The organism is Rhizobium sp. 42MFCr.1, from assembly GCF_000377185.1.
Classification (GTDB): Bacteria; Pseudomonadota; Alphaproteobacteria; order Rhizobiales; family Rhizobiaceae; genus Rhizobium; species Rhizobium altiplani.
On record NZ_KB897846.1, the window covers coordinates 1 to 57671 of the forward strand.

Annotated in this window: 40 protein-coding genes and 2 pseudogenes (1 of these 42 running past the window's edge); 25 read left to right on the forward strand and 17 right to left on the reverse strand. The window is 59.5% G+C overall.

From position 1 onward, the window contains the following. Both C934_RS34800 and C934_RS0122830 read left to right on the forward strand, forming a co-directional pair. Positions 1-162, forward strand: a pseudogene (locus tag C934_RS34800) (UDP-glucose 4-epimerase GalE); the annotation flags it as partial. An 8-nt stretch (positions 163-170) separates the two neighbouring features. After that, complete coding sequence (locus C934_RS0122830) at positions 171-1688, forward strand: alkaline phosphatase family protein (RefSeq protein WP_018858910.1); 1518 nt, start codon at positions 171-173, stop codon at positions 1686-1688. Positions 1689-1694: 6 nt separating this feature from the next. On the opposite strand, the gene C934_RS0122835 is transcribed toward C934_RS0122830, so the two are convergent. Then, positions 1695-2204 carry a DUF1993 domain-containing protein gene (locus C934_RS0122835; protein WP_018858911.1) on the reverse strand — a complete coding sequence of 170 codons (510 nt, stop codon included), beginning with the start codon at positions 2202-2204 and terminating at the stop codon, positions 1695-1697. Between the two features lie 327 nt (positions 2205-2531). Here C934_RS0122835 and C934_RS0122840 point away from each other — a divergent pair, with 327 nt between their 5' ends. From C934_RS0122840 to C934_RS0122885, 10 genes and pseudogenes are all read left to right on the forward strand, one after another. Beyond that, positions 2532-3461 (forward strand): sugar ABC transporter substrate-binding protein, encoded by a 930-nt coding sequence (locus C934_RS0122840; protein ID WP_018858912.1) that lies wholly within the window; start codon positions 2532-2534, stop codon positions 3459-3461. A gap of 72 nt (positions 3462-3533) precedes the next feature. Next, positions 3534-5075 carry a sugar ABC transporter ATP-binding protein gene (locus C934_RS0122845; protein ID WP_026372010.1) on the forward strand — a complete coding sequence of 514 codons (1542 nt, stop codon included), beginning with the start codon at positions 3534-3536 and terminating at the stop codon, positions 5073-5075. 31 nt (positions 5076-5106) lie between these two features. Beyond that, complete coding sequence (locus C934_RS0122850; RefSeq protein ID WP_018858914.1) at positions 5107-6132, forward strand: ABC transporter permease; 1026 nt, start codon at positions 5107-5109, stop codon at positions 6130-6132. Positions 6133-6290: 158 nt separating this feature from the next. After that, a complete protein-coding gene (locus tag C934_RS0122855; protein ID WP_018858915.1) occupies positions 6291-7349 on the forward strand; it encodes a dipeptidase in 1059 nt (352 codons plus the stop codon). Positions 7350-7398: 49 nt separating this feature from the next. Further along, positions 7399-9043, forward strand: a pseudogene (locus C934_RS32395) (ABC transporter substrate-binding protein). Positions 9044-9061: 18 nt separating this feature from the next. Continuing rightward, positions 9062-10129, forward strand: coding sequence for an ABC transporter permease (locus C934_RS0122865; protein ID WP_026372011.1), 1068 nt, complete (start codon positions 9062-9064; stop codon positions 10127-10129). After that, positions 10126-11061, forward strand: a complete 936-nt coding sequence (locus C934_RS0122870) for an ABC transporter permease (protein ID WP_018858917.1) — start codon at positions 10126-10128, stop codon at positions 11059-11061. The genes C934_RS0122865 and C934_RS0122870 overlap by 4 nt, the downstream gene beginning before the upstream one ends. Then, positions 11058-11891, forward strand: a complete 834-nt coding sequence (locus C934_RS0122875; RefSeq protein WP_018858918.1) for an ABC transporter ATP-binding protein — start codon at positions 11058-11060, stop codon at positions 11889-11891. The genes C934_RS0122870 and C934_RS0122875 overlap by 4 nt, the downstream gene beginning before the upstream one ends. Then, complete coding sequence (locus C934_RS0122880; protein ID WP_018858919.1) at positions 11888-12637, forward strand: ABC transporter ATP-binding protein; 750 nt, start codon at positions 11888-11890, stop codon at positions 12635-12637. The genes C934_RS0122875 and C934_RS0122880 overlap by 4 nt, the downstream gene beginning before the upstream one ends. A gap of 160 nt (positions 12638-12797) precedes the next feature. Beyond that, positions 12798-12992: a hypothetical protein gene (locus C934_RS0122885; protein WP_018858920.1), complete on the forward strand. Its 195-nt coding sequence runs from the start codon at positions 12798-12800 to the stop codon at positions 12990-12992. Positions 12993-13392: 400 nt separating this feature from the next. Here C934_RS0122885 and C934_RS35245 read toward each other — a convergent pair whose 3' ends face one another. Beyond that, positions 13393-13605, reverse strand: a complete 213-nt coding sequence (locus C934_RS35245; RefSeq protein WP_162763371.1) for a hypothetical protein — start codon at positions 13603-13605, stop codon at positions 13393-13395. Here C934_RS35245 and C934_RS33970 point away from each other — a divergent pair. The 6 genes from C934_RS33970 to C934_RS0122925 all read left to right on the forward strand — a co-directional run bounded on the left by C934_RS33970 (position 13604) and on the right by C934_RS0122925 (position 26340). Then, a complete protein-coding gene (locus C934_RS33970) occupies positions 13604-13768 on the forward strand; it encodes a DUF1328 domain-containing protein (RefSeq protein ID WP_018858923.1) in 165 nt (54 codons plus the stop codon). The two genes, C934_RS35245 and C934_RS33970, sit on opposite strands and share 2 nt — an antisense overlap. A 353-nt stretch (positions 13769-14121) precedes the next feature. Further along, positions 14122-22641: a GH36-type glycosyl hydrolase domain-containing protein gene (locus C934_RS0122905; protein WP_018858924.1), complete on the forward strand. Its 8520-nt coding sequence runs from the start codon at positions 14122-14124 to the stop codon at positions 22639-22641. 100 nt (positions 22642-22741) lie between these two features. Next, positions 22742-23962 (forward strand): OpgC family protein, encoded by a 1221-nt coding sequence (locus tag C934_RS0122910; protein WP_018858925.1) that lies wholly within the window; start codon positions 22742-22744, stop codon positions 23960-23962. Next, complete coding sequence (locus tag C934_RS35820) at positions 23952-24203, forward strand: hypothetical protein (RefSeq protein ID WP_051085612.1); 252 nt, start codon at positions 23952-23954, stop codon at positions 24201-24203. Before C934_RS0122910 ends, C934_RS35820 begins: the two co-directional genes overlap by 11 nt. A gap of 113 nt (positions 24204-24316) precedes the next feature. Beyond that, positions 24317-25351 carry an aspartate-semialdehyde dehydrogenase gene (locus C934_RS0122920; protein WP_018858927.1) on the forward strand — a complete coding sequence of 345 codons (1035 nt, stop codon included), beginning with the start codon at positions 24317-24319 and terminating at the stop codon, positions 25349-25351. A gap of 170 nt (positions 25352-25521) precedes the next feature. After that, positions 25522-26340, forward strand: coding sequence for a lytic murein transglycosylase (locus C934_RS0122925; protein ID WP_018858928.1), 819 nt, complete (start codon positions 25522-25524; stop codon positions 26338-26340). A 61-nt stretch (positions 26341-26401) separates the two neighbouring features. Here the strand turns inward: C934_RS0122925 and C934_RS0122930 are convergent, their stop codons facing one another. Continuing rightward, positions 26402-27043 carry a carbonic anhydrase gene (locus C934_RS0122930; protein WP_018858929.1) on the reverse strand — a complete coding sequence of 214 codons (642 nt, stop codon included), beginning with the start codon at positions 27041-27043 and terminating at the stop codon, positions 26402-26404. 62 nt (positions 27044-27105) lie between these two features. Then, positions 27106-27981, reverse strand: a complete 876-nt coding sequence (pdxY, locus tag C934_RS0122935) for a pyridoxal kinase PdxY (protein ID WP_018858930.1) — start codon at positions 27979-27981, stop codon at positions 27106-27108. A gap of 254 nt (positions 27982-28235) precedes the next feature. On the opposite strand from pdxY, the gene C934_RS0122940 reads away from it, so the two are divergent. Together C934_RS0122940 and C934_RS0122945 are read left to right on the forward strand one after the other, a co-directional pair. Further along, positions 28236-33011, forward strand: a complete 4776-nt coding sequence (locus tag C934_RS0122940; RefSeq protein WP_018858931.1) for an NAD-glutamate dehydrogenase — start codon at positions 28236-28238, stop codon at positions 33009-33011. 30 nt (positions 33012-33041) lie between these two features. Further along, a complete protein-coding gene (locus C934_RS0122945; RefSeq protein ID WP_018858932.1) occupies positions 33042-34427 on the forward strand; it encodes an MFS transporter in 1386 nt (461 codons plus the stop codon). Between the two features lie 16 nt (positions 34428-34443). On the opposite strand, the gene purH is transcribed toward C934_RS0122945, so the two are convergent. The 4 genes from purH to htpX all read right to left on the reverse strand — a co-directional run bounded on the left by purH (position 34444) and on the right by htpX (position 40278). Next, positions 34444-36060: a bifunctional phosphoribosylaminoimidazolecarboxamide formyltransferase/IMP cyclohydrolase gene (gene purH, locus C934_RS0122950; protein ID WP_018858933.1), complete on the reverse strand. Its 1617-nt coding sequence runs from the start codon at positions 36058-36060 to the stop codon at positions 34444-34446. Between the two features lie 95 nt (positions 36061-36155). Further along, on the reverse strand, positions 36156-37820 hold the full coding sequence (locus tag C934_RS0122955) for a heparinase II/III family protein (RefSeq protein ID WP_026372013.1): 1665 nt from the start codon (positions 37818-37820) through the stop codon (positions 36156-36158). A 110-nt stretch (positions 37821-37930) separates the two neighbouring features. Beyond that, positions 37931-39319, reverse strand: a complete 1389-nt coding sequence (locus C934_RS0122960; RefSeq protein WP_026372014.1) for an RsmB/NOP family class I SAM-dependent RNA methyltransferase — start codon at positions 39317-39319, stop codon at positions 37931-37933. Continuing rightward, on the reverse strand, positions 39316-40278 hold the full coding sequence (gene htpX / locus C934_RS0122965; protein ID WP_018858936.1) for a zinc metalloprotease HtpX: 963 nt from the start codon (positions 40276-40278) through the stop codon (positions 39316-39318). The genes C934_RS0122960 and htpX overlap by 4 nt, the downstream gene beginning before the upstream one ends. A 123-nt stretch (positions 40279-40401) precedes the next feature. On the opposite strand from htpX, the gene C934_RS0122970 reads away from it, so the two are divergent. Next, a complete protein-coding gene (locus C934_RS0122970) occupies positions 40402-40626 on the forward strand; it encodes a DUF1674 domain-containing protein (RefSeq protein ID WP_018858937.1) in 225 nt (74 codons plus the stop codon). Between the two features lie 525 nt (positions 40627-41151). Here C934_RS0122970 and acs read toward each other — a convergent pair. Beyond that, positions 41152-43107 carry an acetate--CoA ligase gene (acs, locus tag C934_RS0122975; RefSeq protein ID WP_018858938.1) on the reverse strand — a complete coding sequence of 652 codons (1956 nt, stop codon included), beginning with the start codon at positions 43105-43107 and terminating at the stop codon, positions 41152-41154. A 228-nt stretch (positions 43108-43335) separates the two neighbouring features. Here acs and C934_RS0122980 point away from each other — a divergent pair, with 228 nt between their 5' ends. Continuing rightward, entirely contained in the window at positions 43336-44034 is a 699-nt protein-coding gene (locus C934_RS0122980) for a DUF1013 domain-containing protein (RefSeq protein WP_018858939.1), read from the forward strand. 58 nt (positions 44035-44092) lie between these two features. Here C934_RS0122980 and C934_RS0122985 read toward each other — a convergent pair whose 3' ends face one another. Then, entirely contained in the window at positions 44093-46003 is a 1911-nt protein-coding gene (locus C934_RS0122985; protein WP_018858940.1) for a propionyl-CoA synthetase, read from the reverse strand. Positions 46004-46085: 82 nt separating this feature from the next. After that, positions 46086-46745, reverse strand: a complete 660-nt coding sequence (locus C934_RS0122990) for a YggS family pyridoxal phosphate-dependent enzyme (RefSeq protein ID WP_018858941.1) — start codon at positions 46743-46745, stop codon at positions 46086-46088. Between the two features lie 199 nt (positions 46746-46944). On the opposite strand from C934_RS0122990, the gene leuS reads away from it, so the two are divergent. The 3 genes from leuS to holA are packed head-to-tail and all read left to right on the forward strand — an operon-like array spanning position 46945 to position 51132. After that, positions 46945-49575 (forward strand): leucine--tRNA ligase, encoded by a 2631-nt coding sequence (gene leuS / locus C934_RS0122995; protein ID WP_018858942.1) that lies wholly within the window; start codon positions 46945-46947, stop codon positions 49573-49575. Continuing rightward, positions 49565-50086, forward strand: a complete 522-nt coding sequence (lptE, locus tag C934_RS0123000; protein ID WP_018116420.1) for an LPS assembly lipoprotein LptE — start codon at positions 49565-49567, stop codon at positions 50084-50086. Before leuS ends, lptE begins: the two co-directional genes overlap by 11 nt. Before the next feature lie 11 nt (positions 50087-50097). Beyond that, entirely contained in the window at positions 50098-51132 is a 1035-nt protein-coding gene (gene holA, locus C934_RS0123005; RefSeq protein ID WP_018858943.1) for a DNA polymerase III subunit delta, read from the forward strand. Between the two features lie 9 nt (positions 51133-51141). On the opposite strand, the gene C934_RS0123010 is transcribed toward holA, so the two are convergent. From C934_RS0123010 to rho, 6 genes are all read right to left on the reverse strand, one after another. After that, positions 51142-52026: a ParB/RepB/Spo0J family partition protein gene (locus tag C934_RS0123010; protein WP_018858944.1), complete on the reverse strand. Its 885-nt coding sequence runs from the start codon at positions 52024-52026 to the stop codon at positions 51142-51144. A 26-nt stretch (positions 52027-52052) separates the two neighbouring features. Continuing rightward, positions 52053-52847: a ParA family protein gene (locus C934_RS0123015; RefSeq protein ID WP_018858945.1), complete on the reverse strand. Its 795-nt coding sequence runs from the start codon at positions 52845-52847 to the stop codon at positions 52053-52055. A gap of 17 nt (positions 52848-52864) precedes the next feature. Next, positions 52865-53482, reverse strand: coding sequence for a 16S rRNA (guanine(527)-N(7))-methyltransferase RsmG (gene rsmG, locus C934_RS0123020; protein WP_018858946.1), 618 nt, complete (start codon positions 53480-53482; stop codon positions 52865-52867). 33 nt (positions 53483-53515) lie between these two features. Continuing rightward, positions 53516-55390: a tRNA uridine-5-carboxymethylaminomethyl(34) synthesis enzyme MnmG gene (mnmG, locus tag C934_RS0123025; RefSeq protein ID WP_018858947.1), complete on the reverse strand. Its 1875-nt coding sequence runs from the start codon at positions 55388-55390 to the stop codon at positions 53516-53518. Positions 55391-55496: 106 nt separating this feature from the next. Then, a complete protein-coding gene (gene mnmE, locus C934_RS0123030) occupies positions 55497-56810 on the reverse strand; it encodes a tRNA uridine-5-carboxymethylaminomethyl(34) synthesis GTPase MnmE (protein ID WP_018858948.1) in 1314 nt (437 codons plus the stop codon). A 95-nt stretch (positions 56811-56905) separates the two neighbouring features. Next, positions 56906-57671, reverse strand: partial view of a transcription termination factor Rho gene (gene rho / locus C934_RS0123035; protein ID WP_018858949.1) — the 3' portion only. It continues 500 nt past the right edge of the window; only the last 766 of its 1266 coding nucleotides appear in the window; its start codon lies beyond the right edge, outside the window; the stop codon is at positions 56906-56908.

Consider the following 57671-nt stretch of genomic DNA (forward strand, 5'->3'; position numbering starts at 1 on the left):
CCGTTTCCTGTGGAATATGTCGGCCGCCGCGAGGGCGACTCGCACACGCTGGTTGCCAACAACGACAAGGCGCGGGAGATTCTCGGCTGGACGCCGCAGTATGATTTGTCTCAAATCATCCGCTCGGCGTGGAACTGGCACGCAAAATCAAACCAGCACTGAATGCATCCATGACCGGTCGACCGAACATTCTCCTGATCACCGCGGACCAGTGGCGTGGCGATTGTCTGTCAGCGACCGGGCATGCCTGCCTCAAGACGCCGAACGTAGATGCGCTGGCGGCAGAAGGCGTGTTGTTTGCGCGCCACTACGCCGGCGCGGCTCCATGTTCGCCGGCACGAGCCACGCTCTACACTGGCCTCTATCAGATGAACCACCGGGTTTGCCGGAACGGCTCACCCCTCGATGCCCGATTTGACAATCTGGCGTTGGCGGCGCGGCGGGCGGGCTATGATCCGACGCTGTTCGGTTACACGGACACCGCACCCGACCCCCGCGGCCTGGATCAAAACGACCCGCATCTGACGACCTATGAGGGATTGTTGCCCGGTTTCACGGCCCGGCAACTCCTTCCCGAACATGAAAAGCAATGGCTCTCCTGGTTGCGCTCGCGGGGGCACGCTGAAGCGCATACCCGCGACATCCACATTCCTGTTGGCGCGCGGCGCGGCGAGATCTCGAACGCGGCAACAGCCTATTCGAAGGACGAGACGCAGACGGCGTTTCTCGCAGGAGAGTTTATCCGCTGGCTGGGCGAGCAAGATGCGCCGTGGTTCGCGCATGTTTCGTTCCTGCGTCCCCATCCGCCATTTTCGGCCCCGCCTCGATACAACGACCTGTTCAGCCCGGAGGACGGTCCGCATTTCGCCCGGGCGAAAAACCATGAAATAGAACAGAGCGCACATCCTTACCTGTCCTATGCCATGCCGAGGGCAAAGAAGGGTAACTTCATCTACGGCGCAGCCGGTCGCGTCAACGACTGGGAAGACAGCGACTTCGGCGCGATCCGCGCCATCTATTATGGCATGATTGCCGAGGTCGACGCGCAGCTCGGGCAAGTTTGGAGCGCATTGAAGGAAGCCGGGGCCTGGGATAACACGCTGATCATCTTCACCTCCGACCACGCCGAGATGGCGGGCGATCACTGGACGCTCGGCAAGGGCGGCTTCTTCGACGGCAGCTATCATATCCCGCTTGTCATCCGCGACCCGCAGGCCGCCACGCGGGGCAGCGTTGTCGAGCGGTTCACGTCCGCGGCAGACATCTTCCCGACATTGTGCGACCGCCTGAATATCGAGCCGGAGAATGGTGTGGACGGACAATCGCTCCTGCCGCTCATGCGGCGCGAGCCCGGAAATTGGCGCGAAGCAGCCTTCTGGGAATTTGACTTCCGCGATATCGCCACTCAGGAGCCGGAAACTCATTTCGGATTGCGGTCGAACGAATGCAATCTTGCCGTCATCAGGGATGAGCGCTTCAAATACGTGCATTTCACAGCACTGTCACCGCTGCTGTTCGATCTGCAGGCTGATCCGATGGAATTGAACAACCTCGCGTCAGACGAAGCCTATCTGCCGGTGCGGCTTGCCTATGCCGAGAAACTTCTCTCGCTGCGTGCCCGCCATCTGGATCAGACGCTAGCCTTCACCGAACTTACCGAGAAAGGGCCGGTGAAGCACCGGCCCTGAGCTTCGTCACGCGAAGCGACCGAGATAGTCCATCTTGCCGACCGGAACGCCCTGGTTGCGCAGGATCGCGTGAGCCGTCGCAATATGGAAGAAGAAGTTCGGCAGTGCGAAGGTCATGACATACTCGTCGCCGCGGAACGTGATCTTGTTGCCCCCTGGAGACAGAGTGATTTCGCGCGTTTCCGTTCCCTCGAGTGCAGCCGGCGTAACGGCCGCAAGGTAGGCTTCTGTCTTGGCAACACGTGCGCGCAACTCGGCGATCGTCGCTTCGTTATCCTCGAATTTCGGCGCCTCGCTGGCGGTCAGTCGCGCAATCGCCAACTTGGCGCTGTCGGTCGCGCGCTGATATTGGCCTGCAAACGGCAGCATGTCCGAAGATAGCCGCGCCGCAACGAGATCCGCGCCATCGATGCCTTTTTCTTTGGCGAAGGCCTCGGCTTTGTCGAGATAGGTCTTCAACGTCTCAAGGCCACGTTGGAAGACCGGAACGGTTGATCGATACATCGAGATCGGCATCAGTTTCTCCATGGAAGGGCAGCGAAACTGCTGCCGCTGGCGCGGCCAATATAGTCATCGACATCGCGCTTTTCAGTGCCTGGCAGCCATCTTGGCGAGATTTTCGCCAAGCGCCGGCGGCCTCATCCTTCAATTGGACTTGACGCCTCCCATAGAAAATGGAATGAATATTCCGTGATACAAATTTCACGGTTCGTTTGTTCCGTTTCTTGACGGATGGCCAACGGGAGATGGCACGCAGCGAACAAGATACTGGCTTTTGGGCATGGCCCGAAGCTCCGGCGTGAGGAGGGTGCAGCCGGACACCGCTTTGTGGAGGAAAACAAAATGAAGAAATTTATCATGGGTACTGCCCTGGCGCTCGTCCTGTCGACGGCCGCTCACGCTGAAACCGTTGGCGTCTCGATGGCGCTGTTTGACGACAACTTCCTGACCGTCCTGCGCAACGGGATGCAGGACTATTCCAAGACCCTGAAGGGCGTGACGCTGCAGGTTGAAGACGCCCAGAACGACGTCGCGAAGCAGCAGAGCCAGATCCAGAACTTCATCGCATCCAAGGTTGACGCGATCATCGTCAATCCGGTCGACACCGACGCTACCGCCGCCATGTCGAAAATCGCGGCTGATGCCGGCATTCCGCTCGTTTACGTCAACCGCGAACCGGTCAACGTCGACAGCCTTCCGGATAAACAGGCCTTCGTCGCTTCGAACGAGCAGGAATCCGGTACGCTTGAAGCCAAGGAAGTTTGCCGCCTGTTGGGAGGCAAGGGTAAGGCCGTTGTCATGATGGGCGAACTCTCCAACCAGGCTGCACGCATGCGCACCAAGGACGTCCATGACGTCATTGCGACGGACGAATGCAAGGGCATCCAGATCATCGAAGAGCAGACGGCCAACTGGTCCCGTACTCAGGGGTCCGACCTTCTGACCAACTGGCTCTCCAGCGGTCTCGAGTTCGATGCCGTCATTTCGAACAACGACGAAATGGCGATCGGCGCCATTCAGGCGCTCAAGGCGGCCGGCAAGGACCTCAGCAAGATCGTGATCGGCGGCGTTGACGCTACGCAGGACGCACTCGCCGCGATGCAGGCCGGTGATCTCGATGTGACGGTCTTCCAGGATGCCGCAGGGCAGGGCAAGGGCGCGCTTGATGCGGCCCTGAAGCTCGCGAAGGGCGAAAAGATAGAGAAGAAGGTTTACATTCCTTTCCAGCTCGTCACGCCTGAGAACGTCAAGGACTTCGTCGCGAAGAACTAACGTTCGGAGAAATCGGGATGCGGGACAGGGTTCCGCATTCCTTCCCTCAGTCCGTGTCCGGGAGGAGATGAGATGGTTGTCAGCCCGTCTACAATGGCTGCAGTGCGCCAGAGCGGCGCTGTTCCGAATGCGGAATACCTGTTGAGCGCCGAAGGTGTCCGGAAGGAGTTCCCGGGCGTTGTCGCACTTGATGATGTTCAGTTCCGGCTGAGGCGCGGCACCGTGCATGCCTTGATGGGCGAAAACGGCGCCGGCAAGTCGACGCTGATGAAAATCCTCGCCGGCATCTATATTCCCGACAAGGGCGAAGTACGCCTCAAGGGCGTTGAGATCCAGCTAAAATCGCCGCTCGACGCCTTGGAAAATGGCATTGCGATGATTCATCAGGAGCTGAACCTGATGCCCTATATGACCGTCGCCGAGAACATTTGGATCCGTCGCGAGCCGACGAACAAGTTTGGCTTTGTCGACCACGCAGCCATGTTCCGCCAGACCGACGAGCTGTTTCGCCGGCTGAACATCGACATCGACCCGGAGATCCAGGTCCGCGAACTTTCCGTCGCCAGCCGGCAGATGGTCGAGATCGCCAAGGCTGTCTCCTACAATTCCGACGTCCTGATCATGGACGAGCCAACCTCGGCGCTGACCGAGCGCGAGGTCGAACACCTCTTTCGGATCATTCGCGACCTCAGAGCTCAAGGCATCGGTATCGTCTACATCACGCACAAGATGAACGAGCTGTTCGAGATTGCCGACGAGTTCTCGGTGTTCCGCGATGGCCGCTATATCGGCACTCATGCCTCAACAGATGTCACCCGCGATGACATCATCCGCATGATGGTCGGCCGCGAGATCACCCAGATGTTCCCCAAAGAGGACGTGCCGATCGGCGACGTCGTCCTCTCGGTCAAGAACCTGTCGCTCAACGACGTCTTCCGTGACGTTTCCTTTGACGTGCGATCGGGCGAAATCCTCGGCGTAGCCGGCCTTGTCGGCTCAGGCCGATCAAACGTCGCCGAGACCTTATTCGGCGTGACGCCCGCAACATCGGGCACGATCGAACTCTTCGGCAAGAAGACGACGATCGCCTCGCCGACCGTCGCAATCCGGAATCACATGGCGTTCCTGACCGAGGACCGCAAAGACACGGGCTGTTTGCTGATCCTCAGCGTTCTCGAGAACATGCAGATCGCCGTTCTCCAGGACAGGTTCGTCAAGGGGGGCTTTGTGCAGGAAAGCTCGATCGAGGCGACCTGCGAGGACATGGCCAAGAAACTCCGAGTGAAGACGCCCAACCTCGATGAGCGCGTGGAAAACCTGTCCGGGGGCAATCAGCAGAAGGTTCTGATCGGTCGCTGGCTGCTGACCAATCCGAAAATCCTCATTCTCGACGAGCCGACCCGTGGCATCGACGTCGGCGCCAAGGCTGAAATCCATCGCCTGGTGACAGAGATGGCGAAAAACGGAGTGGCGGTGCTCATGATCTCGTCGGAAATGCCCGAAGTACTGGGCATGAGCGACCGCATCATGGTGATGCACGAGGGTCGGGTGACCGGTTTTCTCAATCGCGACGAAGCAACGCAGATCAAGGTCATGGAGCTTGCCGCGCAGTAACGCGGCGTCCGGCAACCGAAGGGAGGATATCATGAATACCAACGCAGCTGAGGTAGCGGCCCCGCTTGCAACGCGCGCGCGCAGACGGCGTGTCCCGCCCGAGCTCAGCATTTTCCTTGTCCTGGTCGGCATTGCACTTGTCTATGAAATTCTCGGCTGGATCTTCATCGGCCAGAGCTTTCTGTTCAATTCGCAGCGCCTGACGATCATGATCCTTCAGGTCTCCGTCATCGGCATCATCTCGGTGGGTGTGACGCAGGTCATCATTACCGGCGGCATCGACCTCTCATCCGGCTCCGTCGTCGGCATGACGGCGATGATTGCGGCAAGCTTCGCGCAGGCATCGACCTGGCCACGGGCGCTCTATCCTTCGCTGACCGACCTGCCATTCTTCATCCCGATCGGCGTCGGCCTCCTCATCGGCCTTGCGGCCGGCTTTATCAACGGGCAGCTGATTGCAAAGACCAAGATCCCGCCATTCATCGCCACGCTCGGCATGATGGTTTCGGCACGCGGCATTTCGAAGTGGTACACCAAGGGCCAGCCGGTCTCGGGACTCACCGAGCAGTTCAATTTCATCGGCACCGGCATTTGGCCCGTCATCGTCTTTCTGGTCGTGGCGCTAATCTTCCACATTGCGCTTCGCTATACGCGCTACGGCAAGTTCACCTATGCGATCGGTGCCAACGTCCAGGCTGCGCGCGTTTCCGGTATCAATATCGAAGCTCACCTGATCAAGGTTTACGCCATTGCCGGTCTCCTTGCGGGCCTTGCGGGCGTCGTTACGGCAGCCCGCGCCCAGACTGCGCAAGCTGGCATGGGCGTCATGTACGAACTGGACGCCATTGCCGCGGCTGTCATCGGCGGTACGTCTCTGACCGGCGGCGTCGGCCGCATCACCGGCACGGTTATCGGTACGATCATTCTTGGCGTGATGACCTCTGGCTTCACCTTCTTAAGAGTCGACGCCTACTACCAGGAGATCGTCAAAGGCCTGATCATTGTGGCCGCCGTCGTGATCGACGTCTACCGCCAAAAGAAACGCGCCAAGCACTGATAGAAAACCCTTCGGAACGGGAGCCTCGGCTCCCGTTTCTCGTTTCTGCTAACTATTGCTGCGGAACAGCAAAATTTCTGAAAAAAGAGGTGGCGTATTCTGCCAGCTTTTCTATTCTGCGCTCTTCGTATCGCCCGCCCGGGCACACAGGAACGCAGATGCAATTCGTATTCGACGGCCATAACGACGTCCTCCTTCGGCTTTGGACACATGAAAGGGATGGCGGCGATCCAGTCGCTGAATTTTCAAACGGAACAGATTTGGGCCACATAGATGGCCCGCGCGCCAAAGCTGGCGGACTGGCCGGTGGCCTCTGCGCAATCTACGTGCCCTCCGGCGATCTCGTTTTTGCCGATCCCGACAAGAACGGCCACTACGTCACGCCGCTCGCTGCGCCCCTCGAGCCGCTGTCCTCGCTGAACATCGCCGCGGAAATGGCCGCCATCGCGCTTCGCCTGGACCGCGCCGGCGCCTGGCGCCTTTGCCGCACGGTAAAGGATATCCGCAAGGCCATGGCTGACGGGCTCTTCGCGGCCGTGATGCACATGGAAGGCTGCGAGGCCATCGGACCTGACCTGGCGGCGCTCGAAGTATTTTATGCCGCCGGCCTGCGCTCGTTGGGACCGGTATGGAGCCGCCACAATATCTTCGGACACGGCGTGCCCTTCGCCTTCCCTATGTCCCCGGACACCGCGCCCGGTCTTACCGAGGCAGGCTTTGCCCTCGTGCGCGAATGCAACCGCCTAGGCATCCTGATCGATCTGGCGCACATCACCGAGAAGGGCTTCTGGGACGTCGCCAAGACGACCGATCAGCCGCTTGTTGCCAGCCATTCCAACGCTCACGCGTTGACGCCAGTCGCCCGCAACCTCACCGACAAGCAGCTCGACGCCATCAGGGAAAGCCGCGGTCTCGTCGGCGTGAACTATGCGACCGCGATGCTGCGCAGCGACGGTCGCTCCGATGGCGATACGCCGCTGATCGATATGGTTCGCCACATCGACTACCTCGTGGAGCGCGTCGGCATCGACTGTGTGGCGCTCGGTTCGGACTTTGACGGCGCAACGATCCCCGAAGAAATAGGGGACGCCGCAGGGAACCAGAAGCTGATTGCCGCCCTCCAGCGCGTTGGCTATGGTGCGCGAGATCTCGAAAAATTGGCCAGCGGGAACTGGCTGAGGATTCTGGCTTCGGCGTGGGGAGAAGAAAACGCCTGAGCCCGCCTAAAGCTTTGCATTGAAATGGAAAACAGGGGAACCAAAAACCATGATAGTCAGCAAATTCAACCGCACATTCCGTCAACTTTCGGCAGGCGCTGCTCTGTCGATCATGATGGCAGCTGCACCTGCCGCTTTCGCGGAAACGCCGAAGGACACGCTGGTTGAAGGCTTTGCCTTCGACGACATCATCACCATGGATCCGGGCGAGGCGTTCGAACTGTCGACGGCCGAAGTCACGAGCAACACCTAACAGCTTGCTCGTCCGTCTTGACATGAACGACACTTCCAAGGTCAAGGGCGACCTCGCCGACAGCTGGACGGTATCGGATGATGGCCTGACCTACACCTTCAAGCTCAAGCCCGGTCTGAAGTTTGCCTCCGGTAACCCGATCACTGCTGACGACGTCGCATGGTCCTTCGAACGCGCCGTGAAGCTCGACAAGAGCCCCGCCTTCATCATCACCCAGTTCGGCATCAATGGCGACAACGTCACCGAAAAGGCGAAGGCGACGGATGAAAACACCTTCGTCTTTACCGTCGACAAGCCCTATGCGCCGAGCTTCGTGCTGAACTGCCTGACGGCAACCGTTGCCTCTGTTGTCGACAAGAAGCTCGTTATGGATCACGTCAAGTCCGTGACGCCGAGCGCCGATTACAAGTATGACAACGACTTCGGCAACGAATGGCTGAAGACCGGTTACGCGGGCTCGGGCGTTTTCAAGCTGCGCGAGTGGCGCGCCAATGAAGTTGTCGTGATGGAGCGCAATGACAACTACTACGGCGACAAGGCGAAGCTCAATCGCGTGATCTATCGCTTCATGAAGGAAAGCTCGGCGCAGCGCCTGGCGCTGGAAGCCGGCGATATCGACACCGCCCGCAACCTGGAGCCCGGCGATCTCGATGCAGTCGCCAAGAACGCCGATCTGACGACCGTCAGCGCCCCGAAGGGTACGGTCTATTACGTCAGCCTGAACTCCAAGAACGAAAACCTGAAGAAGCCGGAAGTCCAGGAAGCCTTCAAGTACCTCGTCGACTATGACGCGATTGGTTCGACGCTGATCAAGGGCATCGGCGAAATCCACCAGACCTTCCTGCCGAAAGGCCAGCTCGGTGCGCTGGATGAGAAACCGTATAAGCTCGATGTGGCCAAGGCCAAGGAACTGCTGGCGAAGGCTGGCCTGAAGGACGGCTTCTCGGTGACGATGGACGTTCGCAATACGCAGCCGGTAACGGGTATTGCCGAATCCATGCAGCAGTCGCTCGCCCAGGCTGGCGTCAAGATGGAAATCATCCCCGGCGACGGCAAGCAGACCCTGACGAAGTTCCGCGCGCGTACACACGACATGTACATTGGCCAGTGGGGCTCGGACTATTTCGATCCGAACTCGAATGCCGATACCTTCACCACGAACCCGGACAACTCGGACGCCGGTACCGTCAAGACGCTCGCATGGCGCAACACCTGGGAAGCGCCCGAACTCGACAAGGAAACGAAGGCTGCACTGCTGGAACGTGACGGCGCGAAGCGCGCGGCCATGTACGAGGACATCCAGAAGAAGTTCCTCGCCAACAGCCCCTTCGTGATCATCTTCCAGCAGATCGAAGTGGCAGGCGCCCGCAAGAGCCTCAAGGACTTCAAACTCGGCCCGAGCTTCGACACCAACTATGTCGGCCCGGTCGGCAAGGAATGATCCGGCAGGATTGATCCGTTGAGCATCGTTGAAACAAAGATGGAGGCACGGCCCAAACGGGGCCGTGCTGTTCCCATTGCCAAGGCGGTCGGGCGATTTCTTGTCGCCGCCGTCACGACTTATCTTGGCCTTCTGGCCGTAACCTTTTTCATCGGCCGCGTCGTACCGATCGATCCCGTCCTTGCCATTCTCGGTGATCGTGCGCCTACGCATGTCGTCGAGCGCGTCCGTCGCGAGCTCGGTTTCGACCTGCCGCTCTACCAGCAGTTCTTTATTTATCTGAAGAGCATCCTGTCGGGTGACTTCGGGACCTCCGTCCTGACCACCAATCCCGTCATGGTCGACATTAAGCGCGTGTTTCCAGCAACGATCGAGCTCGCGACACTCGGGACCATCATCGGCTCGGTCATCGGCGTGCCGCTCGGCGTGCTGGCTGCCGTTCGGCGCGGCAGCGTCGCCGACCAGGTTGTCCGCGTCATAGGTCTGATCGGTTATTCCGTTCCGATCTTCTGGCTTGCGCTGATCTCGCTCGTGATCTTCTACGCGCAATTGCGATGGGTGGCCTTCCCGGGCCGCATCGATATCGTATTCGAGTACAGTTTTACGCCGGTAACTGGCTTCTATCTGATCGACAGCGCCATGCAGGGGCAGTGGGACGTCTTCTACGATGTCTTCCGCCACATCATTCTGCCGGCCTCGCTGCTCGGCTACTTTTCGCTTGCCTATATCAGCCGCATGACGCGCAGCTTCATGCTCAATGAGCTCAGCCAGGAATATGTGGTTGCCGCACGCGCCAAGGGGTTGTCGGAGACCCGAGTGATCTGGGGCCATGCACTGCGCAACGCCGCCGTGCCGCTCGTCACCGTCATCGCGCTTTCCTACGCCGGTCTGCTCGAGGGTTCGGTACTGACAGAGACGGTTTTCTCTTGGCCGGGCATCGGGCTCTACATCACGAATTCCCTTCAGAACGCCGACATGAACGCTGTTCTCGGTGGCACCATCGTCATCGGCACGGTTTTCATCGGCATCAACCTTTTGTCCGATCTTCTTTATCGGACGCTCGACCCTAGGACCCGAAGCCGATGACGGTTCCCGCAAATCAATCAGCGCCGATGAGCCGCCGCGAGTGGCTGCTTTCCGATCGGCCGCAGTCGCGCAGACAGGCGCGATTGGGCCGAGCCTACGTGACCTGGCGCCAGTTCACCGCAAATCGCCTGGCCGTCGTCGGTTTGCTGATCATCATCGCCCTCCTGTTCGTGGCTGCGTTTGCGAACGTGCTGGCAACCCATTCGCCTATCGTTGGCGACCTGAAGAATGCGCGTCTTCTGCCGCCCGGCTCTGAGGGCTACTGGCTTGGCACAGACGACCAGGGCCGTGATATCTATTCGCGCCTTGTCTATGGCGCCCGCTTGACGTTGCTGGTCGTCGTTCTCGTTGCTGCCATCTCGGCGCCGATCGGTCTGATCGTCGGTACGGTGTCGGGCTACGCTGGCGGCTGGGTCGACGCCACGCTGATGCGCATCACCGATATCTTCCTGGCTTTCCCCAAGCTGGTTCTGGCCCTCGCCTTCGTTGCGGCGCTCGGACCTGGTATCCAGAACGCGATCATCGCGATTGCGATTACATCTTGGCCGCCCTACGCTCGCATTGCACGCGCGGAAACGCTGACCGTTCGTCGCTCTGACTACATCTCCGCGGTCAAGCTGATGGGCGCATCGCCTCTGCGGATTGTGGTCCGGCATGTGATGCCGCTTTGTCTCTCCTCGCTCATCGTGCGCGTGACGCTCGATATGGCTGGCATCATCCTGACAGCCGCCGGTCTCGGTTTCCTCGGTCTCGGCGCGCAGCCCCCGCTTCCGGAATGGGGCGCAATGATCGCGTCTGGCCGGCGTTTCATCCTGGACCAGTGGTGGGTGGCAGCCATGCCGGGCTTTGCGATTCTCATCGTCAGCCTCGGCTTCAATCTTCTCGGCGACGGCCTGCGCGATGCGCTCGACCCCAAGGAGAGCGGCCAATGACCGATCTCCTCACCGTTCAAAACCTCAAGGTCAGCTATCCCACACGCACGGGCGTGATCGAAGCCGTTCGCGGCGTCTCGTTCACCCTTGGCAAGGAACGCCTCGGCATCGTCGGCGAATCTGGTTCCGGCAAGTCCCAGACGGGGCGCGCCATTATGGGCCTGACGCCGAAGCACGGCATCGTGTCGGCCGACAAGCTGGATTTCAACGGCATCGATCTTCTCGCCACATCCGCCAAGCAACGTCGGCAACTGCGCGGCAAGCGCATCGCGATGGTCCTGCAGGATCCGAAATATTCACTCGATCCCGTCATGTCGATTGGCCGGCAGATCTGCGAAACGCTGAGGACGCACGAGAAAGTCGGCAAGGCGGAGGCGCGCGACCGCGCTCTCGCGATGTTGGAGGCAGTGCAGATCCGCGATCCGAAGCGAGTGTTCGACCTCTATCCGCACGAGGTCTCGGGCGGCATGGGTCAGCGCGCCATGATCGCCATGATGCTGATCGCCGATCCGGAACTGTTGATTGCCGACGAACCGACCTCCGCACTGGATGTCACGGTTCAGCTCGACGTCCTCAGGATTATGGACCGGCTTGTGTCGGAGCGCGGCATGGGGCTGATCTTCGTGTCTCACGATCTGCGTCTTGTGTCGTCCTTCTGCGACCGAGTCATTGTTATGTATGCCGGCAAGGTCGTCGAGGAACTCAAGGCATCCGATCTCAAGAATGCGCGCCACCCGTACACGCAGGGCCTGTTGAACTGCATGCCCCAAATCGGAGAAAGCAGGCATCCCCTGCCGGTTCTGGATCGCAAGCCGGAGTGGGCCGCATGAGCATTGCACTTTCTGTCGACAAGCTGAGCGTGATCTATGATCACTTCCACGCCCTGAAGGACGTCAGCGTCGATATCGAGACCGGCGAGTCATTCGGCCTGGTCGGCGAATCCGGATCCGGAAAATCGACGCTGCTCCGTGCCGTTGCCGGCTTGGCGCCGGTAGCAAGCGGTTCCATCAAGATCCATGGCGATCCGCTCGTCGGCACGAAGCGATCGAAGCCCTTTTACAGGCAGGTGCAGATGGTCTTCCAGGATCCATACGGATCCCTGCACCCGCGCCAGACCATCGATCGCCTCCTGCTCGAGCCGCTGGCAATCCACGGCATCAGCGACAGCGACACGCGGATCGCGCGCGCCCTCGACGAGGTCGGACTTGGAAACGGCTTCCGCTTCCGCTACCCGCACCAGCTTTCCGGCGGTCAGCGCCAACGCGTTGCGATCGCCCGTGCGTTGATTGTCGAGCCCTCCATCCTCTTGCTTGACGAGCCGACCTCGGCGCTTGACGCTTCCGTGCAAGCCGAGGTTCTGAACCTCCTCGAACAAGTGCGGCGTGATCGCAATCTGACCTTCGTTATGGTCAGCCATGATCTCGGCGTCGTCACCCATATGTGCGATCGCCTTGCTGTGATGCGAAATGGGACCGTCGTCGAGCGCCTGACCTCGGCCCAGCTGGCGCAGGCGGCCGTGACCGAGGACTACACGCGAAATTTGATGGTTGCCAGCAAGGGCTTCGTCAAAGCCTGAAAGGCAATCCTTTCAACGAATTGATTTTGCTGAGGCTCGCCGGGCCTCAGCGTTAACAATTAGCTAAAACACGACCATTCAACTAGACTATTGACACTCGCCTTACTTCTGTCATGATCCGGTTAACGCCCGTTAATTTTCGTGATCATGGAGATCAGGCATGTTTTTTCTCGGCGGCATGACCATGGGATACCTGCACCCCCCGGCCAAGACCGATAGAGAAGCTGCAACCACGACATCCATTCCCGCGGAGAAGGATCGGCGGCTTTTGGAAACACAGGCGGCAACGGTCAAGCCGCACCAGGGTGCAATAGAGGACCGTTCCTTGCTTTGGGCGTGGCGAACCCTCGTCTGATCACCGGAGGCAGATTTTTTATCGCGCACTGGCAGGACAGAATTTTATCTCTACTTATCAGATAGAGAAAATACGAAAATACGATCTACAAAAAAGAAAAGCGGAGAAAACGGAGGCAGCACATGGCAGATCTGGGTATCTCGCACGCTCATGTAAATCAGTATCGTCCCGCGCAGACCGCGCGACCGGCCACGAGGCGCGGCAAGATTCAGCTTGTTGTTCACGCTACGCTTGTTACGGCGGCATTTGTCTTCGTTGCTGCTCTCGTCTTTGGCATCTTAGGATAAGGCAAGAGCGCTGCGGCTGCTGCGCTGAAGATGCCGCTTCGGGAACCATCCGTTCCCCCGTTCATTCCCTTAGCACACTCGATGTGAGAAGGAGAATGACGATGAAAGGCATTTTACTCTGGTTGATCGGCATCCCAATCCCTGTGATTATTCTGCTCTATCTCTTCCATGCCTTTTAGAGCGGCGTTCTTTTCCCAGATTTTTGTGAAGGCGCGTCCATCTCGGCGCGCCTTTTTCGTTGACGGATCCAGCGGGCCTGAAGTTCCGACGGAACCAATAAGGCGACCTGCCGTTATTTGAGCAGCAAAAACAAAGGAGATCGCCATGCTTTACTATGCACTCGTATTTCTCGTAGTGGCGCTCATTGCCGGCGTATTGGGCTTCGGCGGTATTGCAGGTGCATCCGCATCCATCGCCCAGGTTCTTTTCTTCCTGTTCCTGATCCTTTTCGTTGTCTCGCTGATCATGCGCCTCGTGCGTCGCACCTGAGGACGAATAATATAGGAGTTGAAAGCCGGCGCTCTTGAGCGCCGGTTTTTTCGTCGGCACGCGAGATTAGCCGAGCGAGCTCCGCATCCTTTGAAACATCTTGACTTGAATTATCGCAATGGTGTCCAACTTTCCCGGAATGGCTTCAGAAGGGTGGAGGGCGCAGCGGAGCCGTTTACGCAAATAGCCCACACAGGTCGCGTTTAAACCGATTCGCATCGTCGGTTGATCGTCGTTTTGATTGTGTTGTCCGGGATCAAGAAACCCCGGCGCTGTTCATGCGGCAGTCATATTTGGCAGTGCAAAAGGCTACGCAAATCATCATAACTTTGCTTGGATCCAGAACCGAACCCATGTCAATTTCCGCCACGTCTCCGAGCCCGTCCCGCGAGTCCGAACCGAAGCAGATCGACCACAACGACTCGATCCGCTCGACCTACCTTTCCATCGAGAACATCAAGGCGATGGCCGCCACCGTGGCCGCCCGCGGCGTCGACTCGCTGCCCGCCTTTGCGCCCTTCGATTTCTTCGCGCGGCATAAGGAAAACGAGAAGGAGATCCTGCGGGTCTACCGCACCACGGCAACGGACGTGGAATCCGGGGAAACGATCACCCCCGCGGCGGAATGGCTGCTCGATAACCACTACATCGTTGAGGAAGCGATCCAAGAGATCCGTCGCGACTTCCCGCGGCGCTTCTATCGGGAACTGCCGACGATCAACGTGAACGGCGTCCAGATCCCACGCACCCTGGCGTTGGCTTGGCTTTATGTTGCCCACACTCAAAGCACGATTTCGCAGGAAAGCCTGACGGCCCTTGTCGATGGCTTCCAGCAGGGTGAAACGCTGAGGATCGGTGAGCTCTGGGCGCTGCCATCGCTCGTGCGCTACGTGCTCGTTGAAAACCTGCGCCGTATTTCGATCCGCGTCGAACGCAGCCGCCGGATGCGCCGGCGCGCCAATGAGGCTGCAGATGAGCTTGTGCGGCTGACGGAGCCGGCACAGGCGGCCGACTATCTCAGGTCGCTCGAGTCGCTCGCCGAAGACAACACCTTCGCGACGCAGTTCCTCTACCGCATGCGCGATGGCTCGCAGGCGTCGAGCGTGGCGATCGCATGGCTGGACGAACGCCTTGAAGCGCTCGGTCGCGACACCGAAGAGACGACAATGGCGGAGCACAGCCGCCTGTCCTCCGGCAACGTCACCATGGGCAACATCATTCGCAGCCTTCGCGAGATCGACGACACCGAGTGGTCGGTCTGGGTTGAACAGGTCAGCCACGTCGACAAGCTGCTCTGGGATCATTCCGACTACGGCGATCTCGATTCCGGCTCACGCAACAAGTATCGCAAGCAGATCGAAAAACTCGCCAAGCGCTCGCAGCTCTCGGAAATGGAGATCGCCCAGCTGGCGCTCGACATGACCGAGGAGGCGAAGGCCTCCGACGAGCCGCAACCGCACGAACCAAACGTCGGCGGCTTCCTGACCGGCGCCCAAAGACCCAAGCTCGAAGCGCGATCGAACTATCGCCCAACTCTGACCCAGCATTTCGTCCGCACGGTCCGCCGATTCAACTGGCTATCGATCGCCGTTCCGGTGATCCTGCTCACCATCATCGCCATGGCGATTGTTGGGAAGTTCATGGCGCATGCGGGCATGGGACCACTTGAGATCGCAATCCTGCTGATCATGTTCTCCCTTCCGGCTTCGGAAGGAGCAACCGGTCTCTTCAACACTGTGCTGTCGTTTTTCGTCACACCGGCCCGCTTGGTCGGCTACGAGTTCAAGGAGGGCATCCCCGAGGAAGCCCGTACGCTTCTGGTCGTTCCCTGCCTCATCTCGAACCGCGACAGCGTCGATGAGCTGGTCCGCAATCTGGAAGTTCATTATCTCGCGAATCCGCGCGGCGAAATCTACTTCGCACTGCTCAGCGACTGGCCGGACAGCCAAGTCGAGGAAACCTCGGCCGATCTCGAGGTTCTGGACTATGCCCGCCGCGAGGTCGCGAACCTCTCGGCACGCTATGCCTTCGACGGCAAGACACGCTTCTACCTCTTGCACCGCCGTCGTCTTTACAATCCATCCGAGGGCGCATGGATGGGATGGGAGCGCAAGCGCGGCAAGCTGCACGAATTGAACCTGCTGCTTCGCGGCGACCGCGATACGACCTACCTTCCCGGTGCAAATATCGTACCGGCAAACATTCAGTACGTGATGACGCTCGATGCCGACACCCGCCTCATGCGCGATACGGTCACGAAGCTCGCTGGCAAGCTTTACCATCCGATCAACCGTCCGGTCATCAATCCGGCCACGGGTCGCGTCGAAAGCGGCTACGGCGTGCTGCAGCCGCGTGTCACCCCATCGCTGACAACAGGCAAGGATGCATCGGTCTTCCAACGTGTCTTCTCGATCAACCGCGGCCTCGACCCATACGTCTTCACCGTCTCCGACGTCTATCAGGATCTGGCAGGTGAGGGCACGTTCACCGGCAAGGGCCTCTATCATGTCGACGCCTTCGAAGGATCCTTGAAGGGTCGCATCGAGGAAAACTCGGTGCTCAGCCACGATTTGCTCGAGGGCTCGATGGCCCGGTGCGCGCTCGTCACCGATCTAGAACTCGTCGAAGATTTCCCGACCCGCTACGAGGTCGAAACGTCGCGCCAGCATCGCTGGGCGCGTGGCGACTGGCAGCTGCTGCCGTACATGTTCAACCCGACGCACGGTGTGACCGGGCTCGGCCGCTGGAAGATGTTCGATAACCTGCGGCGCTCTTTGACGCCGATCGCATGGTTCTTCGCTTCGGTGCTCGGCTGGTATTTCATGAGCCCGCTCGGCGCGCTCGTCTGGCAGATCCTCTTGATTTTCTGCCTTTTCGTCGCTCCGACCCTCTCGCTGATCCACGGCATCATTCCACGCAGCAGCGATATCGTCGCCAGTGCTCACCTTTACACGGTCTGGTCCGATATTCGCGCGGCCAACGCTCAGGTAGCCTTGCGGATCGTGTTCATCGCCGATTCCGCTTGCATGATGGCTGATGCCATCGGTCGCTCGCTCTATCGCCTGCTTTTCAGCCACAAACTGATGCTGCAGTGGCGAACGGCAGCCAGCGTCCAGGCCGGCAAGCAGGGAACGATCCCGTCTTACTACAAGGCAATGTGGCACGCGCCGGTGCTGGCCCTCCTCGCACTCGGTTTAGCGGCCCTCTCCGGCGACAACGCCTACCTCGTCGGCGTTCCTTTCGCGTTCCTGTGGATCATCTCGCCGCTGGTCGCCTACTATGTCAGCCAGTCCGCCGAGACCGAGGACCGGCTTGAGGTTGCCGATTCCGTTTCCAGCGAGCTCCGCAAGATCGCGCGCCGCACCTGGCGCTATTTCGCGACGTTCACCACCGCCGAGCAGAACTATCTACCGCCGGACAACGTTCAGGAAACGCCGCACGTGATCGTGGCGACGCGCACGTCGCCGACCAACATCGGGGTCTACCTGCTGTCGGTCGTCTCGGGCCGCCATTTCGGTTGGTTCTCTTTCGAGGAAACCATAGAGCGGCTCGAACAGACGATCGCAACAATCGACAAGATGGAGAAATTCCGCGGGCATCTCTTCAACTGGTATCACACGGATACGCTGGAGACGCTTGGACCGCGTTATGTTTCCGCAGTCGACAGCGGCAACCTCGCCGGCCACCTGATCGCGATCTCGTCTGCCTGCCGCAACTGGGCGGAAGCGCCTTCGGCCCATATGCAGGGCAATCTCGATGGCGTCGGCGATACTGCCGGCATCCTCGCGGAAGTGCTGTCGGAGCTGCCGGACGATCGCAAGACGGTCCGTCCGCTGCGCCGTCGCCTGGAGGAACGCATCATCGGCTTCCAGAATGCGTTGGCTGCGGTAAAGCGCGAGCATGAGTTCGCATCCATCCGCATCATCAACCTGGCCGTACTGGCGCGCGACATTCAGAAGCTCGCGGCCAACCTCGATCACGAGGTGAAGTCTGCGCTGAGCGCCGAAGTCACGCGCTGGGCTGAGTCTCTGGTCAAGGTCTGCGAAGCCCACATTTCAGATAGCACCTTCGATCTGTCCAACATCGATGCGTTGCGTCCGCGCCTGATTGCCTTGCGTGACAAGGCCCGCGACCTCGCCTTCTCGATGGACTTCGGCTTCCTGTTCCGACCCGAGCGGCGCCTGCTCTCGATCGGATATCGCGTCGAAAGCGGCGAGCTCGATCAGGCCTGCTACGACCTCCTGGCGTCCGAATGCCGGCTCACCAGCCTGTTCGGCATCGCCAAGGGCGATCTGCCGACGGAACATTGGTACCGCCTCGGCCGCCAGGTCGTCCCGGTTGGCTCGCGCGGTGCGCTTGTCTCCTGGTCCGGCTCGATGTTCGAATACCTCATGCCACCGCTCGTCATGCAGGAGCGTGGCGGCGGTATCCTCAACCAGACCAACAATCTGGTCGTGGTCGAGCAGATGAACCATGCGCGCAAGCTGGGGATTCCGTGGGGTATTTCGGAAGCGGCCTTCAATGCCCGCGACCATAACCTGAATTACCAGTACACCAACTTCGGCGTACCGTCGCTCGGCCTGAAGCGTGGCCTCGGCCACAACGCAGTCATCGCGCCCTATGCGTCGATCCTTGCCAGCCAGTACGATCCTGACGCGGCGCTTGAGAACCTGCAGCGTCTGCGCAAGCTCGGTGCGCTCGGCAAGTTCGGCTTCCACGACGCCGTGGACTTTACGCCGACGCGCCTGCCGGAAGGCAAGACTTGCGCGGTCGTCTATAACTACTATGCTCACCACCACGGCATGTCGATCGCCGCGGTCGCGAACGTTGCCTTCAACGGCCATCTGCGCGAACTATTCCACTCGGATCCAGTGATCGAGGCTGCCGAGCTCCTTCTTCAAGAGAAGGCACCGAGGGATATTCCGGTCATGAGCGGCAAGCACGAGTCCGATACCCCAGCCAGCATCCAGGACGATCTCTTGCGCCCTGAACTGCGCAAGATCTACGACCCCGCCTCGCGCGATCGCGAGCTGGTCTTCCTCTCGAACGGCCACTACTCTCTGATGCTGACCGCAACGGGCGCCGGCTATTCGCGGTGGAACGGCCAGTCGGTCGCCCGCTGGAAAGCCGACCCGACAGAGGATCGCTGGGGCACCTTTATCTTCCTTCGCGATACGGCAACCAACGAATGGTGGTCGACAACGGCGGAGCCAAAGAGTGTCGAAGGCGAACAAGCTAAGGTTCTCTTCGCCGACGAAAAGGCGGAGTTCACCAAGACTGTCGGAGATATCACCAGCGAAGTCGAATGCATCGTTGCGACCGAGCATGATGCCGAGGCTCGACGCCTGACGCTCGTCAACACCGGAACGGAAGATCGCTTCATCGAGGTGACGTCGTATCTCGAACCGGTTCTGGCGACGGACGATGTCGATAACGCCCATCCGGCATTTGCGAGGATGTTCGTCAAGACGGAGATCGGCAAGCGTGGTGACGTCATCCGGGTCGAGCGCAACAAGCGTGATCCGAACGAGCCGAATATGGCCGTTGCCCACCTTATCGTCGACAACTCCGGCTCGACGCGGGACACGGAGTTCGAAACCGATCGCCGCAAGTTCCTCGGTCGGGGACGCAGCCTCGCAAACGCTGCTGCCTTCGATCCGGGCGCGACCCTTTCCGGCACGGACGGCTTCACCCTTGATCCGGTTCTCTCGCTTCGCCGCATCGTCCGCGTACCGCCCGGCAAGAAGGTCACGGTCACTTTCTGGACCATTGCCGCCCCGAGCCGCAATGAGGTGGACCAGGCAGTTGATCGCTACCGCCACGCCGACGCCTTCAACAACGAGCTCGTCCAGGCCTGGACCCGCACGCAGGTGCAGATGCGCCACGTCGGTGTCACGTCGCAGCAGGCAGCAGCCTTCCAGCACCTCGGCCGCCACCTGGTTTATCCGGATATGTATTTGCGAGCCGATGCTGCCGCGGTCGCGGCCGGGATGCAGTCGCAGTCGTCGCTTTGGCCGCTTGCGATCTCAGGCGATTTCCCGATCTTCACGTTGCGCGTCAACGATGACATGGATCTCGAAATCGTCAGGGAGGCCTTGCTTGCGCAGGAATACCTGCGCTCGCGCGGCGTCACCGCCGACTTGGTCATCATGAACGAGCGCGCGTCGTCCTACGCACAGGACATGCAGCACGCCGTCGACCAGATGGCCGAGAATGTCCGCCGCTTGGGTCAGGCCGATGGCTTGCGCCAGCACATCTTCACGGTCCGCAAGGATCTGATGGAAGAATCGACGTATCACGCGCTGATCTCGGCCTCCCGCGTGACGCTCCATGCCAAGAACGGCAAGATTATCGATCAGATCAATCGTGCCGCCGCACTCTTTTCTCCAAGCAAGGAAGAGCAGCAGGAACTGGAGCGCGCCGATCGCACGAGGACGTCAATCAAGCGGAGCGCCCCGAAACGCGCCGCACGGCCATCGAAGGTGGTCATCGAGGAAGAAGGCGATCTCAACTACTGGAACGGCATCGGCGGTTTTGCCGGCGACGGTCGCGAATACGTCGTGCGCCTTCCCGGGGGCCACGCAACGCCGCATCCGTGGATCAATGTAATCTCGAACGAAAAGTTCGGCTTCCATGTCTCCGCGGAAGGTGCGGGGTTCACCTGGAGCGCAAACTCCCGCGATTATCAGCTGACGTCGTGGTCGAATGATGCAGTCATCAACCGCGCCGGTGAAGCGATCTACGTCGTCGATCAAGATAGCGGCGCGGTCATGACCCCGTTCGCAAACCTCTCAGATCGCCAAGACATACGATTCGAAGCGCGACATGGTCTGGGCTATTCGGCCTTCTCCAGCGTCCAGAACGAGATCGCACTCGAGGTTACGCAGACCGTCGATCGCGAGAAACCGGTCAAGTTGCAGCGAATCCGGCTACGCAATACAGGCTCCAAGCCAAGAAAGCTGCGGATCTACGGCTACGTCGAATGGATTCTCGGCAACAATTCGCAAAAGTCCGCACCGTTCATCCTCTCGGAACACGACGCGGAAACCGGAGCGCTGTTTGCAAGCAATAACTACAGCATCGACTATTCCGGTCGTGTCGCTTTCTTTGTGGCCAGCGAGAAACCATCGAGCTTTACCGCCAGCCGCCGGGAATTCATCGGCAAGACAGGTACGATCCAGGCACCGCGTGCACTGAGCTTGGGAACTAGCCTTTCAGGCGCTACAGAACTCGACGGCGACCCGGCAGCGGTTCTGGCGTTCGATATCGAGATCGCACCGGACGAGGAGCGCGACGTCTGCTTCTTCCTCGGCGATACCAAGACGAAGGCGGAAGCGCGGGCGGTGATCAACGATATCCGCAAGGTCGCCTTTGACGACGTTGTCCAGGCAAATCGTTCGTTCTGGCAGGCGTTCACCGGAAAGGTGCAGGTTTCCACGCCCGATCAGGGCATGAACAATCTGATCAACACGTGGCTCCCCTACCAGAGCCTCGGCTGCCGCATCATGGCGCGCACGGCCTTCTATCAGGCAAGCGGTGCCTTCGGCTTCCGCGATCAGCTGCAGGACACGTTGGCATTCGTCATCCATGAGCCGTCGATTGCTCGCAAGCAGATCCTGAACGCCGCCTCGCGTCAATTCCGCGAGGGCGATGTGCAGCACTGGTGGCTGCCAGGCACTGGTGCCGGCGTTCGGACGATGATTTCAGACGACGTGGTTTGGCTCGCTTACGCGATCCATCACTATTGCAGCGTTACGGGAGACAAGAGCGTCCTCGACGAACAGCTCGCTTTCCTCGAAGGGCCGGCACTCCTCGAAGGGCAGCACGACTCCTTCTATCTGCCGGAAGTCTCCGAAGACAAGGTGAGCGTTTACGAACACGCGGCCCTCGCGCTCGATCTCGCCATCGCCCGAACAGGCAAGAACGGCCTGCCGCTCTTCCTCGGAGGCGACTGGAACGACGGCATGAACCGCGTCGGTATTGGCGGACAGGGCACCAGTGTGTGGCTTGGCTGGTTCCTGGCGGGCGCGCTCCGTTCATTCTCGGCGTATGCTGAGGAACGCGGCGACAAGGCGCGCGTCGAGCGGTGGACACAGCACCTGACCACCCTCAAGGCCGCACTCGAGACCGTTGCCTGGGATGGCGCTCACTACCGGCGTGGCACGTTCGACGACGGCAGCTTGCTTGGCTCCAAGGAAAGCCTCGAATGCCAGATCGATTCCATCGCCCAATCCTGGAGCGTGCTATCAGGGGAGGGAGATCCGGCGCACTCGGCGAAGGCGATGAATTCCGTGCTGGAGAAATTGGTCGATCCGGAAGCGCGGATCATCCGGCTCTTCACGCCGCCCTTTGCAAACTCGGCTAAGGATCCTGGTTACATCAAGGCCTACCCGCCGGGTGTTCGTGAAAACGGCGGGCAATACACCCATGCCGCGACCTGGGTTGTGCTGGCACTGGCTGAACTTGGCCGCGGCGATGATGCCCTCCGTTGCTTCGATCTGCTCAATCCGATCAGCCATGCGCGCGATCCGGCTTCGGCGGAACACTATCGCGTCGAACCCTACATCATCGCAGCTGACGTCTACGGTGAGGGCGCGCTCAGCGGGCGCGGCGGTTGGACCTGGTATACTGGCTCGGCCGGTTGGCTCTACCGCTCGGTGATCGAGGGCATCCTCGGCATCAGGGTGAGGGATGGCCGCTTGTACGTGCGTCCAGCACTGGCAAGCACATGGGACGGCTTCTCCGCCGATATTGAACGCGCAGGTGCTAAATACCTCATTTCGGTCTCAAAATCGTCCCATCCGAGGGGTTACGATGTGACCATCAACGGACGCGAAGTCACCGATCCCGACGAGGGATATCCGGTCGGATAACAGCATTTTTCCTGGCTAATGATCCGGCGATTCGTTGCGGCCAAAAGGGAACCCTTTTGGCCGCAACTGTGTTTGCATATCGGAAGAGCAGGAGAATTCCATGGCAATAGCGCGCGGGGCACCGATCGGCGCCAAGCAGAGTTCTGTGACGGTAGCGCCGGCGAAACGCGATACGCGGTTGGACGTTCTGCGCGGGCTCGCGCTCATCACGATTTTCATCAATCATGTTCCCGGTCAGATTTTCGAGAACTTTACAACCAAGAATTTCGGCTTCTCGGATGCCGCCGAGGCGTTCGTCCTGATTTCAGGCATTGCCGTCGGCTTGGCCTACGGCACGCGGTTTGAGCCAGGCGCGTGGCTCCAGACAGCAGTGAAGGCCACGAAGCGGGCGTTCACTCTTTACCTGGCTCACATGATAACGACGTTCATGACGCTTGCCTTGTTCCTGACGGGCGCCTGGGTCTTCCACCGCCCCGGCCTGCTGTGCGAGATCAACATTCTTGCCGTCCTCACCAATCTGAAGGCTGGTATTCCCTCGCTCGTGCTGCTGGGACATCAGATCGGCTACAACAACATCCTCCCGATGTATGGGGCCTTGATGCTGATGGTGCCAGTCATCCTTCTGCTCAACGCGGCAAGCCCTCTTCTCGCTTTGGCCGTCTCCGGCACCGTTTGGCTCTTTGCAGGCACCTACGAGATTGCGCCCCATAACATGCTGATCGAGGGCTATTGGTTCCTCAATCCACTGTCCTGGCAGTTCCTCTTCACGATCGGCATCGTCGGTATGATGCATGTCTGCCGCGGCGGCAAACTGCCGCACCACCCGGTCCTTTTTGCTGCTGCCGCCGCTTACGTCGCATTGTCCTTCGCCTGGGTGGTCGGTCAACTCTGGAGCTTCGGGACTGCGTTGGCAGCGCTCGGTCTGCCGCCGGTGCTGACCGGTTTCGACAAAACTTTCCTGTCCCTGCCAAGACTGTTGCACGTTCTGGCGCTGACGTATCTCGTCATCAATATTCCGGCAATCTCGCGCCTGCTTCGCCGGTCCGCAGACAATCCGCTGACCATTCTCGGCCGCCACTCGCTGAACATCTTTGTCGCCGGCACCATTCTGGCGATGGTTGGCCAGGTGGTGCTCTACATCAACAACCGCGACCGGATCGTCGGCCCGGTCTTCGTGGTTATCGGCATCGCCATCCAGTTTGCCTACGCCTACCATCTTGAGCGTAAGCGCAAGCTCGAGACAGGCGGCCGAAACAGGTTGCCCAACCGAACGCTGGTGCCGGTTCCTGTCCGCATCGATCGCTCGCGGGATCGGCGCTAGACGGCGGTGGCATCAGGCTGCTGGAAGATCGCAAGTCCGCCGCCACGCCGCCGCATCTGATCGCAAAAACCTTGACTCCTGTGGAAAACCTTCTAAGAGCAACGGCGGAAAAGGAATATCCATGGTTCGCGACGCACACGCAATTGCTGCATGCAATGACCGGGCACAAGGTGCCGGGATGGATATTGCCGTTCCGGTTTCTTCCAAAACCAAGGCCAAAACGACGACGAAAACCGTCTGACGTCTCTGGCCTGCCGCTCTCTCCCCGGCCCGGCTGGGGACAAGGAAGCCGCGATATTTGCGCGCTTTCCCCCTCACCGGACAAGAGGAGAGAAGAGAAAGAGAGCTTGAGAAATGGGTTTTAAAGTTGCAGTTGCGGGAGCGACCGGGAATGTTGGCCGGGAAATGCTCAATATCCTCTCCGAGCGCGGTTTTCCTGCCGATGAAGTCGTGGCGCTTGCGTCCGCGCGCTCGCAGGGCACCGAAGTGTCCTACGGCGACAAGACGCTGAAGGTCGCCAACCTCGAGAATTACGATTTCTCCGACACGGACATCTGCCTGATGTCGGCCGGCGGCGAAGTTTCCAAGAAGTGGTCGCCCAAGATCGGCGCCCAGGGCTGCGTTGTCATCGACAACTCCTCGGCGTGGCGTTACGACGCAGACGTGCCGCTGATCGTTCCGGAAGTGAACCCGGACGCCGTAACCCAGTTCAGCAAGCGCAACATTATCGCAAATCCCAACTGCTCGACTGCGCAACTTGTCGTCGCTCTCAAGCCGCTGCACGACTTCGCCAAGATCAAGCGCGTCGTCGTTTCGACCTACCAGTCCGTTTCCGGCGCTGGCAAGGACGGTATGGACGAGCTGTTCAACCAGACGCGCGCCGTCTTCGTCGCGGATCCGATCGAGAACAAGAAGTTCACGAAGCGTATTGCCTTCAACGTCATCCCGCACATCGACGTCTTCATGGAAGACGGCTACACGAAGGAAGAGTGGAAGGTTCTCGCCGAGACCAAGAAGATGCTCGACCCGAAGATCAAGGTGACCTGCACGGCAGTTCGCGTTCCAGTCTTCATCGGCCACTCTGAATCGGTCAACATCGAATTCGAAAGCGAGATCACGGCCGATCAGGCACGCGACATTCTGCGCGAAGCTCCCGGCTGCCTCGTCATCGACAAGCACGAGAACGGTGGTTACATCACGCCTTACGAATCCGCTGGCGAAGACGCGACCTTTATCTCGCGCATCCGCGAGGACGCGACGGTCGAGAACGGCCTGAATATGTGGGTGGTTTCCGACAACCTCCGCAAGGGTGCCGCTCTGAACGCGATCCAGATCGCCGAGTTGCTTGTCAATCGCGGACTTGTGAAGCCGCGCAAGCAGGCAGCCTGAACCAGTTGTTAACTATGGTTTGTTAAGCCCGGCTAAATAAGGTAAGGGCTTTTCTTGGCGCGGGTTGGTCGTTTCGGCTTCCCGCGCTTGCCAAATCAAAGACGGTGACAATATTGCCGAAAGCGGGGCCGCTGGCCCGGTTTGAAGGCCAGTCAGATCGGGATATCTCCATGCGCATGACGAAATTTTTGCTGGCAGCTGCCGCCGCCTGCATGCTCCACGCAGTTCCTGCAGCCGCCACGGCAGCCCAGTGCGGCAACAACGGCGCCGGCTTCAACGCCTGGGTGGACGAGTTCAAGCAAGAAGCCGTTGCAAACGGTGTCAGCCCCTCGGTTCTGGATCGCGCCTTCGCAAACGTCTCCTACAACAGGCCGACCATTGCCGCCGACCGCGGCCAGAAGAGCTTCAAGCTTTCCTTTGATGCCTTCATGCAGAAGCGCGGTGGTGCCGCGATCATCTCGCGCGGCAAGAGCATGAAGCGCTCCAATGCAGCTCTTTTTGCATCGATCGAGCGTCGCTTCGGTGTTCCTGCCGGCCCGTTGATCGCGATTTGGGGCATGGAAACCGGATTCGGCAGCTACATGGGCAACCAGCATACGCTGTCGGCCGTCTCCACGCTCGCCTATGACTGCCGTCGCTCCGACTATTTCACCGACCAGCTTTATGCCGCGCTGCAGCTGGTCTCTGAGGGTTATCTCAATACGCAGGCGCGTGGAGCAGCGCATGGTGAAATCGGCCAGACGCAGTTCCTGCCGCGCAATGTCGTGCGCTTCGGCGCCGATGGCGACGGCGACGGCCGCGTCGATATGGTCGGTTCTCGCGCTGACGCGCTTGCCTCGACTGCCAACTTCCTGAAGGGCCATGGCTGGCAGGCCGGTGCGGGTTATCAGCCGGGCGAGCCCAACTTCGCGGCCATCGCCGGCTGGAACGCGGCGACGGTCTACCAGCAGGCGATCGCCTACATTGGACAGCAGATAGACGGAAATTGAGAACAGCGTAGCGTAAGCCAAAAGCGCCGAACCGAACTTCGGCGCTTTTTTTGTTTTGGGCTTAGACGTCCGGGCGAATGAAGTCGCGAGTTTCGGAATCCATCACCCAGAGTTCGCCGGTCGAGATGTCGAACCAGGCACCGTGAAGCGCGATCTTGCCTTCCTCCTCCAATGCCTTGATGTTCGGGAAGGTCCTGAGATTCTCAATGGAGTTGCGGATCGATACGCGCTCGAGCGCGGTCTGACGCTCGGAAGGCGTCATGACATCGTTGGCGCCGATCTGCTCTGCGGCAGGCTTCACGAGCGACATCCAGCGTCCGATAAAGTCACCGGGTGAAAGGGGTTCGGCACTTGGGTCGAGAGCGGCCCTGATGCCCCCACAGCGCCCGTGACCCATGACCACGATGTCCGTAACCTTCAAGGCCTGAACCGCGAATTCCAGCGCAGCCGAGGTGGCATGGAAATGGCCGTCCGGCTCGTAGGGCGGCACCATATTGGCCACGTTGCGGATGACGAACAGTTCGCCGGGACCGGCATCGAATATCAGCTCGGGCGCAGCGCGCGAATCCGAACATGCGACCACCAGCGTACTTGGGTTTTGGCCGTGCTCGGCCAGCGCTTTATAGCGATCACGGGCGTCCGTGTAACGCCCGTTCATAAAGTTGCGATAACCGTCGAGAAGGGTGTTTGGAAAACGCTGCATGATCTTCGATTACAGCTTGCGCCCGGCAAGATCAATATCGCACTGCAAGATAGGAAGCGTCGTCAGCTTTTGCGCCTTTGCGCCGGATGCATCAAGCGCCGCATCTGGACCATCGCCATCGGCGTTGCCAGGCTCGACGAGTCGCTTGCCAGCGTCAATTCATCGCTGCCCCGCTTTACGGCGCGGGCAAGCACCTCGTAGACGCTTGCCGTTGCAAGCTGAAGCGCCTTCTCGTCCTCCATGCCGGAAAGAAGTCGCGACAGAAACAGCGCGGCAAGTAGATCTCCGAGACCATTCGGCGGCTTGTCGATAAGGCGATGCTCCGCCAGCAGCGCATGACGCCCCGAAAGATAGAGGTTCCCTGTGCCGCCGGCCATCATCGGCACCGCTGACGTCACCAGCATGCGGGAGGGCCCCAGCGACAGGGCGGCGTCCATAATCGCCGTATTGTCCTCCAGCGGGGCACCTACAAGCCAGGCCAGTTCGTATCGATTGGGCGTCGCAAGCGAAGCCAGTGGTATCAGATGATCCCTGATCGCCTCCGCCGTTGCCTGTGGTACGTAGAGACCACCCAGATCCCCCATGACCGGATCGCAAACATAGAGCAGGTCCGGCTTGTGCTCGCGCAAAGCCGTCACGAGCCGAGCAACCGAGCGCGCCTGCGCGGCATTGCCGAAATAGCCGGAAAGAACCGCCTTCACCTCGCCGATCCAAGGCGCGCGAATGAGATCGTCGATAGCCGCGTCAAAATCGCTTTCGGTGAACGTTAGCCGCGTCGACCGACCGTGACCGGGATGCCACGGAAGCACGATCGTCGGCAACGCCCAGACCTGGTGACCAAGCGTCTCTAGTGCAAAGACCGCTGCACGATTTCCGACGGAGCCGCGCACAACGTGGCTAGAGATAACGATGACAGTTCCTGCGGCATTTTCCGACATGATGCTCGACTCGGCTTCCAATGAGTGTTGATCCCCTTTTTGCAGCTTCACTGTCAACTGCCCTTCATGCAGGCATGCCAACGTCGCCCCTCAAGAATTTCCACGTACTTACGGCAAACCAAAAATCTTTCGAAAATTTGCGTCCCGGCGGCCAAAAACGCATGAAAGCTGCCTCGGGATGCCGTCTTTTAGAGATTCTTTCGTCAAATCTTCTGCTAACTTGCGCCAAATCGAGGAGATGAGGAGTATCTGCGATGGCTGGCCGAAACAATCCGAAGCGCGAAAAACAACTGGAGAGCGCGACCAAGATCGCGACGGCAACGGGGGAAGCCTACCTCAATCCCGAGTTCCTGTTCGGTCGCGCCAGCGGCGACGACCTGGAACGCTACACACCGGAGATGCTGGCGCTTTCGGCCATCCATTCCGCCAAGGAGCTCGCGGCCTGGGGCAGCAATTCGGCACGGATCACCATCGAGACCATCGCCGATGTGGAGCCCGACGGCGTTGCCGTATCCGTTCTCACGGTCACCGACCACAACATGCCGTTCCTGTATGAATCGGTAATGGGCGAAGTTACCAGCAGCTATCGCGACCTCTACATGGCCGTGCATCCGATCCTGGTGATGGAGGATGGCAAGGCGCCGGAACTTTACTCCGCCGATCTCCCGAGCGAGCCGGCCAATCGCGTCAGCCATATCCAGCTGCATCTTGCCCCTCTAACGACAGCCCAGGCCGCAGACCTCGTCAAGCGGATAAAGACGGTGGTCGAGCAGGTGCGCGTGACGGTTTCCGACTGGAGGCCCATGCTGGACAAGCTCGGAACCGTGATCGATGAGCTTTCCGCTTACAATGCCAGCCGCCGGAAAGCGGAAAGGGATGAAGCGCTTGCCTTCCTGACGTGGCTGCGCGACGCGAACTTCACCTTCCTCGGAATGCGCGAATATGTCTATTCCGGAAAGGGCGCGAGCGCGAAGGTTGAGCGCGACAAGGGCACCGGTCTCGGCATTCTCTCCAACCCAGACGTACTCGTTCTGCGCACCGGCAGGGACGCCGTTACGACCACGCCTGAAATTCTGGCATTCCTCGATGGTCCGGATTTCCTGATCGTCACTAAGGCCAACGTCAAGTCGATTGTCCATCGCCGCGCCTATATGGACTATGTCGGTGTCAAGCGCTTCGATACCAACGGGAATGTGACCGGCGAGTTGCGCATCGTCGGTCTCTTCACCTCCACTGCCTACACGTCGCTCGCCAGCGATATCCCGTTGCTCCGCTCCAAGATCGAACGAGTGAAGGAACATTTCGGCTTTGACCCCATGAGCCACTCCGGCCGCATGCTGGACAACACGCTGGAATCCTATCCGCGCGACGACCTCTTCCAGATCGATACGACGCTTCTGGCGAGCTTTGCCGAACAGATCAATGATCTCGCCGATCGGCCGCGCGTGCGGGCGCTGCCGCGCATCGATCACTTCGATCGTTTCGTTTCCGTGATCGTCTATGTGCCGCGCGAAGAGTACGATTCGATCGTGCGTGAGAAGATCGGAGCCTATCTGAAGACCGTCTATGACGGCCGTGTCTCGGCCTACTACCCGGCCTTCCCCGAAGGCGGAGTTGCGCGCGTCCATTTTATCATCGGTCGGTCCGGAGGCAAAACCCCACGCGTGCCACAGGCAAAGCTGGAGGAGGCCATCCGCGCGATCACCGCGCGCTGGGATGACCGCTTCGAGGCGCTTGCCGGACCGAAGGCGCCGCGCCTGCAGGTAAGCCATGCCTTCCAGGATCTCTTCCCGCCGGAAGAGACCTACTATGATCTCGAGGACATCGCCGCCTGCGCGGCTGGCGAACCAATCCGTATTGCGTTCTACACGCGGGAAAAGGATGGGATCGAACTGCTGTGCCTGAAGATTTTCCATTCCGGCGGCCAGCTCGCTTTGTCCCGCCGCGTGCCATTGCTTGAAAACCTCGGCTTTAATGTCATCAGCGAAGGAACATTCGATATTGATGTCACCCTACCCGGCGGCTCGGAAAAGCTGGTCGTGCTGCACGACATGGAGCTCGAGGCCCGAGGCGGTATCGAGATCGACCTTCACCGCCACGGAGCAACCTTGGAAGAAGCCTTCCTTGCAGCGTTCGGCGGGCTGATTGACAATGACACCTTCAACCGGCTGATCGTCTCGGCGGGCCTGACCGCACGCGAAACCAGCGTTCTTCGCGCCTACGCACGCTATCTGCGCCAGGCCGGCATCCCTTATTCGCTCGACTATATTGCAACGACGCTCGATAAATACCCGGCAATCGCGGCGATGATCTTTCGGCTGTTCCACGACACGCTTGATCCCAAGATCACCGACAAGGCGCGGATGAAGAAGGCAAGCGAACAGCACGAAAAGATCGAAGCAGCACTCTCCGACGTGCCGAGCCTCGATGACGATCGGATCCTGCGGCGCTACGTCAACGTCGTGGACGCAACCCTGAGAACCAACTACTTCCAGCGCAATCCGGACGGCTCGCCGAAAGCGATGCTGGCCTTCAAGCTTGATCCCAATCTGGTCGACGGGTTGCCGGAACCCCGACCATTCCGCGAGATGTTCGTCTATGGTGTCGAAGTCGAAGGCGTGCACCTGCGGTTCGGCAAGGTGGCGCGCGGTGGCTTGCGTTGGTCCGATCGTGCGGAAGATTATCGCACCGAAGTCCTCGGGCTCGTGAAGGCACAGCAGGTCAAGAACGCCGTCATCGTGCCAGTCGGCGCAAAGGGCGGCTTCTATCCGAAGAAGCTCCCGATCGGCGGTAACCGGGACGAGATCTTCAACGCCGGCCGCGAAGCCTACAAAACCTATATCCGCACGCTGCTGTCGATCACCGACAACATCAGTGGCGCCGATATCGTGCCGCCGAAGGACACGGTAAGGCTTGACGGCGACGATCCCTATTTTGTCGTGGCCGCCGACAAGGGGACGGCCACATTCTCGGATACCGCCAACGCGCTCGCCCAGGAGGCCGGCTTCTGGCTGGACGATGCCTTCGCCTCGGGTGGCTCGGCTGGCTACGATCACAAGAAGATGGGCATCACCGCCCGTGGTGCTTGGCAAACCGTGAAGCGCCACTTCCGCGAAATGGACATCGACATCCAGACCACGCCGTTCACCGTTGCGGGCGTCGGCGACATGTCCGGCGATGTGTTCGGCAACGGCATGTTGCTGTCGCCAAAAATCCGGCTGGTCGCCGCTTTCGACCATCGTGATATTTTCATCGACCCCGACCCGAATATGGAAAAGACGCTTACCGAGCGCCGGCGGCTTTTCAATCTGGCCCGATCGAGCTGGCAGGATTTCGACAAGGGGGTCCTTTCGAAAGGCGGCATGGTCATTTCGCGATCTGCGAAGTCCGTGACGCTGACGCCGGAGGCAGTAGCCGCAATCGGTATAGACAAGGCCGTTGCGACGCCTTTCGAAATCATGACTGCCATTCTGAAGAGCCCCGTCGATTTGCTGTGGTTCGGCGGTATCGGCACCTACGTCAAAGCGCCGTCTGAAACAGACGCCGAGGTCGGCGATCGCGCCAATGACCCTATTCGTGTCGCGGCGGAAGACGTGCGCGCCAAGGTGATCGGCGAGGGCGCGAATCTTGGCGTCACGCAGAAGGGACGTATCGCCTATGGCCTGAGAGGCGGGCGCTGCAATTCCGACGCAATCGACAATTCGGCCGGCGTCAACACGTCGGACGTCGAGGTCAACATCAAGATCGCTCTTGCCGCGGCAATGCACGATAACCGTCTCACACGGGCGAAGCGCGACCAGCTGCTGTCGTCAATGACCGACGAGGTCGGCAAGCTTGTGCTCCGGAACAACTATCTGCAGTCTCTGGCGATTTCGCTGACCGAGCGTAAGGGTACAGCCAACGGGCTGGAACTTGCCCGGCTCATGACGGTGCTCGAAGGCGCCAAGCAGTTGAACCGGAAGGTCGAGACGCTACCCGACGACACCGTCCTTGCCGAGCGCTATGCAGCAGGCAGGCCACTGACGAGACCCGAGATCGGCGTCCTGCTTTCCTATGCCAAGATCGTCTTGTTTGACGCTTTGGCGGCCAGCGATTTGCCTGATGATCCCTATTTCGCCGCAACGCTTTCCAATTACTTCCCTGCGAAGATGCGCAAGACGAACGCGTCCGATATCGACGCCCATCGTCTGAAACGGGAGATCATTGCCACGGTGCTCGCCAACGAAGCCATTAACCGCGGCGGCCCCGGCTTCGCCGTCAGTATGATGGATGCCACGGCGGCATCCGCGCCGGAGGTCGTTCGGGCGGCAATCATTGCCCGTGATGGCTTCGATCTCGGACGCCTTTGGACGGACACGGATGCGTTGGACGGCAGGATTGGCGGCCAGATGCAGAACCGCATCTACGAGGAGATCAGCCACACCTTCACCGTCCTGACGCGCCTCCTTCTGAAGACACAGATGGCCAAGGGCGATATCGCCACCACTATTGAGAGGCTTCAGGCAGCCCTGAAGAAGCTCAAGCCGATATTCGCCAACCAGACAGTGCCCGAGCTTGAGGCACGTCAGCAGGAGTATCGCGAGGCTGGCGTGCCGGATAAGCTGGCCGCCGAGATTTCGGGGCTACTCGGCTTTGCGCTGGTACCCGAGATCATGCAGATCGCCGAACGCACGGGCGAGCCGCTGGCGCGTGCTGCGGAAAGCTATTTCGCCGTCTCCCAGACATTCCGGATCGGACGGTTGCTCGCCGCCGGATCTCGCATCGTCACGGCCGACCACTACGAAAATCTGGCGTTGGCGCGCAGCATCGACCAGATCGCAAGCGCGAGGCGCGATATCGTGATTTCGGCGCTTGCAAACCATGGGAAGGACAAGCTTCCCGTCCAGGCCTGGCACGCCGGCGATCGCATCAGGATCAACCGGATTGCCGAGGAATTGTCGGGGTTGAGTGACAGCGGCGATCCGAACCTTGCCCGGATTACCGTGGCTGCAGGCCTGTTGACTGACCTTGCGCGAGACGGAGCGAGGTGAGACAGTTCCGCTCGAAATCAGGAGCGGACTGTGAATCGCATCGACTGGACGGGAACTCAGCCGGCTAGAGCATCGGAGAAGGGCATCTGGGGCTGGATGCTCTTCGACTGGGCAGCTCAGCCGTTCTTCACTGTTGTGACGACCTTCATTTTCGGCCCTTACTTCGTGTCGCGTCTGACAGACGATCCGGTATCGGCCCAGACGATGTGGAGCAACATGGCGACGATCTCCTCGGTGATCATTGCCATCTTGTCGCCTGTCCTGGGGTCGATCGCAGATCAGTCCGGCGCGCGAAAGCCGTGGATCGCCTTCTTCGCCGTCATCAAGATTGCGAGTCTCTTCGGTCTCTGGTTCGCCGCACCCGGTTCGCCTCTGATCTACCCCATGACATTCATGATCCTGGCTTCGGTCGCCGCCGAGTTCTCCATCGTCTTCAACGATTCCATGATGCCGCGGCTCGTCGGCAAGGAAGAGGTCGGCAAACTGTCGAATACGGCCTGGGGCCTCGGTTATCTCGGGGGGATGATCGTCCTGATCGCGGTCGTGGTCCTGCTTGCGGGAAGCCCCCAATCAGGGAAGACAATTCTTGGTCTTGAGCCCTTGTTCGGCCTCGATCCGCACCAGGGCGAAGATGCCCGCATCACCGGGCCGATCTCGGCCATCTGGTACCTGATCTTTATTCTTCCGATGTTCTTTCTCACGCCTGATGTCAGCAAGGGCCTTTCGTTTGGCGCCGCTGTGCGCACCGGCCTTACGGAGCTGAAAAGCACGCTTGGCGAGCTCAAGCGTCGTCGTGGCATCGTTCGTTTTCTGATCGCCCGCATGATCTATCAGGACGGCGTCAACGGACTGCTGATACTCGGTGGTGCCTTTGCCGCCGGTATGTTTGGATGGGCAACGGTCGAGATCGGAATCTATGGGATCATACTCAATGTCGTTGCGATCTTCGGCTGCTTCATTGCGGGCAGGGTCGATCGGCGCATCGGCTCCAAATCGACGATCGTAATCAGTCTGGCGATGCTGTTGCTTGCCACCATCGGCATCGTGTCGACATGGCCGGGATACACGCTCTTTGGCTTTCTTGCGCTGCCAACTGCAGATTCCGGCGGCCTCTTCGGTACGGCAGCGGAGAAGGCATATGTTGCCTATGGTCTGCTGGTCGGCCTTGCCTTCGGTCCGGTGCAGGCGTCGTCGCGCTCCTACCTCGCCCGAAGCGTGAGCCTGAACGAGGCCGGCCGCTATTTTGGCATTTATGCGCTTTCGGGGCGCGCCACCAGCTTCATGGCAACGCTGTTTTTTTCCATCGTGACCTTCACGACTGGCTCGTCGCGGCTTGGAATGGCAACCTTGGTGCTCTTCCTGGCGGCGGGACTGATCCTGCTTGTCCGTACGCCCTATCCCGCGGACAGGGCGTAACGGCAGAGGCTACAGGTCAGTGGCGGAAGTGCCGCATACCGGTAAAGACCATCGCGACATTGTGCTCGTTAGCAGCGTCGATCACTTCCTGGTCACGCATCGATCCGCCCGGCTGGATAACAGCCGTCGCGCCGGCTGCGATCATCGACAGCAAGCCATCGGCGAAGGGCAGGAATGCCTCCGAGGCAACAGCCGAACCGCGCGTCAACGGCTCTGCGAGACCGAGCGCCCTGGCCGCTTCCTCGGCCTTCAAGCCAGCAATCCGCGCAGAATCGACGCGGCTCATCTGGCCCGCGCCGATGCCAGCCGTCTGGCCGTCCTTCGCATAGACCACGGCGTTCGACTTGACGTGCTTGGCAACCTTGAAGGCAAATTTCATGTCTTCGAGTTCCTGCTGGGTCGGTGCACGCTTGGTAACAACCTTCAGCTCCAGATCCTCGACCATGCCGTTGTCGCGGCTCTGCACAAGCAGGCCGCCTGAGACGGTTTTCGCCGTCAGGCCTGAAGACCGCGGATCCGGCAGGCCGCCTGCGGTCAGAAGCCGGAGGTTTGCCTTGCGCGCGACGATGGCTTTCGCCTCTTCAGTCACGTCGGGCGCGATGATGACTTCGGTAAAGAGCTTGATGATCTCCTCGGCGGTTTGGGCGTCAAGCGTCTGGTTGAGCGCGATGATTCCCCCGAAAGCAGAAACGGAATCGCAGGCAAGCGCGCGCTTGTAGGCGTCGAGCAGGTTGGAACCCGTCGCCACGCCGCAGGGATTGGCGTGCTTGATGATCGCGCAGGCCGCCGACTTCTCCGGCAGGAACTCGGCAACGAGTTCATAGGCCGCATCGGTGTCGTTGATGTTGTTGTAGGAGAGCTGCTTGCCCTGAAGCAGTGACGCCGTGGCAACGCCGGGGCGGCGCTCGCCCGTAACATAGAACGCCGCCTTCTGGTGCGGATTCTCGCCATAGCGCATCTCTTCCTTGAGCACACCGCCAATGACGCGATGGCGCGGGGTGTCGATCGAAAGAACCTCGGCAAACCAGTTGGAGATCATGGCGTCGTAAGCGGCGGTCCGGGCGAAAGCTTTGGCGGCCAACCGCCGGCGGAACGCATAAGCGGTCTGTCCGGCGTCCGAGGCAAGCTGCTCGAGCAGTTCTGGATAGTCCGCCGGATCGGTCAGGATCGTCACGTAAGCGTGGTTCTTGGCCGATGCGCGGATCATCGCAGGACCGCCAATGTCGATGTTTTCGACGGTCGTCGGATAGTCGCCGCCGGCGGCACGGACATCCTCGAATGGATAAAGATTGATGACCACGAGGTCGATGCCCTCGATACCGTGCGCCTTCATCGCCGCTTGATGATCAGCATCGTCACGGATAGCAAGCAGGCCGCCATGCACCTTGGGATGCAAGGTCTTGACGCGACCATCCATGATCTCCGGAAAACCTGTGACATCGGAAACGTCGGTCACCGCGAGCCCGGCCGCTGCAATTGCCTTGTGAGTGCCACCAGTTGAGAGAAGGCGGATGCCCTTGTCGTCAAGCGCGCGCGCGAGTTCGACGATACCGGTCTTGTCGGATACGGAAAGCAACGCGGTCTTGATGCTGACTTTGTCGGGTGCAGGGATTTTCTTGGAAACAACGGCCATGAGGCTTCTCCGTTTGGTCTTCAGGAGATATCCAGCGAGGGATAAGCGGATGATGGGGCCGCGTTAGCACAGCTTTGCGCCCGCGGAAACAGCCGCTAGCTCTTGCGCGATAAAAACCAGCGTATTTCCGGCCTGTCGGGGTAGGAGAGGCCGATCTCGATCTGATCGGATCCGCAAATGCCCGAGGCATCGGCAAAGAAGACGTCCTCGCCGATCAGCACTTCGTTGCCAGGCGAGGAGAACAGCCATGTTTCTCCGTCGGGCGCCGTCATCATGATCGACTCTTTGTCGATTTGCTTCAGGTTGATGGAGGGGTGGGCGTGAAAGCGCGCCACGGCCCGCACTGCCTCATCGACCTTGCCCTCCGGCGCGACCAGCCGATCACAGCCGGTCACGATCAGCCCTGTGGCGTTCAGGGTCAGCTCGCGCTCATGCAGGACGCCAAAGGCATTGAGGTAGCCATCGTGGCTCGCCTTGATCACGTCGCGGCCGTCATCGGCGAGCGCGCGATCGACATTCACGGTCTTCACGCCGTCTGTAATCACATTCGCAATGAAGTCGGACGGGGCGAAGCGGCTGGACGAGGTGTCGTTGACGGTCACCGTGGTATGGGCGGCAGTCGTTCGAGCAATCTGCACGTAACGCCGGCCGGCAAATTTCGGCGATCCGGAATTGACGATAAAGCGATGGCGTCCAGACGACATCTCGAATGACAGGCAACCGGCATGGGCCGTGCGGGACAGACTTCCGGTGGGCGGTAATCCGGTATCGGCAATGACCACCGTTTTCCCCGCTGCCAGCCGCTGATAGCGCGAATGGGGCATCGCCTTGAAGGGATCTCCCGCCGTCTCGTCATATCGCAGCAAGGACATCAACTCTGTCGCAAGGGTCGACGTCGCGCCGTTGAAAAGGGCGAGATCGCCGTCCTGATGCCTGAAGAAGCGCAGGGCTGGGTACATGCGGTCGATGCCCGAGATCAACTTCTGCGGCAGATCGTGCCCGAGATTAACGTAGGTTTGCCGCAACGGGAGGAGATCAAGAAGCAGTTCCAGCCCTACCCGGGGATTGCGCGAGACATGACCGCCGTCAGGCAGGATCTGGCTATCGAACTCCTGATCCAATGCTTCGGCAGCGCGCCGCAACGCGCCTGCGCGCGTCGGCATTGCAATCGAGGCCATCGCGAGGGCAATCCGCAGCCGAAAGCGAACCTCCCCCGGCGGCGCGTACTTGGCCATTCGCCGCAGGAACCGGACCTGAAAGGCAAGCGACCGCAAGAAGCGGCGATAGAAGCCGCGGTCGGCATTGTGAAGAACCACAGGCGAATGCGAGAGCCAGGAAATAACGCGCTGCGCCGTCACATTGATTTCCCAGGCGATGCCCTCGATGCGGCCGCCATGCAGCGACAGCCAGTCGTTGACAATGGAGCGGGCAACGCTCGAGTGAAGGTCGCTTTTCTTGGTCCGCATATGGCGAAGCCAACCGAAGCCATGAAGCCGCAGTGCGAAGGAACGGGACGGAAGGCTGAAATTGAAGGGCGACTTGCCACCGGTTTCGAGAAGCCGCCCGGCAAGCGGGAAGCGACCGTTCAAAATCTCTTCAGCGACATGCGGATCAACCGCACGCAGATCGGTGGGGGCCACAATCAGGCGCTCGGGGGCGTGGGTCGTGTGGCGGAAGAGACGCAACCGCATGATTGCTCCGCGGCACAGCGTGCGCCGCCAAGCCTCTCTCACATAAAGAGTCGAGAACCCGGACCACATGTTTATTGTCTATTGACCCGCGTCGTTAAGAATAAGTGAATAAGCCCGGAATCCGTGACACTTGCGTATCAAATTATGACAGGTGCTCAACTATGCCAGTTGCCCTGCGATCAAGCAACACGGCGCATCACGACAGCGTAGAAACCGTCAAGACCGCCCGCAAAACCAGCGGGAACCTCCAGCATGTCTGGTGTCGTGCGGAATTCGCCAAGCGCGCTGATTGCTGCTTCGAGCCCGGGCCAGCGCTCAGGATCAACGGCCGCTCGCTCGACTGAAGGCGTATCCGAAAGGACGCGAGCCACGACGTCTTCGCCTTCGGCGGGATCAAGGGAACAATTGGAAAAGACGATCGTGCCATCCGGCTTCAGCAAAGTGATCGCATGGCGCAGCAGCCGCTCCTGAAGCGCAGCAAGCTTCGCTATATCTTCCGGCCCCTTGGCCCAGAGAACATCCGGATGCCGGCGCGTCGTTCCCGTCGATGAGCAGGGCGCATCCAGCAGGATCGCATCGAACAGCTCTGCAGGCTCATATTTCGTCAGGTCGCTGGCGACTGTCTCGGCTTTCAGTCCAAGCCGATCGAGGTTCGCGCGCAAACGCTTGATGCGGTTTTCAGACTGCTCAACCGCAGTAACGTCACCACCGGCGAGAACCAGTTGGGCAGTCTTTCCGCCGGGCGCCGCACATAGATCGGCAACTCGCTTTCCTGTCAAATCACCAAAGAGCTGAGCTGGGATGCTGGCGGCCGCGTCCTGGACCCACCAGTCGCCTTCCGAAAATCCCTCGAGTGAGGGGATGCTGCCCTCGAAGGCAGCCAGACGCACACCACCCGTCGGCAGCGCGAAACCACCCAAACGTTCCGCCCAGCGCTGCGCATCAGCTTTGACGGTAAGATCGATCGCTGCCGGCTCGAGCTGCGATTCAGATATCGATTGCGCCCTTTCCTTGCCGTAAGCCTTTTCGAGCCTTTGAAGAAACCATTCCGGCATCACCGGAATGGTCGCGATCTCAGCAAGGATTTGGTCCTTCTCGCGTCCAAGTCGGCGCAGAACGGCGTTCACCAGCTTTGCAAAGCGACGATTGCGCGGGTCCTGATTTGATTGCTCGACTGCCAGGTCGACCGCAGCATGATCCGGAACATCAAGGTAGAGGATCTGCGCTGCGGCAATCGCAAGAACATGGTGCAGCGCTCGCGCACCTTCGGGAAGCGGCGATTCAAGCAGGCGGGAGATCGCGGCGTCGATGCGCGGCAAATGCCGAAGCGTTGTATTCAGAATGGCGCGGACGAGGGCGCGGTCACCCTCGTTGAGCGCCTTATAGGCCGGATTGCCGTGTTCATTGTCCAAGGCGCCGTCCAGCGAAAGCTTACGGTCCACGACCGCTGCCAGGATCTTTGCGGCGGCGGCACGAACCTGGAATCCGGGCTTTGCCGGACCAGCCACAACGCCCGGATTGGACGACTTTGGTTTTCGAAATGGTTTTTTCTTGCCGTCTGAATTCAAGACCACGGACCTTTCGGCGGTTGTGAACCACCGCGATCAAGACCGGTATTCGGAACCGAGCGCGATTTGCGCATCGGATTAGCAGCGCGCGCCGGCGCCGTCGAGCCATTCATGCCGCCGCGCGCCATTTCCTGCAGCGCCGCAATCCTGTTTTCCGTGTTCGGGTGCGTTGAGAACAGGTTGTCCACGCCAGCACCGGTCAGCGGATTGATGATGAACATGTGGGCAGTTGCCGGGTTTCGCTCGGCATCGTAATTCGGCACGTGCGAGGCGCTACGTGCAATCTTGCCCAGTGCCGAAGCCAGCCAAAGAGGATTGCCGCAGATTTCCGCGCCTCGGCGGTCGGCGGAATATTCGCGCGTCCGGCTGATGGCCATCTGAACCATCATCGCGGCAAGCGGCGCGACGATCATCGCCAGCAATACCCCGATGAAACCCAGGGGATTGTTGTTGTTTCCCCGGTTGCCGCCGAAGAAGAAAGCAAAATTGCCCAGCATTGAGATTGCACCGGCGAGGGTCGCCGTAATCGTCATCGTCAGGGTGTCGCGATTTTGCACGTGAGCCAACTCATGGGCCATGACGCCCGCGACCTCTTCCGGCGTCAGTGCGCTCAGTAAGCCGGTGGACGCGGCAACAGCAGCGTTCTCGGGATTGCGACCAGTCGCGAAGGCATTTGGTTGCGGACTGTCGTAGAGGTACACCTTCGGCATCGGCAGGCCAGCATTGCGCGTCAGATCCCTGACGATCGCGAAGAACTCGGGCGCATTACGCTCGTCAACCTCCTGCGCGCGATAGGCCGACAGCACCATGCGGTCCGAATTCCAGTAGGAAAAGAAGTTCATCCCAGCGGCGATCACGAACGCGATCATCATGCCGCTCCGCCCGCCGATCAGAAAGCCGACGGCCATGAACAATGCGGTCATGAAGGCAAGCAACATGGCTGTACGGACGAGGTTCATTGCTATCTCCAAAACACCCCTAAGCGGGCCGCGCAAAACCGGAGGGTTTCAATTGAGGCGCCGGCGCTCTATGATTTGGTCATTCACCAGCCATTTTCAATATATTTCGGGCGGAATCGCGTGATGCAGGCAGCGGACAACGACAACAATGAAACCCTGGCGACTGAAGCCGCCGAGGCGCCACGCAAGTTGCTCTCGCCAGCCGCCAAGCGTGCGCTCGCCGAGGCCGAAGAGCGGCGCCGAAACGAAAAGCCGGTAGAAATGCCAACAGAGATAGGTGGCCGCGGCGGCGCTGATCCTTCCCGCTTCGGAGACTGGGAAATCAACGGCAGGGCCATCGATTTCTAAGTAAATATTCCTATTGACTTTCGCTCGTGATCGGAATTTATTCCTTTCGTGAGAGAGATTGCTTCGTTTGTTGCGCTGACCCTTCTTGTGACTGCGGTAAACGCCGCGGCGCGCGACGAAATTGAAGGGCCAGTATCAGCCGAAATCCTGAGAGTGATCGATGGAGACACACTGCTGGTCGAAGCGCGCCCTTGGCCGCAGCAGACAATGGAAGTCAATGTCCGTATTCGCGGGATCGACGCGCCCGAGATGCACTCGAGCTGCGCTGACGTAAGGAGCGGGAATCGACGCCCGTCACGCCCTGGAAAGCCTTACATCCGGATCCTCCGAGATCCAGCTTACGTAGATCGCAGGCGACAAGTATTTCGGTCGCATCCTCGAAATATAACCCTTTCGGATGGCAGGAATCCGGCTCAGGACCTCTTGGAGGAAGGGATTGTCCGGGCCTTTAACGGCGGCCGAAAGCCACGAGAAACCTGCCCGTAGAGAAGTGAAGCCGCCCCGATCGCTCGGAGCGGCTTTTGCTTAGGCAGTCGCCTTGTTCTGGCGGTTCGCGATCAGGTCGTCGACAACCGCCGGATCGGCAAGCGTCGAGGTGTCGCCCAGAGAGCCGAAATCGTCCTCGGCGATTTTGCGCAGGATGCGGCGCATGATCTTGCCGGACCGGGTCTTCGGAAGACCCGGTGCAAACTGGATCTTGTCAGGTGCAGCGATTGGGCCAATCTCGCCGCGAACATGCTTGACGAGCTGTTGGCGCAGATCATCCGAACCCTCATTGCCGGCCATCAGGGTGACGTAGCAATAAATGCCCTGACCCTTGATCGGGTGCGGATAGCCGACGACAGCAGCCTCCGAGACAAGATTATGCGAAACGAGTGCGGACTCGACCTCGGCGGTACCCAGGCGGTGGCCCGAAACGTTCAGCACGTCGTCAACGCGACCGGTGATCCAGTAGTAGCCGTCCTCATCCCGTCGGCAGCCATCGCCGGTGAAATACTTGCCCTTGTAGGTCGAGAAGTACGTCTGGATGAAGCGCTCGTGGTCGCCATAGACGGTACGCATCTGCCCCGGCCAGCTGTCGGTAATGCAGAGGTTTCCGTCGGCGGCACCCTCAAGCACATTGCCTTCGTTGTCGACCAGCTGCGGTTTCACGCCGAAGAACGGGGTCGTCGCCGAACCCGGCTTCAGATCGGTCGCGCCCGGCAGCGGCGTGATCATGTGGCCGCCGGTTTCCGTCTGCCACCAGGTATCGATGACGGGGCAGCGCTTGTCGCCGACAACATTGTAGTACCATTCCCACGCTTCCGGATTGATCGGCTCGCCAACCGTTCCGAGCAGGCGTAGGCTGGAGCGCGACGAGCGGGTGACGAAGTGGTCGCCGGCACCCATCAGCGACCGGATCGCCGTCGGTGCCGTGTAGAAGATGTTGACCTTGTGCTTGTCGATGACTTCCCAGAATCGGCCCTGATCCGGAAAATTCGGCACGCCTTCGAACATTAGCGTCGTCGCGCAGTTCGCAAGCGGACCGTAAACGATGTAGGAGTGTCCGGTAACCCATCCAACGTCGGCGGTGCACCAGTAGATATCGCCGGGGTGGTAATCAAACACATATTCATGGGTCATCGCTGCATAGACGAGATAGCCGCCCGTGGTATGCAACACACCCTTCGGCTTTCCGGTAGACCCCGAGGTGTAGAGGATGAACAGCGGATCCTCCGCCTTCATCTTCACCGGCGGGCACTCCGGTTTAACCGTGGCGATTTCCTGATGGTACCAGAGGTCGCGACCCGGTGCCCAGCCGGTCTTGCCGCCTGTACGCCGTACGACGAGAACCTTGTCGACGATGACATGCTGACGGGCGGCAATGTGAATTGCCGTGTCTGTATTGTCCTTCAGCGGCACCGGCTTGCCGCCGCGCACCCCTTCATCGCAGGTAACCACGAAGGTGGATTCGCAATCGACGATACGGCCGGCCAGCGCCTCCGGAGAAAACCCTCCGAACACCACCGAATGGACCGCACCAATGCGCGCGCAGGCGAGCATTGCATAGGCAGCCTCGGGTATCATCGGCATGTAGATGGTAACACGATCACCCTTCTTGACGCCATGCTTCTTCATGACGTTCGCCATGCGACAAACATGCTCGTAGAGCTCGTTATAGGTGATCTTCTTGTCGACGTAGGGATTGTCGCCCTCGAAGATGATCGCCGTCTGATTGCCGTTGGTCTTCAGGTGCCGGTCGATACAGTTGTACGAAACGTTCGTCTGCCCGTCCTCGAACCACTTGATCGAGACTCGGCCAGTGAAAGACGTGTTCTTGACCTTCGTGTAGGGTTTGAACCAATCGATCCGCTTGCCATGTTTACCCCAGAACTTGTCGGGGTTCTCGACGCTTTCCTCGTACCATTGCTCGTACTTGGCCTTATCGATAAGCGCATGGTTCTTCACCGGCTTTTGCACCGGGTAGATCTTTTCGGACATGGAACTCCTCCTCACTCGGGCACCGGGCGACCAAAAAGCGAAGCAGCCCGGACTGGCTATAGGCATTCATAGCAGTTCACATCTGCCCGGCAATTAGACAAAGGTCATTTCATTCGTGATCAATTGCAATTCTGCATCACTGCGGTTATATAGCGCCATATTTCCCGGACATAGTGGTGACAATCCACGGACCGCGACACCGGCGCGGACGACAGAAGGACTATATCCATGGCTCAACAATTGCTCATGCCGAAGGCGACTGCCATCTGGCTCGTCGACAACACAGCCCTGTCATTCGACCAGATCGCTCAATTCTGCAGACTGCATCCGCTCGAAGTGAAGGCAATTGCCGACGGCGAAGCCGCACAGGGCATCAAAGGTCTCGATCCGATCGCAACGGGTCAGCTTTCGCGCGATGAAATCGCCCGCGCTGAAAAAAACCCGGCGCACAAGCTGAAGCTCTCGGAACCGAAGGTTCGCGTGCCAGAATCCAAGCGCCGCGGCCCGCGCTACACGCCGGTTTCCAAGCGCCAGGATCGTCCGAACGCCATTCTCTGGCTGGTGCGCAATCATCCGGAATTGAAGGACGCACAGATTTCCCGCCTCGTCGGCACCACGAAGTCGACAATCGAACAGATTCGCGAGCGTACGCACTGGAACTCGGCTAACCTCGCGCCGATGGATCCGGTGACACTCGGTCTTTGCAGCCAGATCGATCTCGACATGGAAGTCGAAAAGGCGGCAAAGGGACGCCCGCTGCCGACAGCGGCCGAACTCGGAGCGACCTTGGAGTCGGCGCATGAAACCGAGCGCCTGACCCGCCATGAGCGCGAAGAGGAGAAGGAAATCGATGCCGATGCCGTCTTCGCAAAGCTCAAGTCGCTGAAATCCTCTCCGAAGGATGAGGACGAAGACGACCAGTATTGATTGCCTACGGTGATCGATCCACAAGGCCCTGCGTAAGCGGGGCCTTTTCTTTTTGTACCTACATCGGCAGGGAACCATACCCACGCTTGCGCAGGGCTTCGGCTATTTCCTCAAGAATAGTGGGGTCGTCGATCGTCGCCGGCATTTTCCAAGGCACACCGTCGGCGATTTTCTGGATCGTGCCGCGCAAGATCTTGCCGGAGCGCGTCTTGGGGAGGCGCTCGACGGTTATCGCCGTCTTGAACGAAGCGACCGGGCCAATCGCATCGCGGATCAGCTGCACGACCTCCGATTCAATGGCCGATGTTTCCCGTGAAACATTCTTCTTCAGAACGAGAAAGCCGCAAGGGACCTGACCCTTAACCTGATCTGCGATTCCGACCACCGCGCATTCGGCAACATCCGGATGCGTGGCACAAACCTCCTCCATCGCTCCCGTCGACAGCCGGTGGCCTGCGCAGTTGATGATGTCGTCCGTGCGTGACATGATGAAGAGATAGCCGTCGTCGTCGATATAGCCGGCATCCGCCGTTTTATAATAACCGGGAAATTCGGCCAGATAGGCCGAGTGGAAACGCTCGTCGGCGTTCCACAGCGTGGGTAGGCAGCCAGGCGGCAGGGGGAGTTCGACAACGATATTACCGAGCGTCCCTGGCTCAACCGCGTGGCCGGCATCATCAAGAACATGGATACTATACCCGGGCATAGGCATCGAAGGGGAGCCATGCTTCACCGGCAGAGCTTCGAGGCCGAGCGGGTTTGCCACCATCGGCCATCCGGTCTCCGTTTGCCACCAATGATCGATCACGGGTACATCAAGCATGCGCTCTGCCCACTTCAGCGTTTCCGGATCTGCGCGCTCTCCCGCAAGGAACAGGGCACGAAAATTCGGCATCGGATAGGCCTTGAGGCGAACACCATCGCTATCCTCCCGACGAATGGCCCGGAAAGCGGTAGGCGCCGTAAAGAGAATGCGGACATCGTGCTCTGAAGCGATGCGCCAGAAGACGCCGGCATCCGGTGTACCAACTGGCTTTCCTTCGAATATCACGCTGGTCGCGCCTGCCAGCAGCGGTGCATAAACGATGTAGGAATGGCCGACGACCCACCCGATGTCCGAAGCCGCCCAGAACACTTCGCCCTGCTTGATGCCGAAGATATTTGCCATCGACCAATTGAGGGCTACCATGTGACCGCCATTGTCGCGCACGACCCCTTTCGGCTGGCCCGTCGTGCCTGAGGTGTAGAGAATGTAGAGTTCGTCCGTCGCACTGACGGGAATGCACTCAACGGTCACACCACGATTTCTCGCGACAGTAGTGTCGAAATCCTCGTCGCGACCGGCTGTGAGATCAGCTGCAAGCTGCGGCCTCTGCAAGACAAGGCAGTGGGCCGGCTTCGACTTCGCGATGGCAATCGCCTGATCGACCAAGGGCTTGTAGGGCACGATCCGTCCCGGCTCGAGCCCGCAACTTGCCGTGATGATGAGCTTCGCCCCCGAATCGTCGATACGGGCCGCGAGCTCATTTGCCGCAAAGCCACCGAACACGACGGAATGGACCGCGCCGATGCGCGCGCAGGCAAGCATTGAGAAAACTGCCTGCGGGACCATCGGCATATAGATGATGACGCGGTCACCCTTTGCGATTCCACGTTGCCGGAGCGTTGCTGCAATGGCACTGACTTCGGCAAGGACGTCACCATAGCTAAACACAGCCTTGGTGCCGCTAATCGGGCTATCGTAGATAAAGGCGGTATCGTCACCACGGCCCGCTAGAACGTGCCGATCGAGACAATTGTAGCAGGTATTGGTTTCGCCCCCGGCAAACCAGCGGCCGTATGGACCACCTTCTCGCGAAAAGGTCTGCGCCGGCGGTTTGAACCAGCTGATTTCTGCCGCCGCCTCGCGCCAAAAAGCCTCCGGATCGTCCTTCCACCTGGAATAGGTCTGGCGATAGCTTCCCTGCATCTGCTCCTCCCCAGGACACGCAAGTTATCCTATCAATCTAGGAGAGGCATGGCAGGAGAGAAAGCCCGACGAAAGGAGCGTATCAGCGGGCACCGAAGATCGCGGAGCCAACGCGAACGCTGGTCGCGCCAAAGGCAATCGCGGTTTCGTAGTCGCCGGACATTCCCATCGAGAGTTTCTCGACGCCGCAAGCCTTGGCGAGCCTGGCGAGCAACGCGAAATGCGGACCCGGATTCTCGTCCGCCGGCGGAATACACATCAGGCCTTCAATGGCGAGGCCGAGTTCGTCGCGGCAAAGAGCGACAAACGCTACTGTATCATCAGGGGCGATTCCTGCCTTCTGCGGCTCAAGCCCAGTATTCACCTGAACATAGAGGCGAGGGGTCTTCGCCTGACGCTTCATTTCGTCGGCGAGCACACGGGCGATCTTTTCCCGGTCGATGGTTTCGATGACATCGAACAGCGCGACCGCCTCGGCCGCCTTGTTCGACTGCAGAGGGCCGATGAGATGAAGTTCAATGCCTGACGTCTCGGATTTCAGTTCAGGCCACTTTCCCTGGCTTTCCTGAACCCTGTTTTCCCCGAAGATCCGTTGCCCGGCCTGAAGCGCCGGGCGGATCGCGTCTGCGTCGAATGTCTTTGAAACGGCGACAAGCTGAACCGAACCGTCGGGCCGTTTCCCCTGCTGCTCGGCCGCGGAGATACGCGAGCGCACGTCGTTCAATCGCTCTTCAAGTTCCATCACTCGCCTCGACATGACTGCATGAGAAGATGGCAATGCACTAAACGCCCCGGCTGTGCTTGCCAAGGCCCACGCGCCCGAAATAGTGGCCGGCAGGCCGAGATCGGACGCTTGCGGCGCCCGTAAAACTTGACGCTACCGTGGTTTCATGGTGAAGGTCACCACCAACTTCCCCTGATCTTTCGGAAATACGAATACCATGGCAACCGAACGTTATAACCCGCGTGATGCTGAACCTCGCTGGCAGCAAAAATGGAACGAAGCGAAGGTCTTCGAGACCGACAACAGCGATCCGCGCGAGAAGTATTACGTCCTCGAGATGTTTCCGTATCCATCCGGCCGCATCCACATGGGCCATGTGCGGAATTACGCAATGGGCGACGTCGTAGCTCGCTATAAGCGCGCTCGCGGCTACAACGTTCTACATCCCATGGGTTGGGACGCCTTCGGCATGCCGGCTGAAAATGCGGCAATGGAGCGCGGTGTACATCCGGCCTCCTGGACCTACCAGAACATCGCATCGATGAAGTCCCAGTTGAAGGCGATGGGCCTCTCACTGGATTGGAGCCGCGAATTCGCAACCTGCGATGTCGCCTACTACCAGCACCAGCAGCATCTTTTCCTAGATTTCCTCGAGAAGGGGCTCGTCTATCGCAAGCAGTCGAAGGTGAACTGGGATCCGGTCGACAACACCGTTCTCGCCAACGAACAGGTGATCGACGGACGCGGCTGGCGTTCCGGTGCCCTGGTTGAGCAACGGGAACTGACGCAGTGGTTCTTCAAGATCACCGACTTCAGCCAGGATCTGCTCGAGGCATTGGACACGCTTGATCAGTGGCCGGAAAAGGTCCGATTGATGCAGAAGAACTGGATCGGTCGCTCGGAAGGCATGATGCTGCGCTGGGAGATCGTCCAGGAGACGGCTCCGGCCGGAGAAACCGAGATCGAGGTCTACACGACCCGTCCGGACACGCTATTTGGCGCCTCCTTCCTGGCTATCGCAGCCGACCATCCGCTGGCCAAGGATGCCGCAGCGAAGAATCCGGCTATCGATGCTTTCTGCGAAGAATGCCGCCGTGCTGGAACCTCACTTGCTGCGCTTGAGACTGCGGAGAAGAAGGGCATCGACACAGGCATTCGCGTCAAGCATCCGCTCGATCCGTCATGGGAATTGCCTGTCTACGTCGCAAACTTCGTCCTCATGGACTACGGCACCGGCGCGATTTTTGGTTGCCCATCCGGTGACCAGCGTGACCTGGATTTTGCACGCAAATACGACCTGCCGGTGGTTCCCGTTGTTATGCCGGCGGATGACGATGCCGCGACCTTCAGCGTCGGCGACGTTGCCTATGACGGCGATGGCGTCATGATCAATTCGCGCTTCCTTGATGGCAAGAGCACAACTGAGGCATTCGAGATCGTTGCCGACCGCCTGTCGTCAATGACGCTTGGCAATGCTCCGCAGGGTGAGCGCAGGGTGAACTTCCGCTTGCGTGACTGGGGTATCTCGCGCCAGCGCTATTGGGGTTGCCCGATCCCTGTCATCCATTGCGACGATTGCGGCGTTGTCCCGGTTCCGAAGAAGGACCTGCCGGTGCAGCTGCCGGAGGATGTAACCTTCGACCAGCCCGGCAATCCGCTCGATCGTCATCCGACCTGGCGGCACGTCGCTTGCCCGCAGTGCGCCAAGGATGCACGGCGGGAGACCGACACGATGGACACGTTTGTCGATTCGAGCTGGTATTTCACCCGCTTTACCGCTCCCTGGGAGAGCAAGCCGACCGACCAAAGCGCTGCCAATCGCTGGCTGCCAGTCGATCAGTATATTGGTGGTATCGAGCACGCGATTCTGCACCTGCTTTATTCGCGCTTTTTCACCCGGGCGATGCGCGAGACAGGCCACGTCGATGCAAAGGAGCCGTTCAAGGGTCTCTTTACCCAGGGCATGGTCGTGCACGAGACCTACAGCCGCGGCACGGGCATGGGCCGCGAGTGGGTTGCACCGGCGGATATTCGCATCGAGGAGCTGGACGGGAAACGCCGCGCCTATCACCTTTCCAGCGGGGAGGAAGTCGCGATCGGCTCGATCGAGAAGATGTCGAAGTCGAAGAAGAACGTCGTCGATCCGGACGATATCATCGCTTCTTACGGTGCAGACACTGCCCGCTTTTTCGTTCTTTCGGACTCGCCGCCTGAGCGCGACGTTATCTGGTCGGAGGCAGGCGTAGAGGGCGCCCACCGCTTCACCCAGCGGCTCTGGCGTCTGATTGCCGAGGCATCGGACAAACTTCGCGATGTTGCGCCGACTCCGGCTAAGGATGGGGAAGCTCAAGCGATTTCGCAGATCGCGCACAAAACCTTGAAGGCCGTCCAGAACGATTATGATCGTCTCTGGTTTAATAAGGCCGTCGCGAGGATCTACGAGCTCGTCAATGCCCTGGCGTCGCCATTGACCCGCGTCGCTGCAGGCGAAGGCGATACGGCGTATCGCGCCGCAGCGCGGGACGCGGCCGAGATCCTTATCCAGTTGGTAGCACCAATGACGCCGCATCTGGCTGAGGAGTGCTGGGCGGCGCTGGGCAACGGCGGATTGCTGGCGCACACTGATTGGCCGCGTTATGACGAAACCCTCGTCGTTGAAAACGATGTGATTTTGCCGGTTCAGATCAACGGCAAGAAGCGCGCCGAATTGACAATTTCTCGCGACGCAGATCAGAATGCCGTCACCGAGGGTGTGCTCGCATTGGATGACGTCAAGAAGGCGCTGAACGGTCAGACGCCTAAGAAGATCATCGTGGTTCCACAAAGGATTGTGAACATTGTCGTTTGATATCGCTTTTAAGCTGGTGCGCGGCACCGGCATTGCCGCAATCCTAGCGTCCACGGCTTTTCTCGCATCCTGCCAGGTTCGCCCTCTTTATTCCGAAAGTTCCGGCGCTGCGGGCAAGCTGGCGTCCGTCGGTTTCTCGGAAGCGGGGGGTCGCGTTGAGCAAGAGGTTCGCAATCGACTGATTTTTATCGCTTCGCGTGGCGCCGGCGAGCCTGAGAATCCCGAATACAAGGTTGAATTCAGCGCTCGCTCGAATGTCATCAGCACGCTGCTGGTGGCGTCGTCAGACGAATCGCTTGCCGGACGTGCGACCGTCAGCGTCGACTACACTCTGAAGTCCACAAAGGACGGCCACGTCATCAAGGCCGGCAATCGTTATGCCACTGCGCTCGTCGACTTCCCAGCTCAGGAATTTGCCAAGCAACGCGCCATCCGCGACGCCGAGAACCGCGCCGCACGGCAGGCTGCTGAGTTCGTTGGTGCCGATATTGCGGCTGCGCTTGGCCGCTGAGGAGCGGATGCATGGCGGAAATCAAATCGCACGAGTTTGAAGGCTTTCTTGAGCGATCCGCCCGCAACTACCGGCTCTTTGTGATTTATGGGCCGGATCGCGGTCTTGTTTCGGAGCGCGCCACCTCGCTGGCCGGCAGGACGGGCGTGGCATTGGATGATCCGTTTTCGCTGATCAAGCTCGATATCGGCGACCTACAGCGCGATCAAGGTCGCCTCTTGGACGAGGCGGGAGCAATTGGCCTTTTCGGAGGTGACAAGCTCATCTGGATCCGTGGTGCAGCCAACGAGAAATATCTTGTCGACTCCCTCCAGGTTCTTTCAGCGAACATGCCGGACGGCACATTCGTTCTTATCGAGGGCGGTGACCTCAAGAAAGGCTCGCTGCTGCGGAAAGCCGCCGAGACAGCACGCACTGTCATGGCGATACCCTGCTATGCCGACGATGCCCGCGCCCTCAACGGCCTTATAGATAGCGAACTTTCAAGCGCTGGCCTGGGCATCACGCCCGATGCACGCCAGGCCCTGCTGGAGCTGATAGGGGGGGATCGGATTGCCTCTCGCAACGAACTGCGAAAGCTGGCGCTCTATTGTCGGGGAAAATCGACCATCGAAGAGCACCACGTTACGGAAATAATAGGCGACGCCAGCGCCATCTCGGTGGACGACGCCGTCGATGCCGTCCTTAGCGGAAATCCAAGCAGCTTCCTGCATGCAATGCAAAAGATCATATCGTCGAAGACAGCGGTGTTTCTCGTGATCCAGGCCTGTCTGAAGCAGTTTCAGTTGCTGGACGCCATGAAGACGGAGATGGAGGAGAAGCGATTGCCGGCCGCTCAGGTCATGCAGACGCTTGGTCGTCATCTGCATTTCCGACGCAAGCCGATTATCGAGCAGGCATTGCGTACCTGGTCCGCTGAAGCGGTGGCACGAGAAGCAAACCGTCTGCAGGCGGCAATCTTGCAGACGCGCAAACGGGCGTCGTTGGAAGACAGCATCGCCCTACAGACCCTGCTATCGACGACACTGCAATCGGCGCGCCGATAGCGATTCCATTTAGCGGCGCTCGAGCAGCCGGCAGATTTCTTCCAATTGTTCCAACGACTTATAGGAAATTCTGATCTGGCCGCCGCCTGCCTTGTGATTGATCGTCACGTCCAGGCCGAGCGTATCCGACAAGGTGCGTTCCAGGGCGAGCGTATCTGAATCCTTCTGATCCTTCTGATGCCCCGGGATCTTCGGCTCCGACTGAGCCTTGATATCATTCTGCGCCAAACGCTCCGCGTCACGGACCGACATGCCTTTCGAAACGATCGTGCGGGCGAGGGCGGTCGGATCGGAAGTCGGCACCAAGGCGCGGGCATGACCGGCCGAGAGGCTTCCCGCGGCCAAAAGGTCCCGAACGGGCTCTGGCAGTTTCAAGAGACGCAGCGAATTCGCCACGTGACTGCGGCTCTTGCCGATAATTTCGCCGAGATCGTTCTGGGTATAGCCATACTCCGCCATCAACTGCTCGTAGCCGAGGGCTTCTTCCAGCGGATTGAGGTCGGAGCGCTGAACGTTCTCTACGATTGCAATCTCAAGAGCGGTTTTGTCATCGACATCGCGCACGATCACCGGGATCTCAACGAGGCCTGCAAGCTGTGCCGCGCGCCACCGTCTCTCGCCGGCTATAATCTCGAACTGGCTGGCGGCCAATGTGCGAACCACAATGGGCTGCACGATACCGTGCTGCCGGATCGAGCCCGCGAGCTCATGCAATTCGCCGTCGTCGAAAAACCGTCGAGGATTGCGCGGATTGCGAGTGACGAACTCGATCGGGACCATCCGATCGGCGCTGACCCCTGGCTTGGCCGCATCAACGGGCATCGGTTGGTCCATCTCACCAATCAATGCGGCCAGGCCACGGCCGAGCCTTCTTTTCGAGATGTCATCGCTCATATCTAAACTCGCCATTCTCTTTCAAATCACGCCGCGAGACGCTGCCGTTCGCGCTGAATAACTTCCGACGCCAGCTGGAGATATGCCTGACTGCCGGCGCACTTCAGGTCGTACAGAATTGCTGGCTTGCCATAGGAGGGTGCCTCAGACACGCGAACATTTCGAGGAATCAATGTGTGGTAGACCTTCTCCCCTAAATGCGTGCGAACATCGTTAACAACCTGTTGCGCCAGATTGTTGCGGGAATCGAACATCGTCAGCACTATCCCCTGGATATCGAGGCGGGGGTTTACGGTACGTCGAACCTGATCGACTGTCTCCAGGAGTTGGCTGAGCCCTTCCAACGCAAAGAATTCACATTGAAGAGGCACAAGCACGGAATGGGCCGCCGCCATTGCATTCATCGTGAGCAGATTGAAAGAGGGAGGGCAGTCAACAAGGATGTAGGAGAAGCGGAAAGCCTCCTCTTTGGCGAGGGCTTTCTTGAGCTTGAAAACGCGATCGCTTTGGCTTGCAATCTCCATCTCAATGCCGAGCAAGTCCATCGTGGACGGCACGATGTACAGGTTTGGAACAGCGGTCTCCTGCGACACCTCTTCGATGCCATAGTCACCAAGCAAAAGATCATAGGAAGATAGCCGGCGATGTTTACGATCGATCCCCAAGCCGGTGCTGGCGTTACCCTGCGGGTCGAGATCGACGATCAAGACCCGCTCGCCGATCGCCGCCAAAGCTGTTGCCAAGTTGATGGCAGTCGTGGTCTTGCCGACGCCACCTTTCTGATTTGCAATGGTGATTATACGATTTCGTTCGCCAGCCATAGCCAAAGCCCGATCTGTTAAGCCACACGCTGGAGATTGAAGATTTCCAAAACGACAGAATCCTGCTCGACAGCGCTCTTATGTTCTAACAGATCGAATCTCCAGTCACCATGCGCTTTCTCGATCTCGCTCCGGTAATCCCGGCCTTTGTGAAAATAAGCTCGAAGACTTGCATTCCGTTTCGACCACGGTTCAATAAAACCCAGCAACTTCCCTAGGTCGGCGAGGGCCCGAGCGGAAACAAAGTCGCAATTCTCTACGATTGCAGGTGCGTCTTCTATTCGCACAGCGTGAATAGAGCCTCTACCGGCGGTTTCCCGGAGCGCCGTGCGCAGAAAGGCCGCCTTCTTATGGTTGCTCTCCACGAGATGGACCCATCCATCATCGAGCTCCGCCAGCATGATGGCCGTCACAATGCCCGGAAAGCCACCCCCGCTGCCTAGGTCGATCCACGTGCGAGGAAGAGGCTGGAGCTGGAAGATTTGCACCGAGTCTGCAATGTGCCGGCTCCAGGCATCGGCAAGCGTTGACGGCGCAGTCAGGTTGATCGACTTCGCCCACTTTTGAAAGAGGGCCACAAAGTGTTCGAGACGCTCCTGTGTTTCACGTGAAACACGTCGGCCGTTCAGTTGCATGGTAGGACTCTCGCAGATTGCAATAGGACAACGTTAAGCAGATGCCGCAACATCCGCCGCGCCGCGACGCAGGTGCACGAGCAACAGCGAAATCGCAGCGGGCGTCATCCCATCGATCTTTGTTGCCTGTGCAACGTTGTAGGGTCGGATATTACGCAACTTCTGCTTCAGTTCGTTGGACAGCCCGGACAGCAGATCGAAATCGAAGTCAGACGGTATCACGCGGTCTTCATCTCGCTTCACGTGCGCGATATCAGCTGACTGCCGTTCCATGTAAACCGCGTAGCTCGCTTCTATTTCCAGCGCTTCAGCCACGCGGCCATTCAGCCCATTTAGTTCAGGCCAGATCGGCGCAAGAGCCGGCAGGCTAATATCCGGGTAGGACAGAAGCTCATAAGCCGACCGCCGTTGCCCATCCTGGTTCAGCTTTAGACCGAATCGCCCCGCTTCGCTTGGCGTCACGGAAAGTGATGTCAGCTGAGCGCGCCCCGCATCCAGCGCCTCGCCATAGGCTTCAAAACGGTCCCGGCGACCGGCCGAGACCGCGCCGATCTGTATTGCCAACGGCGTCAGCCGGACATCCGCATTGTCAGCCCTCAGCGACAAGCGGTACTCAGCCCGGGATGTGAACATGCGGTATGGTTCAGCGACACCGCGCGAGGTCAGGTCATCCACCATTACACCGATATAGGAGTCCGTTCTGCTGAAGCGAACTTCGTCCTGACCGCCAGCCAGGCGCGCAGCATTGATGCCGGCAACGAGGCCCTGAGCTCCAGCCTCCTCGTATCCCGTCGTTCCATTGATCTGCCCAGCCAAAAACAGGCCTGGCATCTTCTTCACTTCGAGCGATGGTTTCAACTCGCGCGGATCGACATGATCGTACTCAATCGCATAACCCGGCTGCACAATGCGGACCCGTTCGAGACCAGGAATGGTATGAATGAACGCATCCTGGATCTCGGCGGGGAGGGATGTCGAGATACCGTTGGGATAGACTGTGCTGTCATCCAGGCCTTCCGGCTCAAGAAAGACTTGGTGTCCGTCACGTTCGCCAAACTTAACCAGCTTATCCTCGATCGACGGGCAATAGCGCGGTCCGACGCCTTCAATCTGCCCCGAATACATGGCCGAACGCTTCAAATTCTCGGCGATGATGCGATGGGTCGCCTCCGTCGTGCGCGTAACGCCACAGGTGATTTGTGGGTTCAAGATATGATCTGTCATGAAAGAGAAGGGGACAGGATCCTCGTCCGCTCCCTGTTGGCCGACACTCTCCCAATCGATCGTCGTCCCATCCAGCCGCGCCGGCGTTCCGGTCTTCAGCCGCCCGAGACGAACGCCCAAATTTAAGAGCGTTTGAGAAAGCCCCACCGATGGCTGTTCACCAACGCGACCTGCGGGTATCTTTTGGTCGCCGATGTGAATGAGTCCACGCAGGAAGGTCCCCGTTGTCAACACAACTGATGCGCACTTGAGAATCCGGCTATCTTTCATGACAACCGCGGCGATCCGACCGTCTTTAATGGATAGATCGAACGCGTCGCCCTCGACCACAGTGAGATTCTCAATGCTCTCGATCTCCGCAAGCATAGCCTGCCGATAGAGCTTCCGATCCGCTTGGCTACGGGGGCCGCGAACAGCCGGCCCCTTCTTTCGATTCAGCATCCGGAACTGAATACCGGCCGCATCAGCAACGCGGCCCATCAGACCGTCCATGGCATCGATCTCTCGGACCAGGTGTCCTTTGCCAAGTCCTCCAATCGCCGGATTGCAAGACATGATCCCGATGGTATCGCGACGATGAGTCACCAGCGCCGTGTTCGCGCCAAGGCGCGCGGCGGCGGCAGCGGCTTCGCATCCAGCATGCCCGCCTCCGATGACGATGACATCGAACCGTGAGGTATCCATTATTTAAGCTCCTGAGATCGTCAGGTGATGAGCGATGTCGCCCAGGGAGTCAAGGCGTTTCACGTGAAACCAGACGACAGGGCATGATTCCGATGTTTCACGTGAATCATTTTCCGATGCAGAATTCACCGAAGATGACATCAAGCAAATTCTCGACATCCACACGCCCAGTCACTCGTCCCAGGGCGTCACTCGCGACACGCAGGTCCTCGGCCCGTAGATCCAGACCGCGATCAGAGTCGTGAAGGGACGTTCGCAGCGCAGCCAATGTCTGTGTCAGCGTTTGCTTGTGGCGTGCGCGGCTCGGGATCGCCATGGACTGGGGATGGACTTTTGTTTTTAGGCGCTCAACGATCAAGGCTCGGAGTGCATCGAGACCAGTCCCATGCGTGGTCGAAATCAATAGCTCATACGCTCGAGCGCTTTGACGCGGCAAATCGGATTTCGTCCCCACCACAATGGCATCGTCGGCCAATTCCTCAGCTCCGCTTTCAATCGACACGTCCTCGATGAAGATCACCAGGTCGGCCTCTGCGATGATCTTCTCGGCCCGTCGAATGCCCTCGCGCTCCACGATCTCATCCGTCTCGCGCAGACCAGCAGTGTCGTAGAGCCTGACAAGATAGCCATCCATGCTGAGATCGACGTGCAGCACATCCCGTGTCGTGCCAGCAATGTCAGTGACGATCGCAACATCGCGCTTCGCCAGAGCGTTCATAAGGCTCGACTTGCCGGCATTCGGCCTGCCCGCTATGACGACCTTGAACCCATCGCGGATGATCTCTCCGGCTGCCAGTTGCTCCAGATGGTTTTTCAATTCGTTGACCAGGCTCGCCACATCCGCCCAAACCTGATCTGAGACGGAGCCCGGAACATCTTCTTCGTCGGGAAAGTCCAGTTCAGCCTCGATCAGGGCGCGTGCACGCGTCAGCCTATCTGACCAGCCGTAGTAGATTGACGATAATCCCCCGGAGCTTTGCTCGACAGCAAGACGCCGCTGCATCTCCGTTTCCGCAGCGATAAGATCTGCTAGGCCTTCAACCTCGATTAAGTCCAGCTTCCCGTTCTCAAATGCTCGCCGTGAAAATTCGCCTGGTGCCGCCGCCCGCAAATTGCGGAATTGGGCGAGCTCACGATGCAAGGCGTCGACAACCGCGCGGCCGCCATGCAGGTGCAGCTCGGCAACATTCTCGCCGGTAAAGGAATGGGGTGCCGGAAAGAACAGAATAAGGCCGGTGTCGATGACAAGACCATTACGAGTCCGAATCGATCGTAATGCTGCCTGGCGCGCAGGCGGCACGTCGCCAACGAGGGCGGTGACAACCGCCGGCACTTCCTCCCCACTGATTCTAACGACGGCCAAGCCGGCCGGGACAGGACCACTCGATAGCGCGAAGATGGTTTCGTTGCTCGACGACATTTTCCTACTCCAGTTCAAGGCTGAAGAGAGTTTTCGCTAGAAATGGAAAAGCCGGCCACAGCGGTGACCGGCTTATCAAAGAATCCGGCTAAGGATCACGTATTCATAGAATCGAAGAAGTCGGGATTGTTCTTCGTCTGTTTCAACTTGTCGATCAGGAATTCGATCGCGTCGGTCGTTCCCATCGGAGCCAGAATGCGCCGCAGCACGAAGATCTTCTGGAGATCCTGACGCGGCACGAGGAGGTCTTCCTTACGCGTGCCGGACTTCAAAATGTCCATGGCCGGGAAGATACGCTTATCGGCAACCTTACGGTCTAGAACGATTTCCGAGTTACCGGTTCCCTTGAACTCTTCGAAAATCACTTCGTCCATGCGGCTGCCGGTATCGATAAGCGCGGTCGCGATGATCGTAAGCGAACCACCTTCTTCAATGTTGCGCGCTGCGCCGAAGAAGCGCTTCGGGCGCTGCAGGGCGTTCGCATCGACGCCACCCGTGAGAACCTTACCGGACGAGGGGACAACCGTGTTGTATGCGCGGCCGAGGCGCGTAATCGAATCCAGCAGGATCACAACATCACGGCCGTGCTCCACAAGGCGCTTTGCCTTTTCGATAACCATTTCCGCCACCTGCACATGGCGTACAGCGGGTTCGTCGAACGTCGAGGAGATGACTTCGCCGCGAACGGAACGCTGCATGTCCGTGACTTCTTCCGGACGTTCGTCGATGAGAAGAACAATCAGATAGCACTCGGGATGATTCGCCGTAATCGAGTGCGCGATGTTCTGCAGCAGAACCGTCTTACCGGTACGCGGCGGAGCGACGATCAGTCCGCGCTGGCCCTTGCCAAGCGGCGCGACG

Bases quoted from the DNA above. Each gene is read 5' to 3' on its own strand.
- C934_RS0122830 (WP_018858910.1), top strand. From the start codon at position 171: ATGACCGGTCGACCGAACATTCTCCTGATCACCGCGGACCAGTGGCGT.
- C934_RS0122835 (WP_018858911.1), bottom strand. From the start codon at position 2,204: ATGCCGATCTCGATGTATCGATCAACCGTTCCGGTCTTCCAACGTGGC.
- C934_RS0122840 (WP_018858912.1), top strand. From the start codon at position 2,532: ATGAAGAAATTTATCATGGGTACTGCCCTGGCGCTCGTCCTGTCGACG.
- C934_RS0122845 (WP_026372010.1), top strand. From the start codon at position 3,534: ATGGTTGTCAGCCCGTCTACAATGGCTGCAGTGCGCCAGAGCGGCGCT.
- C934_RS0122850 (WP_018858914.1), top strand. From the start codon at position 5,107: ATGAATACCAACGCAGCTGAGGTAGCGGCCCCGCTTGCAACGCGCGCG.
- C934_RS0122855 (WP_018858915.1), top strand. From the start codon at position 6,291: ATGCAATTCGTATTCGACGGCCATAACGACGTCCTCCTTCGGCTTTGG.
- C934_RS0122870 (WP_018858917.1), top strand. From the start codon at position 10,126: ATGACGGTTCCCGCAAATCAATCAGCGCCGATGAGCCGCCGCGAGTGG.
- C934_RS0122875 (WP_018858918.1), top strand. From the start codon at position 11,058: ATGACCGATCTCCTCACCGTTCAAAACCTCAAGGTCAGCTATCCCACA.
- C934_RS0122880 (WP_018858919.1), top strand. From the start codon at position 11,888: ATGAGCATTGCACTTTCTGTCGACAAGCTGAGCGTGATCTATGATCAC.
- C934_RS0122885 (WP_018858920.1), top strand. From the start codon at position 12,798: ATGTTTTTTCTCGGCGGCATGACCATGGGATACCTGCACCCCCCGGCC.
- C934_RS33970 (WP_018858923.1), top strand. From the start codon at position 13,604: ATGCTTTACTATGCACTCGTATTTCTCGTAGTGGCGCTCATTGCCGGC.
- C934_RS35245 (WP_162763371.1), bottom strand. From the start codon at position 13,605: ATGGCGATCTCCTTTGTTTTTGCTGCTCAAATAACGGCAGGTCGCCTT.
- C934_RS0122905 (WP_018858924.1), top strand. From the start codon at position 14,122: ATGTCAATTTCCGCCACGTCTCCGAGCCCGTCCCGCGAGTCCGAACCG.
- C934_RS0122910 (WP_018858925.1), top strand. From the start codon at position 22,742: ATGGCAATAGCGCGCGGGGCACCGATCGGCGCCAAGCAGAGTTCTGTG.
- C934_RS0122920 (WP_018858927.1), top strand. From the start codon at position 24,317: ATGGGTTTTAAAGTTGCAGTTGCGGGAGCGACCGGGAATGTTGGCCGG.
- C934_RS0122925 (WP_018858928.1), top strand. From the start codon at position 25,522: ATGCGCATGACGAAATTTTTGCTGGCAGCTGCCGCCGCCTGCATGCTC.
- C934_RS0122930 (WP_018858929.1), bottom strand. From the start codon at position 27,043: ATGCAGCGTTTTCCAAACACCCTTCTCGACGGTTATCGCAACTTTATG.
- pdxY (WP_018858930.1), bottom strand. From the start codon at position 27,981: ATGTCGGAAAATGCCGCAGGAACTGTCATCGTTATCTCTAGCCACGTT.
- C934_RS0122940 (WP_018858931.1), top strand. From the start codon at position 28,236: ATGGCTGGCCGAAACAATCCGAAGCGCGAAAAACAACTGGAGAGCGCG.
- purH (WP_018858933.1), bottom strand. From the start codon at position 36,060: ATGGCCGTTGTTTCCAAGAAAATCCCTGCACCCGACAAAGTCAGCATC.
- C934_RS0122955 (WP_026372013.1), bottom strand. From the start codon at position 37,820: ATGTGGTCCGGGTTCTCGACTCTTTATGTGAGAGAGGCTTGGCGGCGC.
- htpX (WP_018858936.1), bottom strand. From the start codon at position 40,278: ATGAACCTCGTCCGTACAGCCATGTTGCTTGCCTTCATGACCGCATTG.
- C934_RS0122970 (WP_018858937.1), top strand. From the start codon at position 40,402: ATGCAGGCAGCGGACAACGACAACAATGAAACCCTGGCGACTGAAGCC.
- acs (WP_018858938.1), bottom strand. From the start codon at position 43,107: ATGTCCGAAAAGATCTACCCGGTGCAAAAGCCGGTGAAGAACCATGCG.
- C934_RS0122980 (WP_018858939.1), top strand. From the start codon at position 43,336: ATGGCTCAACAATTGCTCATGCCGAAGGCGACTGCCATCTGGCTCGTC.
- C934_RS0122985 (WP_018858940.1), bottom strand. From the start codon at position 46,003: ATGCAGGGAAGCTATCGCCAGACCTATTCCAGGTGGAAGGACGATCCG.
- C934_RS0122990 (WP_018858941.1), bottom strand. From the start codon at position 46,745: ATGGAACTTGAAGAGCGATTGAACGACGTGCGCTCGCGTATCTCCGCG.
- leuS (WP_018858942.1), top strand. From the start codon at position 46,945: ATGGCAACCGAACGTTATAACCCGCGTGATGCTGAACCTCGCTGGCAG.
- holA (WP_018858943.1), top strand. From the start codon at position 50,098: ATGGCGGAAATCAAATCGCACGAGTTTGAAGGCTTTCTTGAGCGATCC.
- C934_RS0123010 (WP_018858944.1), bottom strand. From the start codon at position 52,026: ATGAGCGATGACATCTCGAAAAGAAGGCTCGGCCGTGGCCTGGCCGCA.
- C934_RS0123015 (WP_018858945.1), bottom strand. From the start codon at position 52,847: ATGGCTGGCGAACGAAATCGTATAATCACCATTGCAAATCAGAAAGGT.
- rsmG (WP_018858946.1), bottom strand. From the start codon at position 53,482: ATGCAACTGAACGGCCGACGTGTTTCACGTGAAACACAGGAGCGTCTC.
- mnmG (WP_018858947.1), bottom strand. From the start codon at position 55,390: ATGGATACCTCACGGTTCGATGTCATCGTCATCGGAGGCGGGCATGCT.
- mnmE (WP_018858948.1), bottom strand. From the start codon at position 56,810: ATGTCGTCGAGCAACGAAACCATCTTCGCGCTATCGAGTGGTCCTGTC.